57 protein-coding genes and 2 pseudogenes (1 of these 59 running past the window's edge) are annotated in these 57671 nt (G+C 40.4%); 29 read left to right on the plus strand and 30 right to left on the minus strand.

Annotated elements, in window-relative coordinates:
- Positions 1-38: 38 nt before the first annotated feature.
- From UYC_RS0117460 to UYC_RS0117490, 7 genes and pseudogenes are all read right to left on the minus strand, one after another.
- On the minus strand, positions 39-1262 hold the full coding sequence (locus UYC_RS0117460; RefSeq protein ID WP_016876031.1) for an acetate kinase: 1224 nt from the start codon (positions 1260-1262) through the stop codon (positions 39-41).
- A 27-nt stretch (positions 1263-1289) separates the two neighbouring features.
- A complete protein-coding gene (locus UYC_RS0117465) occupies positions 1290-1928 on the minus strand; it encodes a histidine phosphatase family protein (RefSeq protein ID WP_016876030.1) in 639 nt (212 codons plus the stop codon).
- A gap of 199 nt (positions 1929-2127) precedes the next feature.
- Complete coding sequence (locus UYC_RS0117470; protein WP_016876029.1) at positions 2128-4710, minus strand: glycogen/starch/alpha-glucan phosphorylase; 2583 nt, start codon at positions 4708-4710, stop codon at positions 2128-2130.
- Between the two features lie 59 nt (positions 4711-4769).
- Complete coding sequence (locus tag UYC_RS0117475) at positions 4770-5867, minus strand: class I fructose-bisphosphate aldolase (RefSeq protein ID WP_016876028.1); 1098 nt, start codon at positions 5865-5867, stop codon at positions 4770-4772.
- Positions 5868-5912: 45 nt separating this feature from the next.
- Positions 5913-7046 (minus strand): phosphate ABC transporter substrate-binding protein PstS, encoded by a 1134-nt coding sequence (gene pstS, locus UYC_RS0117480; protein ID WP_016876027.1) that lies wholly within the window; start codon positions 7044-7046, stop codon positions 5913-5915.
- 74 nt (positions 7047-7120) lie between these two features.
- Positions 7121-8679, minus strand: a pseudogene (locus tag UYC_RS35605) (glucose-6-phosphate isomerase); the annotation flags it as partial.
- A gap of 273 nt (positions 8680-8952) precedes the next feature.
- On the minus strand, positions 8953-11352 hold the full coding sequence (locus UYC_RS0117490; RefSeq protein ID WP_016876026.1) for a phosphoketolase family protein: 2400 nt from the start codon (positions 11350-11352) through the stop codon (positions 8953-8955).
- Between the two features lie 922 nt (positions 11353-12274).
- Between UYC_RS0117490 and UYC_RS0117495 the strand changes: the two genes are divergently transcribed.
- Together UYC_RS0117495 and UYC_RS0117500 are read left to right on the plus strand one after the other, a co-directional pair.
- Positions 12275-12889: an alpha-amylase family glycosyl hydrolase gene (locus UYC_RS0117495; protein ID WP_026087546.1), complete on the plus strand. Its 615-nt coding sequence runs from the start codon at positions 12275-12277 to the stop codon at positions 12887-12889.
- 39 nt (positions 12890-12928) lie between these two features.
- Positions 12929-13915, plus strand: coding sequence for a magnesium transporter CorA family protein (locus UYC_RS0117500; RefSeq protein ID WP_016876025.1), 987 nt, complete (start codon positions 12929-12931; stop codon positions 13913-13915).
- A 19-nt stretch (positions 13916-13934) separates the two neighbouring features.
- Here the strand turns inward: UYC_RS0117500 and UYC_RS0117505 are convergent, their stop codons facing one another.
- The 5 genes from UYC_RS0117505 to UYC_RS0117525 form a co-directional block, all read right to left on the minus strand.
- Entirely contained in the window at positions 13935-14195 is a 261-nt protein-coding gene (locus tag UYC_RS0117505) for an HAD family hydrolase (RefSeq protein WP_016876024.1), read from the minus strand.
- Positions 14196-14202: 7 nt separating this feature from the next.
- The gene (locus tag UYC_RS0117510) at positions 14203-14385 is read right to left on the minus strand and encodes a hypothetical protein (protein WP_016876023.1); all 183 of its coding nucleotides are present in this window, start codon (positions 14383-14385) and stop codon (positions 14203-14205) included.
- 460 nt (positions 14386-14845) lie between these two features.
- Positions 14846-15064: a hypothetical protein gene (locus UYC_RS0117515; protein WP_016876022.1), complete on the minus strand. Its 219-nt coding sequence runs from the start codon at positions 15062-15064 to the stop codon at positions 14846-14848.
- Positions 15065-15321: 257 nt separating this feature from the next.
- Positions 15322-15633: a DUF3181 family protein gene (locus UYC_RS0117520; protein ID WP_016876021.1), complete on the minus strand. Its 312-nt coding sequence runs from the start codon at positions 15631-15633 to the stop codon at positions 15322-15324.
- 114 nt (positions 15634-15747) lie between these two features.
- The gene (locus UYC_RS0117525; protein WP_016876020.1) at positions 15748-16005 is read right to left on the minus strand and encodes a 2TM domain-containing protein; all 258 of its coding nucleotides are present in this window, start codon (positions 16003-16005) and stop codon (positions 15748-15750) included.
- Positions 16006-16963: 958 nt separating this feature from the next.
- On the opposite strand from UYC_RS0117525, the gene UYC_RS0117530 reads away from it, so the two are divergent.
- Entirely contained in the window at positions 16964-17734 is a 771-nt protein-coding gene (locus tag UYC_RS0117530) for a TIGR04222 domain-containing membrane protein (RefSeq protein WP_016876019.1), read from the plus strand.
- 104 nt (positions 17735-17838) lie between these two features.
- The gene (locus tag UYC_RS0117535) at positions 17839-18303 is read left to right on the plus strand and encodes a hypothetical protein (protein WP_016876018.1); all 465 of its coding nucleotides are present in this window, start codon (positions 17839-17841) and stop codon (positions 18301-18303) included.
- Positions 18304-18335: 32 nt separating this feature from the next.
- Here UYC_RS0117535 and UYC_RS0117540 read toward each other — a convergent pair whose 3' ends face one another.
- On the minus strand, positions 18336-18734 hold the full coding sequence (locus UYC_RS0117540) for a nuclear transport factor 2 family protein (RefSeq protein ID WP_016876017.1): 399 nt from the start codon (positions 18732-18734) through the stop codon (positions 18336-18338).
- Between the two features lie 511 nt (positions 18735-19245).
- On the opposite strand from UYC_RS0117540, the gene UYC_RS0117545 reads away from it, so the two are divergent.
- Positions 19246-21327, plus strand: a complete 2082-nt coding sequence (locus UYC_RS0117545) for a potassium channel family protein (protein WP_016876016.1) — start codon at positions 19246-19248, stop codon at positions 21325-21327.
- 22 nt (positions 21328-21349) lie between these two features.
- On the opposite strand, the gene UYC_RS0117550 is transcribed toward UYC_RS0117545, so the two are convergent.
- A complete protein-coding gene (locus UYC_RS0117550) occupies positions 21350-22069 on the minus strand; it encodes a thermonuclease family protein (protein WP_016876015.1) in 720 nt (239 codons plus the stop codon).
- A gap of 191 nt (positions 22070-22260) precedes the next feature.
- Between UYC_RS0117550 and UYC_RS0117555 the strand changes: the two genes are divergently transcribed.
- Entirely contained in the window at positions 22261-22638 is a 378-nt protein-coding gene (locus tag UYC_RS0117555) for a Uma2 family endonuclease (protein WP_016876014.1), read from the plus strand.
- A 90-nt stretch (positions 22639-22728) separates the two neighbouring features.
- On the opposite strand, the gene UYC_RS0117560 is transcribed toward UYC_RS0117555, so the two are convergent.
- Complete coding sequence (locus UYC_RS0117560) at positions 22729-22911, minus strand: DUF4278 domain-containing protein (RefSeq protein ID WP_016876013.1); 183 nt, start codon at positions 22909-22911, stop codon at positions 22729-22731.
- 199 nt (positions 22912-23110) lie between these two features.
- Between UYC_RS0117560 and UYC_RS0117565 the strand changes: the two genes are divergently transcribed.
- Together UYC_RS0117565 and UYC_RS0117570 are read left to right on the plus strand one after the other, a co-directional pair.
- Positions 23111-23308, plus strand: coding sequence for a pentapeptide repeat-containing protein (locus tag UYC_RS0117565; RefSeq protein WP_016876012.1), 198 nt, complete (start codon positions 23111-23113; stop codon positions 23306-23308).
- Positions 23309-23314: 6 nt separating this feature from the next.
- Complete coding sequence (locus UYC_RS0117570) at positions 23315-23545, plus strand: pentapeptide repeat-containing protein (protein ID WP_016876011.1); 231 nt, start codon at positions 23315-23317, stop codon at positions 23543-23545.
- Between the two features lie 129 nt (positions 23546-23674).
- Here UYC_RS0117570 and UYC_RS0117575 read toward each other — a convergent pair whose 3' ends face one another.
- Genes UYC_RS0117575 through rsmA form a run of 3 tightly spaced genes read right to left on the minus strand, consistent with a single transcriptional unit; the run spans position 23675 to position 25830 of the window.
- Entirely contained in the window at positions 23675-23995 is a 321-nt protein-coding gene (locus UYC_RS0117575) for a DUF3082 domain-containing protein (RefSeq protein WP_016876010.1), read from the minus strand.
- A 25-nt stretch (positions 23996-24020) separates the two neighbouring features.
- A complete protein-coding gene (gene ispE, locus UYC_RS0117580) occupies positions 24021-24974 on the minus strand; it encodes a 4-(cytidine 5'-diphospho)-2-C-methyl-D-erythritol kinase (protein WP_016876009.1) in 954 nt (317 codons plus the stop codon).
- A gap of 22 nt (positions 24975-24996) precedes the next feature.
- Positions 24997-25830, minus strand: a complete 834-nt coding sequence (rsmA, locus tag UYC_RS0117585) for a 16S rRNA (adenine(1518)-N(6)/adenine(1519)-N(6))-dimethyltransferase RsmA (protein WP_016876008.1) — start codon at positions 25828-25830, stop codon at positions 24997-24999.
- 487 nt (positions 25831-26317) lie between these two features.
- Between rsmA and UYC_RS0117595 the strand changes: the two genes are divergently transcribed.
- From UYC_RS0117595 to UYC_RS0117620, 6 genes and pseudogenes are all read left to right on the plus strand, one after another.
- Positions 26318-26707: a Pepco domain-containing protein gene (locus UYC_RS0117595; protein ID WP_016876006.1), complete on the plus strand. Its 390-nt coding sequence runs from the start codon at positions 26318-26320 to the stop codon at positions 26705-26707.
- Position 26708: 1 nt separating this feature from the next.
- Positions 26709-27419 carry a caspase family protein gene (locus UYC_RS0117600; protein WP_016876005.1) on the plus strand — a complete coding sequence of 237 codons (711 nt, stop codon included), beginning with the start codon at positions 26709-26711 and terminating at the stop codon, positions 27417-27419.
- A pseudogene (locus UYC_RS0117605) lies at positions 27350-27952 on the plus strand (formylglycine-generating enzyme family protein); the annotation flags it as partial. The gene UYC_RS0117600 and the pseudogene UYC_RS0117605, both read left to right, overlap by 70 nt.
- A 79-nt stretch (positions 27953-28031) precedes the next feature.
- Positions 28032-28331 (plus strand): nucleotidyltransferase family protein, encoded by a 300-nt coding sequence (locus UYC_RS0117610; protein ID WP_016876003.1) that lies wholly within the window; start codon positions 28032-28034, stop codon positions 28329-28331.
- On the plus strand, positions 28328-28669 hold the full coding sequence (locus tag UYC_RS0117615) for a HepT-like ribonuclease domain-containing protein (protein WP_016876002.1): 342 nt from the start codon (positions 28328-28330) through the stop codon (positions 28667-28669). The genes UYC_RS0117610 and UYC_RS0117615 overlap by 4 nt, the downstream gene beginning before the upstream one ends.
- Positions 28670-29063: 394 nt before the next feature.
- Complete coding sequence (locus UYC_RS0117620) at positions 29064-29246, plus strand: hypothetical protein (RefSeq protein WP_016876001.1); 183 nt, start codon at positions 29064-29066, stop codon at positions 29244-29246.
- Between the two features lie 176 nt (positions 29247-29422).
- Here the strand turns inward: UYC_RS0117620 and UYC_RS0117625 are convergent, their stop codons facing one another.
- Positions 29423-30892: an integrase gene (locus UYC_RS0117625; RefSeq protein WP_016876000.1), complete on the minus strand. Its 1470-nt coding sequence runs from the start codon at positions 30890-30892 to the stop codon at positions 29423-29425.
- A 190-nt stretch (positions 30893-31082) separates the two neighbouring features.
- Between UYC_RS0117625 and UYC_RS0117630 the strand changes: the two genes are divergently transcribed.
- Positions 31083-31751, plus strand: coding sequence for a hypothetical protein (locus UYC_RS0117630; RefSeq protein WP_016875999.1), 669 nt, complete (start codon positions 31083-31085; stop codon positions 31749-31751).
- A 247-nt stretch (positions 31752-31998) separates the two neighbouring features.
- Here the strand turns inward: UYC_RS0117630 and UYC_RS0117640 are convergent, their stop codons facing one another.
- Positions 31999-32274: a hypothetical protein gene (locus UYC_RS0117640; protein WP_016875998.1), complete on the minus strand. Its 276-nt coding sequence runs from the start codon at positions 32272-32274 to the stop codon at positions 31999-32001.
- Positions 32271-32861, minus strand: a complete 591-nt coding sequence (locus UYC_RS0117645; protein ID WP_016875997.1) for a ParA family protein — start codon at positions 32859-32861, stop codon at positions 32271-32273. Before UYC_RS0117645 ends, UYC_RS0117640 begins: the two co-directional genes overlap by 4 nt.
- A gap of 409 nt (positions 32862-33270) precedes the next feature.
- Here UYC_RS0117645 and UYC_RS0117650 point away from each other — a divergent pair, with 409 nt between their 5' ends.
- The 5 genes from UYC_RS0117650 to UYC_RS0117670 all read left to right on the plus strand — a co-directional run bounded on the left by UYC_RS0117650 (position 33271) and on the right by UYC_RS0117670 (position 40264).
- On the plus strand, positions 33271-36438 hold the full coding sequence (locus UYC_RS0117650; RefSeq protein WP_026087544.1) for a WGR domain-containing protein: 3168 nt from the start codon (positions 33271-33273) through the stop codon (positions 36436-36438).
- Positions 36439-36691: 253 nt separating this feature from the next.
- Positions 36692-36910, plus strand: coding sequence for a type II toxin-antitoxin system HicB family antitoxin (locus UYC_RS0117655; RefSeq protein ID WP_016875994.1), 219 nt, complete (start codon positions 36692-36694; stop codon positions 36908-36910).
- 51 nt (positions 36911-36961) lie between these two features.
- On the plus strand, positions 36962-38602 hold the full coding sequence (locus UYC_RS0117660; protein WP_016875993.1) for a hypothetical protein: 1641 nt from the start codon (positions 36962-36964) through the stop codon (positions 38600-38602).
- Between the two features lie 571 nt (positions 38603-39173).
- Positions 39174-39968 carry a YdcF family protein gene (locus UYC_RS0117665; RefSeq protein ID WP_026087543.1) on the plus strand — a complete coding sequence of 265 codons (795 nt, stop codon included), beginning with the start codon at positions 39174-39176 and terminating at the stop codon, positions 39966-39968.
- A gap of 74 nt (positions 39969-40042) precedes the next feature.
- The gene (locus UYC_RS0117670) at positions 40043-40264 is read left to right on the plus strand and encodes a hypothetical protein (protein WP_016875991.1); all 222 of its coding nucleotides are present in this window, start codon (positions 40043-40045) and stop codon (positions 40262-40264) included.
- Between the two features lie 5 nt (positions 40265-40269).
- Here UYC_RS0117670 and UYC_RS0117675 read toward each other — a convergent pair whose 3' ends face one another.
- On the minus strand, positions 40270-40542 hold the full coding sequence (locus tag UYC_RS0117675; protein WP_016875990.1) for a ferredoxin-thioredoxin reductase variable chain: 273 nt from the start codon (positions 40540-40542) through the stop codon (positions 40270-40272).
- A gap of 464 nt (positions 40543-41006) precedes the next feature.
- On the opposite strand from UYC_RS0117675, the gene UYC_RS0117680 reads away from it, so the two are divergent.
- The 7 genes from UYC_RS0117680 (at position 41007) to UYC_RS0117710 (ending at position 46629) form a co-directional block, all read left to right on the plus strand.
- A complete protein-coding gene (locus tag UYC_RS0117680) occupies positions 41007-41267 on the plus strand; it encodes a MoaD/ThiS family protein (protein WP_016875989.1) in 261 nt (86 codons plus the stop codon).
- Positions 41268-41938: 671 nt separating this feature from the next.
- On the plus strand, positions 41939-43078 hold the full coding sequence (locus UYC_RS0117685) for a sulfate ABC transporter substrate-binding protein (RefSeq protein ID WP_016875988.1): 1140 nt from the start codon (positions 41939-41941) through the stop codon (positions 43076-43078).
- 263 nt (positions 43079-43341) lie between these two features.
- Complete coding sequence (gene cysT / locus UYC_RS0117690) at positions 43342-44223, plus strand: sulfate ABC transporter permease subunit CysT (protein WP_026087542.1); 882 nt, start codon at positions 43342-43344, stop codon at positions 44221-44223.
- On the plus strand, positions 44210-45106 hold the full coding sequence (cysW, locus tag UYC_RS0117695) for a sulfate ABC transporter permease subunit CysW (protein ID WP_016875986.1): 897 nt from the start codon (positions 44210-44212) through the stop codon (positions 45104-45106). The genes cysT and cysW overlap by 14 nt, the downstream gene beginning before the upstream one ends.
- Before the next feature lie 23 nt (positions 45107-45129).
- A complete protein-coding gene (locus tag UYC_RS0117700) occupies positions 45130-45396 on the plus strand; it encodes an NIL domain-containing protein (protein ID WP_016875985.1) in 267 nt (88 codons plus the stop codon).
- A gap of 192 nt (positions 45397-45588) precedes the next feature.
- Positions 45589-46191, plus strand: coding sequence for an NIL domain-containing protein (locus UYC_RS0117705; RefSeq protein ID WP_016875984.1), 603 nt, complete (start codon positions 45589-45591; stop codon positions 46189-46191).
- A 141-nt stretch (positions 46192-46332) separates the two neighbouring features.
- Positions 46333-46629: an NIL domain-containing protein gene (locus UYC_RS0117710; protein ID WP_016875983.1), complete on the plus strand. Its 297-nt coding sequence runs from the start codon at positions 46333-46335 to the stop codon at positions 46627-46629.
- 65 nt (positions 46630-46694) lie between these two features.
- Here UYC_RS0117710 and UYC_RS0117715 read toward each other — a convergent pair whose 3' ends face one another.
- The gene (locus UYC_RS0117715) at positions 46695-51320 is read right to left on the minus strand and encodes a GAF domain-containing protein (protein WP_016875982.1); all 4626 of its coding nucleotides are present in this window, start codon (positions 51318-51320) and stop codon (positions 46695-46697) included.
- Between the two features lie 99 nt (positions 51321-51419).
- Positions 51420-51836 (minus strand): ATP-binding protein, encoded by a 417-nt coding sequence (locus UYC_RS0117720; RefSeq protein WP_016879600.1) that lies wholly within the window; start codon positions 51834-51836, stop codon positions 51420-51422.
- A 143-nt stretch (positions 51837-51979) separates the two neighbouring features.
- Between UYC_RS0117720 and UYC_RS0117725 the strand changes: the two genes are divergently transcribed.
- Positions 51980-53170, plus strand: a complete 1191-nt coding sequence (locus UYC_RS0117725; RefSeq protein ID WP_016875980.1) for a PP2C family protein-serine/threonine phosphatase — start codon at positions 51980-51982, stop codon at positions 53168-53170.
- A gap of 5 nt (positions 53171-53175) precedes the next feature.
- Here UYC_RS0117725 and UYC_RS0117730 read toward each other — a convergent pair whose 3' ends face one another.
- From UYC_RS0117730 to UYC_RS0117760, 6 genes are all read right to left on the minus strand, one after another.
- Positions 53176-53505, minus strand: a complete 330-nt coding sequence (locus tag UYC_RS0117730; protein WP_016875979.1) for an STAS domain-containing protein — start codon at positions 53503-53505, stop codon at positions 53176-53178.
- A 37-nt stretch (positions 53506-53542) separates the two neighbouring features.
- Complete coding sequence (locus UYC_RS0117735) at positions 53543-54310, minus strand: hypothetical protein (RefSeq protein ID WP_016875978.1); 768 nt, start codon at positions 54308-54310, stop codon at positions 53543-53545.
- A 523-nt stretch (positions 54311-54833) separates the two neighbouring features.
- Positions 54834-55421 carry a Crp/Fnr family transcriptional regulator gene (locus UYC_RS0117745; protein ID WP_016875976.1) on the minus strand — a complete coding sequence of 196 codons (588 nt, stop codon included), beginning with the start codon at positions 55419-55421 and terminating at the stop codon, positions 54834-54836.
- A 214-nt stretch (positions 55422-55635) separates the two neighbouring features.
- On the minus strand, positions 55636-55854 hold the full coding sequence (locus UYC_RS0117750; RefSeq protein ID WP_016875975.1) for a hypothetical protein: 219 nt from the start codon (positions 55852-55854) through the stop codon (positions 55636-55638).
- A gap of 92 nt (positions 55855-55946) precedes the next feature.
- Positions 55947-56141 carry a hypothetical protein gene (locus tag UYC_RS0117755; RefSeq protein WP_016875974.1) on the minus strand — a complete coding sequence of 65 codons (195 nt, stop codon included), beginning with the start codon at positions 56139-56141 and terminating at the stop codon, positions 55947-55949.
- Positions 56142-56341: 200 nt separating this feature from the next.
- A complete protein-coding gene (locus tag UYC_RS0117760; RefSeq protein ID WP_016875973.1) occupies positions 56342-56725 on the minus strand; it encodes a hypothetical protein in 384 nt (127 codons plus the stop codon).
- Between the two features lie 257 nt (positions 56726-56982).
- Here UYC_RS0117760 and UYC_RS0117765 point away from each other — a divergent pair, with 257 nt between their 5' ends.
- Positions 56983-57671, plus strand: partial view of a DUF1311 domain-containing protein gene (locus UYC_RS0117765; protein ID WP_016875972.1) — the 5' end (the start) only. 1840 nt of this gene lie beyond the right edge of the window; only the first 689 of its 2529 coding nucleotides appear in the window; its start codon is at positions 56983-56985; the stop codon falls past the right edge of the window.

The raw sequence follows: 57671 nt of genomic DNA on the forward strand, positions 1-57671 counted from the left end.
CCAATGATTGTTAGCCAAGCTTCTAAAATTCATACAATTCAATTGCTATGTAAAAGATGCCAACATTCTTGGGCGATCGCCCAGTCTTCTTGGGTATGAATCACCAAAACTCGCACTTTTGAATTAGCTGTGGCAATATCTCTATCTTCAGGTGAGCGTATATTTTTTTGGGGATCGAGTTTCAATCCCAAAAATTCAAAACTTTCACAGGCAGCAGCCCGAACATCTGAAGAATTCTCTCCAATCCCGGCGGTAAAAATTAAGGCATCTAACCCTCCCAAACTGGCAAGCATGGCACCAATGCCAGAGCGGAGACGATGAATGTAAATCTCCAGAGCTAGTCGGGCGCGTGAATTGCCTTCTGTTAGAGCCGTCATAATTTGCCGCATATCCGCAGATATACCTGATATTCCTTTCAACCCAGAAGCTTTGTTTAGTACTTGATCCAACTCGTCAGCAGTGTAATTATCCTGGCGCATGAGGTGAATTAAGATGCCAGGATCGACAGAGCCAGAGCGAGTACCCATCATCAAGCCCTCAAGAGGTGTGAACCCCATTGTGGTATCAACGCTGTACCCTTCGCGGATAGCAGCTAGAGAACAACCGTTACCCAAGTGACAGGTAATCAGGCGCAGGTGCTTCAATTCTCGACCGAGAAGTTGTGCTGCTTGTTGAGCGCAGTACTGATGGCTAATGCCGTGAAACCCATAGCGACGGATACCTTTGTTCAGCCACTCATACGGGCCGGGGTAGGTAGCCGCAGCAAGAGGCATTTGTGTGTGAAATGCCGTGTCAAAAACTGCTACTTGGGGTAGTTCAGTTCCAAGAATTTGTTCAACTACTTCCATCCCTTCTAAGTTAGCAGGATTGTGGGCAGGAGCCAGTTCGGTTAAGCTTGCGATCGCTGCTTTCACTTCAGGAGTCACTAGCGTGCTGGAGCGAAACTTTTCACCTCCATGCACGACTCGATGACCGACAATATCAATTTGCTGCGGTTTTTCTAATACCTGTGTTTCTCGGCTCCAAAGAGTTTCAAGCATCTGTAAGGTTAAGTTAACTCGCGATACAGAAGATAGCTCATCTTTGAGCACAACTCCAGTAGTTGTTTTTACCTTGAGTTCTGCCACACCTTGCTGATGCGTCCAGTCAATCTGTGCTTCCCACAGAGGTTCAGGTGGTTGTGATGGTAGGACATTTTGTTTAAGTGCGTACAGGCAGCTTTTTTGACTGCTTGAGCCTGCATTTAAAACTAAGATATTCATTTTGTTTACCAAAGACAACGCCTAAATCTAAGTTCCTGTTAAGGCACGCAGTTCTTCGGGTAAGTGGTAGCGATCGCCCAAAACTTCTAATAAAGGCCCATGCAGGTCAAATTTAACAACGCTGATCGAGGCAGCCAAAGCATTAATGCGATCGCGGTACCGTCCCAAATCGATACCTAACAAGCTACACAGAATAATCCGTAAAGTTGCTTTATGCGACACCACTAAAACATTACCTGTGGTATATTTTTCCTCTATCTCGGCAATCACTGTTGATGCGCGGCTGGCAATTTGAACAGCAGTTTCTCCATCAGTTGGAGGGTTCCAAGCAGGTTCTGTCAACCACCGAACATAATCCTCACTGTAGTGTTCTTTTACATAATCTACGGTTTTGTCTTCCCATTTACCATAGTTAATTTCTTTTAGCCCATCCCGTAGTTGCATTTCCATCCCAATTGCATCACACAACGGCTTGACGGTGGCGATCGTGCGTTTCATCGGGCTGACATAAATAGCTTCCCAGGGTAGTTTGCTATAAGTCTCGGCAAACGCCTGAGCCATCAAATGTCCTTCTGGGGTTAAATCCGGATCTAGTACACCGCAATAACCACCTGTGCGACTGTAAATAGTTTCACCGTGTCTGAGTAGGTATAGTTTTAAGCTCATAGGTTTATCGTTAAAATCAGTGAACAAGTAGCCTTCATGAACTGCGTACAGAAGAGGACAAGGAGAGGGGAAGATGGAGGAGATGGGGAAGATAGGGAAGATGGGGAAGAATTTACTCTGATTGCTTCCTCACCTCCCTCAACTCCTTGTCTCCTTGTCTCCTTGTCCTAATTTTCTTCTGCCTCCTGCCTTATACTTACTAGGTCTTGGCTCCTAACCACGCTTGAGAAGCTTGAGCAGCCACAGATTGTGCTTCTTTTCCCATGTCCGGTTTTGGCTGTACGTACTCTTGCATTTCTACATTAACTGGCTGGGCGTTCCAAATTTCTTGGCAATATTCCCGAATTGCGCGATCAGAAGAGAACTTACCCATCCGTACAGCATTGAGAATTGACATTCGCGTCCATTTTTCCTCGTCGCGGTAAGCCTGATTTACCTGCTCCTGACAGTCTACATAAGACTGGTAATCAGCAAACAGCATATACTGATCGTGATAAAGTAACGAATCTACCAACGGTCGGAATAAATTCGTATCGCCATGAGAGAAAAATCCTGAACTAATCAAATCAATTACTGTTTTCAGTTGCGAATTAGCATGATAGTAATCCCAAGGATTGTAGCCTTTGGCTTTCAACGCATATACTTCTGGTGTTGTCAAACCAAACAAGAAGAAATTCTCAGCTCCCACCTCTTCGCGAATTTCGATATTGGCACCATCAAGCGTGCCAATTGTCAATGCCCCATTCATAGAGAATTTCATGTTGCCAGTGCCAGAGGCTTCTTTGCCAGCAGTAGAGATTTGCTCCGACAAATCAGCAGCGGGATAGACTCGCTGACCAAATCTAACATTATAGTCTGGCAGGAAAACTACCTTGAGGCGCTCGCGTACATCAGGATCGTTATTAACTACCTGAGCTACGGAGTTGATGAGTTTAATAATCAACTTGGCCATGAAATAGCCAGGAGCAGCTTTACCACCAAAGATGAAGGTGCGAGGTACAACGTCAATATTAGGATTTTGCTTAATCTGATTGTAGAGCGTGATAATATACAGCGCGTTCAGGTGTTGACGCTTGTACTCGTGAATGCGCTTTACCTGAACATCAAACAGCGATTGAGGATTGATGTCAATTGCATGATTTTTCTTGACGTACTCTGCCAAATCGCGCTTAATGTCCTGCTTAATCTGCCGCCATTGTTGCCTAAACTCAGCATCCTCAACAAAAGCTTCTAGTTGCTTAAGTTCTTCTAGATGTTTTATCCAGTTTGTCCCAATTTTGCGATTAATTAGTTCAGCCAGTTTAGGATTACTCACTACTATCCAGCGGCGTGGTGTCACACCATTAGTCTTATTAGTGAACTTTTCAGGCCACAATTCATAAAAATCCCGAAGCACATCCTGCTGAAGTAACTTTGTGTGCAGTGCAGCAACACCATTGATGGCATGAGATCCAACACTAGCTAAGTGTGCCATACGGATATACTTTTCGCCACTCTCATCAATCAGTGAGAGTCTGGCAATGCGCTGGTGATCGTCGGGATATTTAGCCCGAACTTGACCGAGGAAACGTTGATTGATTTCATAGATAATTTGTAGATGCCTGGGTAGAAGTCTACCAAATAGGCTTAGAGGCCACTTTTCTAGGGCTTCAGGTAATAAGGTATGGTTGGTATAAGCAAAAGTATTTTGGGTAATCTGCCAAGCTCGATCCCAATCTATTTGATGCTCATCCACCAACAACCGCATTAATTCAGCAACACCAATAGCAGGGTGGGTGTCATTGAGTTGGACTGCAAACGACTCGTGGAAGTTATCTAAACTATCCTGTCTGTGCAAGTGCAAGCGGATCATATCTTGCAGGGAACAAGAAACAAAAAAGTACTGTTGTTGCAGACGTAGTTGTTTACCTTGAATTGGCTCATCATTGGGATAGAGAACTTTAGTAATATTTTCTGCAACCACTTTTTCGTTGACTGCACCATAGTAGTCGCCAACATTAAACGCCTCAAATTCAAATGATTCGGGAGCTTCAGCTTTCCACAAACGTAAAGTATTGGCAGTATTGACTTTATATCCAAGGATTGGTGTATCGTAAGGAACACCCTTGACAATTATATCGGGAATCCAACGAACTCGATAGTGACCGTTCTCGTCGTTATAGGCTTGGGTATAACCGCCAAATTTTACATCTATACTTGCTTCTGGACGCTCAATCTCCCAGGGGTTGCCATAGCGTAGCCATTTATCGGTGATTTCGATTTGCCAACCATCGCGAATTTCTTGATCGAAAATACCAAATTCGTAGCGAATACCGTAGCCGATCGCTGGAATTTCTAAGCTAGCAAGCGAGTCCATATAACAGGCAGCAAGACGCCCTAAGCCTCCATTACCCAAGCCCGGTTCTTCTTCCTGTTCGCGTAATTCTACAAAATCTAAACCGGATTCCTCAACTGCTCTACGCACTTGATCGTAAATTCCTAAGTTTACCAAGTTGTTACTTAAGTGTGGCCCCATCAGGAATTCTGCGGAGAGATAGCAAACTACTTTTACTTTACTTTTTAAGTAAGTTTCAGTAGTATTGAGCCAGCGCTGCAGAAGGCGATCGCGTACTGTATATGCCAGTGCCATGTAAAAATCATTTTTTGTCGCAATGGCAGGATATTTACCTTGGATGTAAAAAAGATTATCAGCTATTGCTCGCTTCAGGGTTTCTAAACTTAAACCAGTGCGATCATCTTCTACCTTGATTGTCTGCTGTAAAGTTTCTACTGGTGGGTTCATGTGTTCCTCGATTTTAGATTTTATGTAAGTTTTTATTTACCATTAGCTGTGATAAGCAATTAGGTAATCACAGTTGGCTTGTCTCTACCTGTTAAGGTGCGAATCTGAGCTATTTCATCAGCGATCGCTGGTTCTGCTAATTTTTCCATTTCCGGGCTATACTTGCCATTTCTAGCAGCGCTGTTGCACTTAGCTCTATGCAATAAAGTTTTTTGCGCTGTCTGCACATTAGCGTTATCCCCTTTCCACAACTCCAGTGCCGGCTGCTGGATCGCACGAGCGTAAGAGAATGTCACTGACCAGGGTAGAATCGAACTGAAGCGAGCATTCATCTCATGCAAGTGTGCAGATGCTACTTCATTGCTCTGACCACCGGAGAGAAATGCCACACCCTGTACAGCAGCAGGCACCGCTCTCAACAAACAATCCACAGTAGCTTGTGCCACTTCGACAACATTAGCTTGCTTGGGGCAATCCTTACCAGAAATTACCATGCTGGGTTTAAGGATGATTTGTTCTAAAACAACCCGCTGCACATACAGTTGATTGAAGACAGTATGCAGAACTTCTTCTGTAACCTCGTAGCAACGCTCAATTGTGTGATCGCCATCCATCAAGACTTCCGGCTCAACAATCGGTACAAGCCCTCCTTCTTGACAAAGTGCTGCATAGCGTGCTAGAGCGTGTGCATTCGCCTCAATACAACCGCGACTCGGAATCTTCTCACTGATAGTGATGACAGCACGCCATTTAGCAAAACGCGCACCCATCACATAGTATTCGGCAATACGCGATCGCAATCCGTCTAGTCCTTCAGTCACCTTTTCTTGGGGATGATTTGCTAAGTCTTTTGCGCCAGTGTCAACTTTAATACCAGGGATAATTCCTGCATCAGTGATTACTTTTACAAACGAAGTTCCATTTTTTTTGGCTTGACGGATTGTCTCGTCATAAAGAATAACTCCACTGATATATTCACCCAATCCTGGAGCCGTTAAGATTAGCTCCCGATAAGCCCGGCGATTTTCTTCAGTCGGTGCGATACCCAGTGCCTCAAAACGTTTGTTGCAGGTACCGTTGCTCTCATCCATCGCCAAGATCCCTTTCCCAGGAGCAACCATCGCCTTAGCAGTAGCAACAAGTTCTTGTGCGCTCATGATTGCAAATCTCCTACTTCTATTTAGTTTGGTTGATGCGATCAGCTATTTGCTGGCGCTAGGATCGTTATTTGTACCGACTGCCATTTGGAAATCTGGACTAATTCCATCTGCTGCTGCTGCCACTTTTTGAGCTACATTCTGGGGCAGAGGAACGTATCCTAATTCGGGAGCTATCTTCTGACCTTCAGTTAAGCCATATTCAATCATCGCTTCGATTGCTTTTGCTTTTGCTGGATCGGAGTATTTTTTATTCATTAACATCCAGCTATAGGTAACAATCGGATAAGAATCAGCTCCTTGTGGATCTTCAATAAAGGCGCGGAGATTAGCTGGTAGAGTTACTGCTTCTAGGGTTTTGGCTCCTGATTGCTCGTTAGCTTCAACAAAGTTACCTGATTTATTTTCCAAAACGGCAAATTTAAGATTGTTTTGTTTGGCGTAGCCATACTCTACGTAACCAATTGCACCTTGAGTTTGCAGAACTTGAGCAGTAACACCTTCGTTGCCCTTTGCACCTACTCCTACAGGCCAATTAACGGTTTTACCTTCACCAACTTTGCTTTTCCATTCTGGACTAACTGCACTAAGATGTTTGGTGAATATGCCTGTCGTACCACTACCATCGGAACGAGATACAGGTATGATTGGTTGGTTGGGAAGATTAACGCCAGGGTTTGTAGCAGCAATTTTTGGGTCGTTCCAAGTCTTGATCTTGCCAAGGAAGATATCAGTATAATTTTGCCGTGACAGCTTTAACTGCTCAACACCTGGTAGATTATAACCCAACACAATTTTACCAGCGGTCATGGGTAACATTAGTACACCCCTGTCCTGCGGCACCTTTTGGAGTTCTTTATCTGTCATTGCCACGTCACTGGCACCAAAATCTACGATGCCTTGTGTAAATTGTTCAACTCCAGCGCCGCTACCTGTTGACTGATAACTAATCTGCAGATTTTTATTTTGTCTATTTAAGCTTTGAAACCAAGTCTGGTAAAGTGGTGCTGGGAAAGAGGCACCAGATCCAGTTAATCGTATATTTCCACCAAAATCTAGTTGTCCGGCTCTAGAAACGGCGGCATCAGTGGCACTGTTATTTTGACCGTCACAAGCAGCGACGCTGATTGCCAAAACTAATACTGAAACTTTCCTGAAGCAAACAGATTGATTAATCATTGTTTTTAACGATTGACTTGTAGAGATTTGGTTACACGGGTCAAGTTATCCTGATTGAGACGATCGCCTTGCTTCAAACTGACACTCAGACTAGATGGTTGAGCGCGATCGCCATCCAAGACGACTCCACGGTGATTGGCTGCCAAATGCCGTACTATCTTATAGATAGATTCAATTTGTTCAGGTGAACCGACTTGCTGGGCTAATGTATTTAAATCTAGCGATCGCTCTGTGCTACGTAAAACTTGCAAAACTTGCCTTTGTAAATCTAGTAGCGATGCCGCAGCTTTTTTGCCTGCCTCTACACCTGGTTGGTGATAAGCATTGATATTCACAAGTGAAGCGTATAACCCCACTGCTCGTTCGTACAAAGCAATTAATGCCCCTACTGTCTGAGGATTCACCTGGGGAATTGTGACTGTAATTGCACCCCGCTGTTTTTCATAAAGTGCTTGCTGAGTTCCTTGTAAAAAGCCTGATAAGTAATCTCCGCTCGTTACTTCTGGTTCTACTTCTATAGAAGCACCAGAGCGATCCTCTAGCACTTCAATAAAAGTGGCAAAGAAATTTGGCACCCCTTCCCGCAACTGTTGCACATAAGCGTGCTGATCTGTTGAGCCTTTGTTACCGTAGACGGCGATGCCCTGATTCACAATCTGATTGTCTAAGTCTTTTTCTTTGCCGAGAGACTCCATTACTAGTTGCTGCAAATAGCGACTAAACAATAGCAGACTATCTTTGTAGGGCAGTACTACCATGTCTTTTTTACCTTTGCCCTCGCCAGCAGTGCAGCTGGATTGGTTTTGATTTCAGGCGATCGCGTCGCTGCATCCATCTCCTTAGCGCCAGCCAAAATCGCTCGAATATCAATTCCTTGTAAGGCAGCAGGTAACAGCCCCACCGCAGACATCTGTGAGGTGCGTCCCCCTACCCAGTCAAACATCGGGAACTCTGCCAGCCATCCCTCAGCTTTAGCTAACCGATCCATTTTGCTGCCCTTCATAGTGACGGTAACAGCGTGTTTAGCAAAGTTCAATCCTTGAATTTCATAGATATGCTTGACTTCTAGCATCCCGTTGCGTGGTTCGGGTGTACCACCAGATTTACTAGTATCTATGATCAAAGTACTTTTGAGGCAGTCTTTGATTCCATCCAAAACCCGATCCATTCCTGCTGGATCGGTATTATCAATAAAGTGAAGCGCTAGGGGTGGAGAACTAGGGGCCAAAGCAGATGCTACAAACTGAGGGCCAAGGGCAGAACCCCCAATGCCTATTGAAAGGATATCAGTAAACTTGGGTGCTTCAGGTGGATGAATCGTGCCAGCATATACTTGCTGGGTAAAGTTTTCAATCTCTGCAATAGTCTCAACTATCTCTTTTTTTATCTCCTCGTTAGGGGCTAAATCTGGATTTCGCAACCAGTAATGTCCTACCATGCGACCTTCATCTGGGTTAGCGATCGCTCCTCCTTCCAAAGCAGCCATATTTTGAAAGGCTTGCTCAAACTTTGGCTGTAAGGATTCTACAAATTCAAAGTCAAATGGAATGCGGCTGACATCCAAATACAATTCTAAACCCGGATGATAGTAGAGCCAGTCTTGATAGCGTTGCCAGAGTTGTTTAGTATCCATTGCTTAAACTGCTCCTATAGTCTACCTGGGGAGGGATCAAATTTTAAACTTGAATAGTTGGTGAAGTCTGAAATTTTGATTTTCACCACCAGCTATATTCCAATTCTCCTTTTTGGATTTTGTCCTTTGGTTTTTCTATTTTCATAGAATATTTTTTGAAGGTAAGAATGTTGAGATTAAGCGATCGCCCTCAATGATTACAATCCAACCTACCTTGGCTGTAATAGTTAGGGGTGAGGAATACAACCCCAACCCTTAACATTCATGCTGAAGCTAGTACGGCCACTTCCAATCAACTATTTCAGGCTTGTCCATACCGTTCTCGAAGGCATAGTTCACATTCTCGATAATCTCGTTCTTCATACGCTCTCTAACAAAAGCAGCCGCAGGGCCAAGCTTTGGTACTCGGTCAATCACATCAATGACCAAATTGAATCGGTCAACCTGGTTTTCAATTGCCAATTCTAGTGGTGTATTGATGTTACCCTTCTCTTTGTAACCGCGCACGTGAAGATTATTGTGGTTAGTGCGACGATAAGCAAGCTTATGAATCAGCCAGGGGTAGCCGTGGAAGTTAAAGATGATTGGCTTGTCTTTAGTAAACAAGCTATCGAAGTCCCAATCTGAGTGTCCGTGGGGATGTTCTGTCTGCGGTTGCAAAGTAAATAAGTCAACCACATTGATGAACCGGATCTTCAGGTGGGGAATCTCTTGCCGCAGAATCGCAGTTGCTGCTAACGATTCCATTGTTGCCACGTCTCCACAACACGCCATCACAACATCGGGTTCGTCAGGATCTGTACCGCAATCATCGTTGCTTGCCCATTCCCAGATACCAATACCTTTAGTGCAGTGCTTAATAGCTTCGTCCATGCTCAAGTACTGCAAGTGTTTCTGTTTGTCAGCAACAATCACATTGACATAGTTAGTGCTGCGCAGGCAGTGGTCTGCTACTGACAGCAAGCAGTTAGCATCAGGAGGTAAGTAGATGCGGGTAACGTCAGCGCTCTTGTTGGTGACAATATCAATAAAGCCTGGGTCTTGGTGCGAAAAACCGTTATGGTCTTGTCGCCAAACTGTAGAAGAAAGCAATATATTCTCTGAAGATACCGGAGCTCGCCAGGAAATTTCGTTTTTGCAAATATCCAGCCACTTAGCGTGTTGGTTAAACATCGAATCAATGACGTGGGCAAAGGCTTCGTAGGTGTGGAAAAAGCCGTGGCGGCCACTAAGTAGGTAGCCTTCAAGCCACCCTAACAAAGTGTGCTCGCTCAACATTTCCATTACCCGCCCATCGGTACTCAGTTCACTACCGTCTTGGTCTTCAGGTAACATATCTGCCAACCAAACCTTTTTGCTGACTTCGTAGACGGCATTCAGTCGATTGGAGGCAGTTTCATCTGGGCCGAAGATGCGGAAGTTAGTTGGGTTTTTGCGCATAATATCGCGCAGAAAGTTGCCGAGTGGACGGGTATTTTCTGCTTCAACTTTACCAGGTTCGCTGACTGCAACAGCATAGTCTCTAAAGTTGGGCAGGAGCAGCTGTTTACGCAGAAATCCTCCGTTGGCAACAGGATTGGCACTCATACGACGGTTGCCCGTTGGTGCTAATTCTTTCAATTCACCAATGAAAGTACCATTCTCATCAAATAATTCTTCTGGCTTATAGCTTTTCATCCATTCTTCCAGCAGCCTGAGATGCTCTGGGTTGCTGTGCATCGCACCCATTGGTACTTGGTGAGCACGCCAAAAACCTTCTACTTTGTGGCCGTCTACCTCTTTTGGCCCTGTCCAACCTTTCGGACTACGCAATACAATCATTGGCCAGCGAGGACGTCTCACAACACCACTACTGCGAGCTTCTTGCTGAATTTTGCGAATCTCGTTCACACACTCCTCTAGAGTCGCAGCCATGTCTTGATGCATGGTTTCTGGGTCATCCCCTTCCACAAAGTAGGGTGTATAACCGTAGCCTCGAAATAGGCCTTCTAGTTCTTCGTGACTAATACGAGCCAAAATAGTTGGGTTAGCAATCTTATAACCATTCAGGTGCAATATAGGCAGCACTGCACCATCACGAATCGGATTGACGAACTTGTTTGAGTGCCAGGCAGTAGCTAAGGGGCCTGTTTCTGCTTCTCCATCACCAACAACACAGGTAACAATCAAATCAGGGTGATCGTAAGCAGCTCCATAAGCGTGAGAAAGGCTGTAGCCAAGTTCACCACCTTCGTGGATCGAGCCTGGAGTTTCAGGAGTGCAATGGCTACCAATACCACCAGGAAAGGAGAATTGCTTGAAGAATTTCTTCATGCCTTCCTCGTCTTCGCTCTTATCGGGATAAATTTCGCTATAGGTTCCCTCTAAGTAGACAGGAGCAAGCACTCCGGGAGCACCGTGACCTGGGCCTGCCATGTAGATAGCATTCAGGTCATACTTTTTAATGAGCCGATTGAGGTGGATGTAGACAAAGCTTAAACCAGGACTTGTTCCCCAATGTCCCAACAGACGCTTCTTCACGTGCTCAGGCTTGAGAGGCTCTTTTAGTAGGGGATTATCCCGTAGATAAATCATGCCTACTGCTAAGTAGTTACATGCTCTCCAGTAAGCGTGAATCTTGCGTAGTTCCTCTGAACTTAAAGGCTTTGTTTCGGGCCGAGTTGCTACTACCATAAATTAGCTCTTCAAAATTGATGAGTTGAGTTGTTTTTTGAAGCGAATGATTCTCTAAAATGATTTAGCCTAACTCAGAAAATTCCTCAACTATTATTTTGGAAGTTCCTTGAAATTCAGTATTGCATGAATTATTGATTTTGAAAACTTAAATTTATGAAATTCAAAAACACAGATAGATTTTTAGCTTTGCAAAATATAGAAGATATAAGAATATATAAGAACTTGATTAAAAATTGATAACACTAGATTAGTAATGAATAATGACTCTTAAGTCTTTAAATTCTATCTAAAGATAGACTCATCTTAAAAAAAATCTTAATTGCGATTGCAACATAATATTTCCAAGAAAATTCTAGAAAATAAAGACTTTTTGTTTATTTTGCCAATCTTTATTGATAATGGAGTTCTTGTGTTGACTTAACATCAATGTTATTTGATGTATCTATCTATGTCTAAAGACTTACAAAGATAAGAATAAAGTGATTTTGAATGATATTATAAGGATTTGATAAGCATATCACCCAGTACAAATTTGATTGCAGTCAACTAGATAAATTTAACAAAAAACTAATATTTTTATTATTCGCTTAAATAACTTCAAATTTAAATTTTTAATTCAAAAACTAACTAAATCAAAATAAAGAATTGGTTAAGGTTAGATTAAATATGTCCTATTTTAATTAAAGTGTTCAAACATATAACTAAATTTAATTTGAAAAAACTAATGAAAGCACAAATAATAAACAAGAAGGATGCAGAAAAAAGATTTAGTGCAACTAATCCTTCCAAATTTAAGTAAATTAATACTTACAGTGTAAAAATTACTAAGTAACTCTATCAATATCCTAAGAGACTGTAACTAACTTGCATTTCGTAAGCTGAAAAAGCGAAAATTTTGCTGTTTATCTGTTGAATAGTTATGATTTTGGATTGCAGTGTTGGATATTGTGGTGGCACCAAACAGGTTAACGGCAGTAGTAAAAGGGTTGGCACACTCAAACGATTTTTTTGTCTCTACAACGACAATACGCTTGCAGGTAGTCAACGTCAACTTGGAACCTATCATGTTGCCGTTTTGGACGATCATGATATGTCTTCTCGTCCAACAAAACAGCGATTTGCTGCTCACAGCAGCGTACCCTATCACCACAAGCAAGTTGCTCATGCAGTCGGTGTCATGCTAACAATGCCAGGGATTCCCTCAATTTATTACGGAACCGAACAGGGATTTGACGGCTCAGAGAGCTATCACGACTATGGAATTGAACCTGAGCGTACTTATACTGATCGCTATATTCGCGAATCTATGTTTGGCAGTGCTTTTGGTGCATTTGAGACTGAAGGTTGCCATTTTTTTAACACAAGTCATCCTACTTATTTGCGAATTGCTGCGTTCGCACGTATTCGCAATCGTCAGGACAATATTGGTAAAGCATTGCGTCGCGGACATCATTATTTGCGCGAAACATCCTTTGCAAATCGTTCTTTCCCGCAGCACCGATCTCACTACCTGTGCGAACTAACGAAATATTAATAGTAGGATAAAAAATGCACAGATGTTTTAACTACTCTTATGCTAACGCTTCTTTCCTTTTCTCCAAATCATCTGGAATTTTTTAAATGTAACACGTGGGAAGTAGATGCTTTACTGCAAAGGGTTGATCGTACTCACAATATCTGGTTTCGTTGTATTCACTTGCGCGATCGCACGGCAATTGCCCGAATAGTCAAGTGCTTTGACCTCAATCCATCTCGTGTTGATATGATTTTCAATCGTTTTCCTAAGGGAATTGATGAAGACTTAGAAGATTGTTTTTTTGATAATTATGAAGTTCTAGTTCGTCAAATTAAACAACATGACTTCGAGGTAGCTTGCGGTAGTTTTGTGGTTGGAGAAAACTTTCTGATTACTTTTGAAACTAATGAATTAAAAATATTAAGTACATTAATCAACAATATTAAAAAGCAAAGTTTAGATATTCAATCTTGGGGAATCGATTATCTTATTTATTATATCTATAATGACATTTTGAATAATTACTATACTGTATTTGACCATGTTGCTAGAGAACTTGATAATTTAGAAGACGAAGTTTTAGATAATTCTGGTAGTGAATCTACATATCAAAAAATTGCGACGATGAGGCAATCTGCTCGCTTGGGACGCCGTAATCTGCAAAGCATCCAGTCGCTTTTAGCTATTTTGGAATACCAAAATCCTCCCTGGCTCACTCAATCAGTAAAGACATTATTTAATCAAGAATTGGTGCGTCATATCGATAAACTGTCGCAAGAATATCAAACTCTGAGACTGTGGATGTCAGAATTAATGGAAATTCAACGCGATAATATTGCTAGTAAAACCAGTGAACGAATTAATCGCCTGACTATCCTATCATCCGTATTCTTACCGATTACTTTTATTGCTGGAGTTTATGGCATGAACTTTAAGTATATGCCGGAATTAGAGTTACCTTGGTCTTATCCTGCTGTGCTCATTCTGATGGCATTAATTGTGATTGGTAGCATTATGTATGCAAAACAACAACGTTGGCTTTAGTCTTGCTTGTATTTATTGCTTAATTTAAAACTGAACGCACATCAATTACGCGCATTCCAGCTAATCGAGCAGCTTCCAAACCGACATTACTATCTTCGTAGACAATGCACTCGCTGGGTTGAACTTTCAATTTTTGAGCGGCTAGCAGGAAAATGTCAGGTGCGGGTTTGCCAAGTGCCACATCTTCGATTGCGATCGTGCTGTCAAAAAAATGGCTTAGTCCGATCACTTTTAGAGTTGTTTGTATATTGTAACGACTACCACCTGAGGCAATAGCCATTGGAACTTTACCATAATGAGTGCGAACGATCTCTGCAACAGTTTGAATCTCCTTGACTGTATGTAGTAAAAGTCAGAGCATAGGTGACACTAATATTTTGCATTACTTTTTCTACTGTTAAGCCTGCTCCCAACTGAACCTCTCCCGATGAAACGGTATCTAACGCTGCTGCTAAACCTGCGGGTGACATGAATCTTTAACAAGTGTGTTTATACTCTGAACTCAATGCCGAATGCTGTTGGACTTTTCTCAATAGCTGTTTAATTTCTCTAATGTATGATGTGGCATTTAATATTTAAGTCAACTATTTTCAGATAGATGTGGCTTGCTATTAGCTAAGGACATCACTCCATTTACTCATGTCTCTGAAAAAGGCAGTTTGATTGACAATAAATACTTGCTAATACCTGAAAAAACTTGGAGTTAATACCATTTCACGCTAATTACGATACACATAAATTTTGTCCAGACGCGATATATCGCATCTGGGCATGATCTGTGTTTGTATCAGATTTTTTGTGAAATAGTATAATGCATTGTCAATTTAAAAAATATTTTGCAGATCTTGCTTCCAGACAACCACCATGCTACAAAAATGAGCCTGAATGCTCTGCTCAGGCTCTATGATGACTTGATACTTAGTAAACTTTTTAGGAAGCTTTCGCGTTTCTGTAGTTTGCATCTATCCAGCAACGGGGTAGATCCTCACCTGAAGGGAAAACGAGACTTTGTTTTTGATAAGATTCGGGGAATTGTTCTTCTTGCCCTCTTTGCTCTTGGGCGTGAATAGTTTCAATTGTAGGATCAATTAACTCTTGAACATCAACGATTTTAACTAGTTCGCCACTATCTTTAAGTTGTAGCAACATCTAATCCATCTCCGTAATTTTACCTGGCTAAAACAGTCTTGGGTAATGTAGTTTTTACCTTTCCCTCATTAGTATCCGGTTACTGAAATATACTCCATCAATTATTGTGAAAGGAAAAACTGAAATTTATTTAAACTTGAATTTACAGTAAAAATGTGTATCAGCTTTTTTCCAATCACTGTTAGAATTGCACTGATATGTAGCACAGACATTCCCTCATAGGCTGAGGTTAGGAATACAATCAGCGTAGGTAAAAATTATATTTCGCGCTGATATTTTTCTAAGATGTCTACTAAATTGACCTGACATTGCAAAGGTAGTAAATCAATGAGAGGAAGTTCCCTTCTGCCACCGCCTAACTTGACTGGAATAGATTCCAGTACTTGGATGACATCTTCTTCATCTATTGGCTTACTGCCAGTAATTAAGGGGTACATTTGTTCTGCAACTACAGTGTGCATCTTGGCATCGGATAAATATAGATGCCATTTAGCTATGTCTATGTAGATGTTTTCGCCTATTTCGGCTGCTAAGTTTTCCAGTAGTTCTGAGGTGTTAGTCTTGGCCATAATAATACCCTGATTAACTGGAATGAATTCCCATTCTGACGATATTATCGCTCAAGTTATCAAATTGACTCTACCATCGCAAGTTACAGTCTTTTAAATTTGATTGCTCAGTCTTCAGGTGGATTTCGGTGGTGTCTGTGAGTAATTGGCGATCGCGGCAATATAAATCAGATGTACCAACAGTATTACTAACCAGCCTGCTGTTAGCCAAGGAAGCCACTCCCAAGTGGCTTTGAGGAAGTTATGAAAAAACCACAAGCCTGAGTTACAAGCAGCAAATATTGCTACGTGTACGGCAAAATTCATTCGATCGTCTAGTTTACGGTAAGCGGGGTCATTGCGATCGGGTTGACGAGGCCAACGAGGAGGCATAACTGTTTGTTACAGAATTTCATAAATTTGCTTTCTGACTTATTTTAAAGTTTTTTGGGTACTGTCGCTGTTCGCCTGATATTGGATTGCCAAAATTTTTAGGATTTATACTGACTGATGCAAAAAAGGAGGTTGGGTAAATTGCATAAAATTACCCGCTCTGAGGTAAGTCTAAAGTAGTGTTGTTTTGACAAAGTTCTAAATTTTATGTTGAGCGATCGCATTTTTGAATATATTAAAACTTCCCACTGCTGTAAAAAATACCATTAATAATTAGAATGTATTTAGTTTTGTAATAACAAATAGTTACCCTGTATACTATCAAAACTAGTAGAGTACGCCATAAGAATGGAGAAACTAAAGACAGTTATTGAAAGTGAATTTCTCTTAAAAGTTACAGTGGATTTTTGCTACTACAGATAAAATTTTTTCCATGTTGATTCATTAATACATTTTTGCATCTACTTTTATAAAGATACAAAAAAATTTGGCATCTGTTTTAAATTTTTCATGAAGACAACTCATTTCTACCTTTAGGATAGTATCTTTCGCTGACAGTAACCGATAATCAATATCAAGAGACTAAAATTTGTAATTAATTTATCCATTTTTTGATTCAACTTATACGATTAAAGGTACTAGTTTACTGCCAAACTTCTCTATGGTAAATAAAGTTTTATACATTAGTGACAATGCTGAGAAATATAAGTACTACAACTAGATGAGCGCAATCAGGAGTAGCGCTGATGAATTACAAGCAATATCAACCCTTTGGTCAAATGCAGATATCTGCTGTCTATTTAATGTGCGTTTTGTAGTTTTCGATACTCAGTAAAATCTTGCTTTAGCAAGATTGCATTTAAATAGTGTGGCTTTTTATCTTTTTTCTTGCCAACAGATAGCTATGGTTTCTAATTCGCTAATGTTTACATCTAACTATTTAAACTTATATATTGTTATGTTTTTAGCAATTTCTGCAACTATGATTGCTTTTATTTTACGTGCTAATCTGCGCAGAACACAGAATAGTTCCGACGATGAATTTCCTTCTCTTAGTACTTACGAAATTGCTTATCTTGCTGGTGGTCAACAACGAGCCATAGATACAGCAATTGTAAGCTTGGTACAGCATGGATATTTACAAGCATATCCGGAAACGCGATCGCTAAAACTGAAAGCTATTTTACCTAAAGACGACAGCCTTTCTTTGGAAAGGGAAATTTTGTATTCAGCTAGGTTTAATAGTAGCATTAGTCAAATTACAGCATCCGTTACCCATGCTACATTTCCATGCTACAAGCGCTTGCTAAATCTTGGTCTGTTGATATCTCTCAATCAAGCTAAAAACTTACAGATTTTGTCTGCCCTACCAGTCTTCGCCCTGTTGGTTGTGGGCATGAGTATGATTATTTTAAATAATTTCCAATATCTGCCAGTTGGTTTTTTGGTATTGCTGTGTACGCTTGCTATCACTATCAGTTGTAGCTTTCTATCTATACCAATACATCGGAGTAAGAGTGGCGATCGCATCCTCAAAACCCTTCGTACCAACACATCTTTTGCTAGCACAGATGCTGATTCTCAGTTGATAGCATTCGCCCTTTTTGGTGCCAGAGTTTTAACCAATAGTCCTTTAAATGATTTGCGACAAGTGTTAGTTTCCCGTTTTAGTTTTGAGCGCAAACAATATCTGCTGCAATGTTTGACTTATGCTGCTGCTTTATTTTGAGGTTTAATTGTGTCTACCTGGCTTGAAGTCGTGTGGTGTTCGAGTTCATTACGGTAAACACAAGTGTTAGGATCTTCTAGTAACTGCTGTAGTCCTTGCTGTTAATGAACAAATCATTGGATGAAGCTCTTTCCATTGACATTGGCGCTCGTATAAAAAGTAAAGCTAAAAAACCGTTTGACAATGCTTACAAAGCAGCATTAGCTACAGAGGGAGCTATTTATGTCCAAGGTTTTTTGGTGATCAAAGGTGCGTCATACCAACCTGTTGAACACAGTTGGATTGAATTAGGCGATCGCATTGTCGATCCCACACTACCACATCTTCACAAAAAAGTGGAGGAAATATGGTATTTCCCAGCACAACATTTGACAGTAAAAAGACTGAAAGCAATCATTGAAGAATCTAAGGAAGATTATCCAGAAGACGATCCACTGCCAGTATATGGTGAGGCACCTTATGAGTATTATGGTGATGTGATGTTGGGTGGAAAAGATTACTTGAAAGCTTATCAGGAAGCTGAGGCTAAGTGTGTAGAACTGAATCGTAAAATGGCTGAGAATAATTAACTGAACAGGGAACAATAATCAAGTGGTAACTGTTAATTCGATTTGCCATCGCTGCCAAAGTACTCCCGATAGCCACAAATTTTGTCTCCACGCACGTCGAAAGAAACGGCAACCCGATTTTTGTAAGGTTGTCCGAATAAAAGTCCTTCGTCTCGAAACTCAAATACAACCGTAGTCTCATTACTAGTAATACGGTCTAGGGAGGTCACCTGTAAACCTGGAGTAAAAGCTTGGGCAACGTATTGAAAAAATTCTTGTGCTCGTTGTTTGCCCACATTTAACCCGTGAAATTTTCCCATTGGGAACCAAAAACTGAAGTCTTCAGTGAGCATATCTAAAAATTGGTTCCATTCGCCTGTTTCCAAACCATGCCTGAAATGCTTAAAGGCTTGCTGGGCAACTTTTAAAGTATTTTCTGAATTTTGTGCCATTGCCACCCATCCTAAAACGAACTGAAAAAATTTGGTGTTGCCGATCTAAAGTATAAATTTGTCTTACGCACATGAGCAGAGAGTAAGAATTTTAAATGACTAATTTTTAGATTTTATACCTCAATTCAGGAACGCCAAAAATTTTACTCCTTACTAAAGCGATCGCACTCAACACAGTTTCCTTGAAATGCTACTTGTGTATCATCTCCATGTAGATGCAGTTTGACGCTGTGATATGGGAAAACGTATTGTTGCTCCCAAATGAATTCTAAGTTGTTGCTATCTCGCAGGAGCCGAAAAGTATCTACTCGCTATTCGGCGTTGCTGAATCGCGGTATGAATTTGATGTGTAGAGACGCGATATATCGCGTCTGGGCAGGGGTTTTGGCATTACGAAAAATTATTTTCATAGCCTAAATCAGCAACGCCCGCTATTCTCTGTAACCATCTTCCCGCCCAAAAACTATAATTGTATATATGCAAAAAACATATATCAAAAGTGGTATAAAATGTGTTATCTTCAGAAAACACTCATCAATCTATTAACAGTACCGAAACAAAACTAAATCGGTTTTTAGTTTGTGGATTGGGAAGTCTAGGTCAGCATTGTGTTGTAGTCCTAAAAGAGTATGGTGCTACTGTGAGTGCAATTGACCTAGTGCAACCAAAGAACTGGGATGTATCAAATTTAGAGAATTTATTAGACGATTTATTCATCGGTGACTGCCGCCAGGCAAATATTTTAGAGCAGGCACACATTCGTCAATGTCGAACTGTGCTTTTAGTCACAAGCGATGAGCGAGTTAATATAGAAGCTGCTTTTGCGGCGCGACTTTTAAATCCTCAAGCTCGCCTGGTTGTACGCTCTGAAAAACAAAATTTGAATCAACTTTTAAGTGAAAATCTTGGTAATTTTATTGCCTTTGAACCGAATCAACTGACTGCTTCTGCCTTTACTTTTGCGGCGCTTGGTAACGAAAATCTTGGATACTTTAACCTTGCAGGGCGTAAGCTGCGGGTGGCAAAGCATCAAGTTCAACCTAACGATCTCTGGTGCAATAAATGGCAGGTACATCAACTCAACACTTCTTTTCGCCGGATATTAAGTCACGCTAGTAATTCATCTGAACTGCCCAATCAGTTTTATGAGTGGGAACCAGAAACAGTATTGCGCTCAGGAGATGCGATAGTTTATATCGAAATTGCAGATCTGTTTCCCTTAACACAGCGAGCGGCAACAAAGACAAAGTCAGAAACACGGCGGTTTTGGCAGAAAATTTTCCTGGGTATGTCATGGAATCATCTCAAACAGAAGCTGACGCAACTGTGGCAATCGGGCGATGGCGATCGCTTTGTACGAGTTGCAATGATCTGTGGCATTACAGTAATCTTTCTGTCTTTTTGGGGGACAATTCTCTATCGCTGGCATTATCCCGGCATCAATATAGCAGAGGCTTTTTATGCCACAGCAGTCTTGCTATTGGGAGGATACGGTGATGTGTTCGGAGGTGTTGAATTTGAGCAACAAATGCCAGGATGGTTGCGGTTATTTAGTCTGGGTTTAACATTGGCAGGCACAGCTTTTGTTGGGGTGTTGTATGCATTGCTAACTGATAAACTTCTCAGTTCAAGATTTCAGTTTTTCTTTACTAGCTCGCGTATATCGATACCTCAACAAGATCATGTTGTGGTAATTGGATTAAATCGAGTCGGGCGGCAAGTTGCGAAGCTCCTGCTGGAACTCAAGCAACCTTTAGTTGGAATTACCAGTACAGCTGTTGAACCCAATTTCTCACTGCAATTGCCAGTCATTGTTGATAATTTTACCAACGCTTTAGCTAGTGCGAATCTGACTGATGCTAAGAGCGTTGTTGTCATTACTGATGATGAGATGGAGAATCTGGAAATTGGTTTGATGGCTCACAGTCAAGCTCCTAACAGTGGCTTGGTGATCCGTACCTACAATCGTCAATTTAGTGATAAGGTGGCGCAGTTGTTTGCTTATGCACAAGTGTTGTGTACCTCGGCTTTATCGGCAGAAGTTTTTGCTGCTGCCGCTTTTGGGGAAAATATTCTTGGCTTATTTCACTTAAATAATCAAACGATTCAGGTGGTAGAGTACATGGTTGAAGATGGCGATACACTAAATGGATTGATGTTATACGATATCGCCTATGGTTATGGTGCTGTACCAATTCTTTATCAAAAAACATCACAATCACCTGCCAAGTTAATGCCTGCTTACGAAACGCGACTTGCTGTTGGCGATCGCATGATTGTTCTGGCAACTAGTAATAGTCTGCAACGAATCGAACGAGGTGAATTGTCTCCTCGCAATTGGTACGTACAGGTTGAGAAAGCTTTAACTAGTGATGCTATTTTTGATGGTGCCAATGAAATCAGCATTATTTCTGGGTGTAGTATCGGCACGGCTAGGGATTTGATGAGAAACTTGCCTGGGCAATTACCGCAACCATTGTATAAACAGCAAGCTCAACGCTTAGTATTCAAGCTCAATAAATTGAGAGCGATCGCGCACTTGTTACCTGTTGATAGCTGTACAGAAAATATAAGTCACCCAAGTGTTAATTAATTGCGATCGCCCCCAGGTTTCATCACTTAGCAACTATAGATAAAACTTGATAACCATTGCCTTGAGGCATACATTGCCCATCAGTATCAACAGGGCAAGCTACTTGATTGGATGAGGGGCGAGTAGCTTCAACATACACTGTTGTGATCTCAACTTGTTGGTTGTGAAAAGATTGCAACTGAGCACGAGAAACTTTTCTAGATGGGCGTAGCACTAACCGACTCTGGTTGGGGAGGTTAGTAATCAGAAAAAACTCGTCCCCTCGATAAGCTCTAGACGATCTCACAGGAGGGATTTCTTCATAGATTAATTTTCCGCGCAAAGTATGTGTTTTTGATTGCTGCCAGAGTCCTAACCGCTTATTTTTAGCATTAGCTTCTGCTATTAAAAACTGGGTTTTATTCTCATTGCAATTGTGTAAAGATTTTCGATCAATCAGGGCGTTACCCTCCTCTACCAAACGCAGATTTACTGAGCGATTATCTACAAACACTTCGTCAACTGTGCGACCATTTTCATCTTTTTCTATACTTCTGATCACGACAGGACTACCTGATGGTAGCAGTTGTTTTAGCCTTTGTGTTGCTGCTAAACCATACGGCTGTTTAGCTGCTTCTGGTATATTAATACACGCTAGCCGGACTGTAGTTGTTTGCCCTGCATTATCTTTAACCCGAATTGTGCCTCCGTCTGCAACACCAAGTACTGTAGCTAGCACCAAAATTAGTTCAAGTAATTCCACGATGGATTATGTATTAATTCATGCATACAAATTCAATTCTATTCTAGTACTTAAGGTTTTGTGTTATTGATATGACAATTTTTGAGTCAGTAAAAGTAACAGATAACTGAGGCAGCAAGCGCGATATTCCCAAACCTTCTACTCAAACCAGCAAATCTCCTAGAATAACTGTATTGAGCGAGCGATAAGGATTGCGATCGCCACGTGGAGGACGCTGGGACACTTCACGAGTACCGGATGTAGTAGTATTACCACTAGAGCAGTGGGAAGCACTTTCTAATCGAGAAGCTGTTATCCAACTCGACGAAACTCCCCCCATACTAGTAGTAGAAGTCGTCAGCGAATCTACACAAACCATAGATTACCGCAGCAAACGTTCTGAATATGCTGTTCTCGAAATTCCGGAATACTGGATTGTTGATCCTATTCAAGAGATAGTAACGGTATGCACTCTAGTAGAAGGGTTTTATGATGTTGTTGCATTCCGAGGACAAGAATGTATAATCTCTTCCACTTTCCCACAGTTGGATTTAACTGCCGAACAAGTCTTGGCAGCACGACGGAACTGAACTTTTTATTATGACTGAAGCACTCTATTATAATTTTCTGCGTGGGGCGAATGTAGAAACCTACTCCTAGTTTTTGAAGAGCCAGATAGTTTAGATTTTCGAGTAACTAACTCCACGAAATTTCAAAGTTACTCCTACTGAAGAACCTGCTAAGTTAACCGGGCGAGAAATATGATAATTCCAGCCGCGAAACTTGCCGTTAATCTCGGTTTGAGCTATTTCAATATTTTGAGAATTAGCTTCATAAGATAAACCGCGATAATTCAGTTTCATGATTTAAAACTCCTGGTAGTTATTTTTGAAGTTGGTTAATTACCTGAAGTTAAAATCAAATTTACACCAAAAGTTTTCGCAAGCTCTTTACAGAACTTTACAATCATTTGGAGATTAATGTTAAAGGTAGAGTCGAAGAGCGATCGCCAGAAATTGAGTGATTATCTTTATATGTGTTGGTTAATGTTCAGGTGTATAGATGAGGATAACTGTTGAGGAGTTGTTGCAGAGATATGCTGCTGGGGAGAGAGATTTCGCTGGGATTCAAATTGATGGTGTTGAAATGTCTGAAGTTAATTTGAGTGGAATCGATCTGAGTGATTCCGACTTGGGAGAAATTTACATGAAAGATGTTAACTTCACTGGAGCTAATTTCCGTAGCAGTCGTATTGGTTAGGCTGGTTTGATCTGGTGTATCCTCAGAGATGCTGACTTGAGTGGTGCTAACTTGGGTTTTGCCCATTTGTCTGGTGCTGATTTGACTAATGCCAAGCTGGTTAATGCCTATCTCTCTGGTGCCGACATGGTTGAGACTAACTTGAACGGAACTGACTTGGAAGGTGCTGACATGAAGCGAAGCATCTTTTGCAATACCATTATGCCAGACGGCAGTATTCGCACCAATAACATCTAAAAAAGGAGAAGAAGTCTCGGCTCAATACATATGTCTGTTCGTCGTGCCTTACTTCTCTTCCTCAAAGGAGCTTCAAATTAGGTTAACACCTTTTACTTCTCTATGGTTATATAACCATAGAGATATGAACTATGATTGACGTTTAGCAAACTGCTGAAATAGAAGTTGAATGCCCAAAGCGAGCAAACCAACAGCAACTATTCCAAAAACTCCAGACGCTAAAGCAGTCATCCCTACAACTAAGGTACGAACAGCAGAGGCGATATTCAATACGATGGGATTGTCAGAATGAATTGGTTTATTGGCAAATGTTGTAGCGATCGCAATCATGAGAGAGTATGCTGCAAATGCCAATCCTCCTGAAATGACAGATCCTGTTACACAGCGTAAGGGAGTTATTTGAGCTTGTGTTTGAGAATCTGTTTGTTGGGTTGCATTGGGTTCACTCATAGGATTTGAAATTGACTAAATAAATTTAAATTGAGGATGCTACTTTAATGCCGTGTGTAACCGACTGAGTCACGAACAATTCCAAATCTGGATCGGGTATTGCTGTTGTGACATTCACTTTAACTTTTTCTGCCTGCTCTTTAGATTCGCATATTGCAAACACACTTGGTCCGGAACCAGACATCATTGTTCCCAAAACGCCTTCTTGTTTGGCAAATGTCTCTCGTAGTTCCAACACCTGTGGGTAAGCTGGCAATACAACTTTCTCTAAATCATTGTGCAGCTTTGACGCGATTTCTGTTGCATCCTTGTGCAGAATAGCTTTCACCATTGCTCCGGAATGCACTGCTGAAGCACGCGCTGCTAAATCCTCTTTATCTTTTATATACGAATTGCCAAAAGAGGCACGATAAGTTTTGTATGCCCAAGCCGTGGAAACTTCGAGACTGCGATATTTCGCCAATACTATATATATGTTATCCAAGCTGGGTAGGGGAGAAAGTTGTTCGCCTCTGCCTGTAGCAATAGCAGTTCCACCAGCGATGCAAAATGGCACATCAGAACCCAAAGTTGCTCCCAATTCTTCTAATTCCGATTGAGTTAATCCCAACTGCCACAGCAAATCTATCCCTACCAAAACTGCTGCTGCATTTGTTGAACCTCCTGCCAACCCAGCAGCGACAGGAATATGTTTGGCGATCGCAATATCTACACCACCATACTTAGCATAGGCATCAGGAAATTCTGTTGCCATCAATTCTGCGGCGCGGTATGCTAAATTACTTTTGTCTGTAGGTACTTGGGGATGGTTGCAACGAACCCGAATAGCTTCTGTATCACCTACTTTCACATCGATGCGATCGGCAAGCCCGATGCTTTGGAGTATCATTGCTAACTCATGAAAGCCATCGGGGCGATCGCCAATAATTTCGAGATATAAGTTGATTTTGGCAGGGGCGATTAGGCTGTAGGAACGCATAAAAGTTATCAGTTATCAGTTATCAGTTATCAGTTATCAGTTTTTTCGCTGTTAACTGATTGCTTAAAGCAACCCACTGCGCGATGCTGAGATCTTCAGCGCGAGCTTGGGGATTTATTTCTAATTGTTCCAGTAATTGAGTCAAGCGATCGCGTTCTACTAGAGATTGCAAATTATTTCGTAGCATTTTCCGCTTGGCTGCAAACCCCAGTTTTACCAAAGTCTCTAATTTTTGCGGCTCATCTGCTGCTGGTTCTATCTTACGAGGTGTTAGTCGCACTACTGCCGAATCTACCTTGGGCGGTGGGTGAAACGCTCCTGCTGGCACTACACTAATTAACTCACACTTTGCCAAATATTGCACCCGCACTGATAAAGCACCAAACGCTTTTGAACTTGGTTTTGCTACTAATCTTTCTGCTACTTCTTTTTGTATTAATAAAACGATTAATTCATAAGGTTCTGGATTAGGTTTAGCAATTGTACCCAAAAGTTTTTCTATTATCGGCCCGGTGATATTGTAGGGAATATTAGCAACAACTTTATTGGGATTTTGGAAAGCTGAATTCCCTTCTAATAGGGATGGTAAATCTAACTCTAAAAAATCTCCTTGTAAAAGCAAGAAATTTTCAGACTCCCTAAATTCTTTTACTAAGTGTTTACACAAATCGCGGTCAATTTCTACTGCTACTAAAGATTGCACCAACGGTAATAAACGACGAGTTAGAATACCCGTACCTGGGCCGATTTCCAGAAGGCGTTCACCCTCTTTCAATTCAGCGGCTCTCAAAATCTCAGTGAGAGCCTTTTCACTTTTGAGCCAATGTTGAGCAAACACCCTGCGCGGTCGTATCATCTACATTCCTCTTCTAATCTCGCTTTTAGCTTTTTCCTAAAAATCCATTTCTTACTTTTTTCTTACTTTTCACTACCTATTTTTGGCGCATTTTGCTCATTTTTATATTGACATAATAGCTTTTGCATGGTAAAGAATCGGATTACTGCCTGGATCGGGGAGCTAATCCAAAGAGTAGGACAGACTCAATTAGACTTTAAATATTTTCTATGAAAATGGGGATTTATCAAAAACTTAGGCATTGCATTTCAATATTTATTTAGTACAGCATTTAATTAATTACTAGCAAATTCTCTCTCGAAAAACTCCGCGTACCTCAGCGCTAACTTTGCGCCCCTTTGCGTTTAAAAACACTACGATTTTAATTACAAAATCTTGTACCTGGTTAAACTTAAAGCCAAAGGACTCTTTAAATAGATTGATTGGAATCATTGTTTCTATATTTATAGTACTTATGGCAAAATTTTAGATAAACACTTAACGTATTATGTCAGAAACACCTTCAGATGCCATTTGGATAGTGACCGATGATACCCCTCAAATATCGATTCCTGATGGTACTAGAGGCGGGATAACCAGAAAAGAAGACTGGAGAGACGAAATCAGGGATGCTACTGGTAGCAAAGGGGTGGGAGATGCTGTTAAGGTTAGCGCTCAAAAATTAGAGCAAGAAATGACTCACTTTCTGCAAGTTATAGGAAGTGTGTTTAACCGTGCAGAACAGCAAGCAAAACTCAGCCCTGGAATGCGGCTTGATGAAGTAGAGCTATCGGTAGAAATTAGTGGAGAAGGAGAAGTTAAGCTAATTGGCAGTGGTGCTAAAGCTGCTGGTAAAGGAGCAATTAAGCTGACATTCAAGCGGCAAGAATCAAACTGAGATGGCGAAAAATTGGGCGATCGCAATCGGTATTAACCAGTATGAGTACCTGCAACCGCTAAGTTATGCCAAGCGGGATGCACAGTTAATGCATGAATTTTTCCGCAATGAAGCGGGATTCGAGAGAATTTTCTTCTTCTCGGATGATTCGCCTGATATTGGTGGAAAATCGACTCGCCCAACCCGCACTAACTTACTGCGAGTCTTGCGGCAGTTATTTGAAACTCCCTTTATGGGAGCGGGTGATAATTTTTGGTTTTTCTTCAGTGGTCATGGGATAAGACACGCTGAACGTGATTATCTCATGCCTTGTGATGGCGATCCAGAAGATATTGAAAAGACAGCGATTTCCATTAACTATGTCACTGAACGGCTGCGTCGCTGTGGCGCTGATAACGTTATCTTGATTCTCGATGCTTGTCGTAATCTTGCTACTCGTGCTGGTGAAGGAATTGGGCGACAAACGGCACAAGAAGCTCGGCAACAAGGAATTATCAGCATTTTTTCCTGTAGCCCGCAGGAATATTCCTATGAAATTGATACACTAAAACAAGGTGCTTTTACTTATGCGCTACTCGAAGGATTAGGAATTCAAGGACAATGCGCCACCGTTGAGCGGTTGAACCAGTATCTAAATTTTCTACCCAAGCACAGTATCAAGCAATCATGGGTAATAATCCTTCCAACTTTAAAGGGGAAAAACGACCTGTAGAACAAGTGTCTTGGAATAATGCTGTAGAATTCTGCAAACGCTTAAGCCAGAAAACAGGACGTAACTATAGGCTACCCAGCGAAGCCGAATGGGAATATGCTTGTCGTGCTGGCACAAATACACCCTTTTACTTTGGTGAAACAATTACAACAGATTTAGCAAACTACTACGGAAACCATACTTACGCCTCTGCACCAAAAGGTCAATATCGAGAAAAGACAACAGATGTGGGGAGTTTTCCACCTAACGCTTTTGGTTTATACGATATGTACGGCAATGTGTGGGAGTGGTGTCAAGATCACTGGCATGAAAATTATCAAGGCGCACCCACTGATGGCAGTGCTTGGTTAAGTGGCGGAAATATCATTCGTCGGCTCTTGGAGGGTGCTTCTGGCAACAAAAATTTTAGGCTGCTCCGTGGCGGTTCCTGGGGCTACTATTCTAGGATTTGTCGGTCGGCGCTTCGCAATAGGGACTACCCCGATGTTCGTTACACCAATATCGGTTTTCGTGTGGTTGTGATTCTTGCGTGAGCACTTCCAAAAGTCAGATTAGATTAATTTGTAGCAATATCTCATAGACTAGAAAGTGAAAGCTCAAAACTAGAAGTTCATGAAAATAGGGTTAAACCAATTACTGCAAGAAAAACGAGAAGAAATCCTGAGTATTGCTGCTAAACATGGAGCTTATAACCTGCGAGTTTTTGGTAGTGTAGCTAGAGGTGAAGAAACAGAGGCAAGTGATATTGATTTTTTAGTTGATTACGATTTAGAGAAAATTTCCCCTTGGTTTCCTGGTGGGTTAATTCTAGATTTAGAGAATTTGTTAAATCGTAAAGTTGATGTAGTAACCTCTAAATCCTTACATTATTTAATTCGAGATAAAGTCTTGAATGAAGCTACATTGTTATGAAAGATAATCGGGTGTATTTAATTCATATTCGAGATTGTATCACCAGAATTAAGCAATATACAGTTGAAGGTAAAGAAGTATTTTTTCAAGACATCAAAACCCAAGATGCAGTCTTAAGGAATCTTCAGGTAATGTGTGAATCTGTACAAAAACTACCCAGTGATTGGAAAAACACGTACCCTGAAATTGAATGGAGTAATATTGCTGGTTTTCGGAATAGATTAACTCACGAATATCTGAATGTAGATCTCGATATTGTTTGGAGTGTAATTGAAAAGTATTTACCAGACTTAGAAAGAACGATTGAAGCAATGGCGCAGGAATATTGGAATATTTAGCGAGAAATCAAACAAACAGTCGGCGCTTTTGGCTGTGAACTGTATAGTCACTTCAATATAAAATTAGTCAAAATTTTTACCTGCTCATACAAGATATTATGTATAAGCGTGTTTTTTCATAGCTTCTCACATTTCAAAGTTGGGTGAATATCAGGCTAATATTGCTAATAAACAATACCAGTAGTTAGTCTTTTGCTCAATACCTTTGGTTTTTGTATAACAGTCTGATTGTTTAGTTTTTGATAGTTTTGTTGCAGCTTGCAAATTACACGTTGCTTTATTCTAAAAACAAGGGCGTAGGGAGCATCTTGCTTAACTCAGGCGAGGTGTAAATGCATGGTACAAGCAAAAATCAAGCATAATTTATAACCTCAAAGGAACTGACTTGAGACAGATGAAGCAACTTATTTATCAGTTAACACCAACCGAATCTACAACGCAACAAGTGCCAACACTCAAATCCAGATTGTTAGCAATTCTGATAGCCGGAGGAATGGAAGCGGTAAGAGCAACATTGAGTCATCCACTTGTTGACATTGCTATTGAGATGATAAAAAAGTTGCTGGAAATGAAATAAAATTGCTTCTTGTGGTTTAGTAATTAAGTAGCCGTCATCAACTGCGTACCCAGAATGGATGAAAAACTTTCTTCCTTCTGCCTCCTGCCTTTAAGCAAAGAAGCGATCGCTTAAAAATATACAAATGTACTATAAATTACCAAATTCAATGGGGTGCGTTAGGCTAGCCCCTATTTTCAACTCAACAATTCACCCAATTGATGCTGAATTAATATCCCTTTTAAAGTTTCATTTTCTGCTCTTAAAGCCAGATTTTCTACTTCTAATTCTCTAATTCTTTCTTTCAGTGCTTCTTTACTTGTACCTTGTCTGTGAATAACAACTTCTTTATATATTTCTAAATTAGTATCTTCATTCATCCACCTTTGATAAGATTTAGTATGCTCTTGTACTGTATGTCCCATATAATCTGCCATTGTCTTAATTGGAACTTGTAGACGATGGCCGCGAATAGCATAAGCATGACGTAAATCATAAGGTCTAAAACCTATACTACTGGTTCTAAACTTGATATAAATTTTTGCTGTTTTATTACTTAATTTTCCACCATTAAAAGGAAGTTTTATATTTTTCAAATCAAATAAATCTACCCAATGAGGATATAGTGGTGGAATACCGCAATTGCGTTCACCAGTCTTAGTACCTGCCGTTAAACTAGGATTAAGAGTAACTAAATGAAAAGTATTAGCTGGGTTAGTAAAAGCTTCTAAATCTATAGCAAATAGTTCATGAGGTCTTAAACCATAAGTTGCTAACATTCCATATGCCCATTGCCATTGTTCAGGTAAGGTAATGTTCTCCTTACTAGCATAAGGTGATAATGGCACTCCTATTTTTGTAAAACCTTGAATAATTTCGTCATCGCTAGGAATTTTCCGAATTGTAGGAGTAGGTAGGGGAGTTGCGTAAGAATTAATAATTTTAATGCCATCAAATCCACAAAACTCACAAAACTTCTTCAGTTGCCAAGTCAAATAAAATCGAGATGGTGTATTTGGTTTAGTTTTTTGCAGTGCAATTTCTAGGCTATCTTGTGAAAGAGGGCTATCTTGTGGGAGCTTTTTTAAATGCCTAATGTAATGGCTTTCCCAAGTGCGAATTCCTTGTCTATTTTGTTCGTGAGTTTTCCAAAATTCCTGCTCGTATTCTTGAATTAATTCACTAATTAATTTTGCACTTTTCCCCTCATCTAGTAGTGTTAGTTTTTGTGCTTGCTTACCCAGGAGTTCTGGTGTCCACTGAAATTGTTTAGTAATTAACAATAAATCTAATTCTCGTGCTTTAGCGATCGCTGCTTTCACACCAATATCATTGGCAACAAAACCTAATGACAAAGTGTACTGTTTATGAGGGCTACCATTTTTACCTACATCACCAGCTTTACAGGGAAAAGAACCTTGCAAACCAATAGACTTAGCACTAGTAAGCTTTAGTTTTATTTTGACTCTATCTAAACTTAAAGCAGTGTTAGCTTGCCCAACAGTGTGCTTGATTCTCAAATACTCACGCTCCATCTTTACAAATTCATCTGTGGCAGTATGCTTGGATTTCCACTGCTTCCACTTCGATGGTTCCCATTTATCAATTGGAACACCATCCCATTCGGCTTTGCGAGGATCGTAGGTACTGGATTGGTTGCCAGACATAGCAATTTTAATTATTTCTTAATTGAATGGTGTAGCATCAGCTGACTCTGATTTCAAATTGTAAGTCCTATATTGGTTGTAAGCATAGGTAAAGCTCTTTCATACTAGAGATTTTGCCAGCTTTCTAGCAAATTTATGCTGATTTGTTAATGACAAGAGCGAATTTCATAATACCAGGGGGCGAAAAATTATGAACAAAATTATCAACACCAGCACAAAATATATTTTCCCTATCATGCTAGTGGCAATATTTGCCAGTCTCAGTAGTTGTAATTCTAGTCCTAACTCTAGTAATGTTGACAGTCAAACTGCTAACACTACAACATTACCAACACCAAATAGCGAGATTCCTGCATCGGTTACACCATCTCCAATCCCTACAGCATCCATATCACCCACACCATCCCAAACTCCAACGACGTCTAGTCTCAACACTCAATCGAGCAATAAGCCACCCTTGCCTGAAGAAAGCCCTCAAAACAAAACTTCTTCTCAGAGCGCTGCTGCTACTAAAAGGGTTGACGTGACTTTATATACGAGTGATGCTCAATGCCAAGATCTGATTCCACAAAAAATTGAAGTCTCGGCAGCAGAACCTGTTACAGGTACAGTGGGTAAAATATTAGAACAACGAGATAGTGCAGACTTTAGCTTCTCCGGATATCGTGTTAACATCAAAAATGGTGTAGCCACAGTAGATTTACGAGTATCGCCTAAGTCCCAACGGCAGATAGCTTCTTTGTCTAGTTGCGAGCAGTTTGCTCTATTTGGCAGTCTCCGCAAAACTCTCACTAGTAATTCTCAATGGGGAATTAAAGAAGTTCGCTTTACTGAAAAAGGCGAGGAAATTGTGCTTTAAGAAAAAGGCAGAAGGCAGAGAGAAGTTGGAGCGGAGGCTTCCTCGGATGGTGCGAGCGGGGATAGCTGTGGTTGCTGTGCAACCACAGCGTCGGCTCTGCCGACAGCAGAAAAATCTCCGATTTTTCTGCCCCCGCCGCACCTGCATGGCAATCCAAACTTCGGAGGGGCAGGGGGCAGAAGGGTTAAACATTTTCTATGTTCCTGTTCCCTTGCCTCCACCCGTAACTTTAATTTTGCCTAACCTACTAACTTTCCTGCTTGCCGCTCTGAGAATTGAGCCACTGCTCAAGCAACTCTATCAAGATGTCGCTCATTTGCCGCTCTTGAGAAGCCGCAGCTGCCTTAAGCTGACGGTGCAATTGCTTGGGCAGATAAACAGTTGTACGGGTATAATCAGGATCGGTACTTTTAGTCGTGCGAGAACTATTTTCAGCACTTGGCTGAGGCTGATCCCTTTGTTGACGACTGCGGGCAGCATCAATTAACTCGTCAAAACGGCTACCTTTTTTCTTGCTACTCATGGTAATATCTCCTCTCCAACCTCGGCGTAACATCGCCATGCAATACGTGCGTAAGGATCTTTCACTGCATTGACTGGCACCCCTTCTAAAGCTGCCCGTTGAAATACAGCCAGTCGTCGAATTTTAGACTTAAATACAGGCAGTTGTGCCCCTTCTAAGGCTGTTTTAGCATCTTCCCCAGCTTTGTTTGGATTGGGAGGAATAATAGTCAGCAAAATTCGATAATTTGTCTTCAGTTTCTGGAGCACATCAACCATTTGCAGTGTTGCAGCTAAAGCGATCGCATCAGGAGTTGTGGGTATAACAAGTAAGTCACACCCCTTAGCAATGGTTTTTAACTCATCCGCATCAGGTCTAGCTGGGGTATCAATTACTATATGCTCGTAAAATCTCGCTAAATTCACCCCCTGCTTTTCATCTGCCACCTTAAACGGTAATCTACCTCGATTTGACCAGTCTAAAGCACTGCGGTTCAAATCTCCGTCTACTAATAGGGTGTCAGCTTTAGTTTGAAGATATGTAGCTAGGTGTAACGCAGTTGTAGACTTGCCCACCCCGCCTTTAAAAGCCGCTACTGTGATAATCATTTTTCGTAATAGCAAATAATGCCAAGATTCTACTGCAAGTGTATAGATGTTTAAATGCTTAGATGTGTTTTGTATGTTTAAATGTCTAAATGTTTAAAGTTATAAACTACTAAAACAACTAGTAGTATTAGTAGTATTCAATGCTTAAACATTTAAAAATTTGAATGTTTAAAAATCCAGATGTTTTGTTTAATAACAATAAACTTATATAGCTAGATAAATATATAAAATTTTAAAAATACAGCTATATATTTTTATAGCTAACTTTGACTTAAAAATTTTTGATAAGTACAGTACCTAAACAAAATTAATTACACATTCTCTACGCTGTTCCCTTGCCTATCATCTGGCAACTCGCGGTAAATCAAGCCACAATAGAGAGTCATGACTGCGTGGTGGGATGGGTGCCATGAAACTAGAGAAAAGAACTACGCTGCATTTTCAGGAAGGAAGTTCTGACAAAGTTTATGAAGTAGATTTGTGCCAGGTAAGTGAAGGGCGCTATGTAGTAAATTTTCGCTATGGGCGTCGTGGGAGTAACTTCAAAGAAGGAACAAAAACTACTCAGGCAGTACCTTTACAAGAAGCGCAGCGAGTATTTAACAAGCTGGTAGAGGAGAAAACAAAAAAGGGATATCGTGATGTCGCCAGCACAGAGGGTAGTGTAACGCCAGTCGATAAACCTGTTGAGAAGAAAACTGTTTTAGATGAGAATCCAAGAAAACAAGCAATACTCAAGCGCCTTGCTAACAATCAACCTAGCAAATGGAAATTAGAACGGGCGATTTGGCGTGCGGGAGAACTTAAAATTACTGAAGCCACACCTTTGCTATTAAAACTGATCGGCACTGGCGAAGCTTTGAGAGATTACTGCATTGCCTGGGCATTAGGTTGGTGTGGGGGTAAGGGTGCAATTCCTGCACTTATCAAACTATATCAAAATGCTTCCAGTCCAGAATTTGTGAGTCGTATCGCCTTTGAAGCACTCCTCAAGCTTTCAGATGCAGAAACAAAAGCTGCTTTGCAAGCAGAGATCATAGAGTTTTTGCTACCAGAATTGCAAAGGCTGGCGCGAAATGGTTCAGCAGAAGCGTTTGCAGCAGAACTCCGCACGTATCTTGAACGCAGCAACTACAAAGGTTTTGCGGTTTTAGACAAAATTTATCAAATTGATAATCAGTATGTGCGCCCTGCATTAATTGATATTTTATGCAAAGCGCCTTTCAAACCCAACTACTTCCAGCGCCTGCGTCACATTTTCAAGATGGCTGAATATCGCCATGATACCGAAGTATTTGGTATTCTTGCCTATCGCTTGGAGATAGAAAGGGCAAGCTTTTCTAGTAAAACATCCTATATTTTTCCTAATGGCGAATGGTTGATCAAGTGTAGATGGCAGTACGATACCAGAACTCATAAAGATGAAGTTGTAGAAGAACTAAAACGTTCTGAGTCAAGAATTGCTTACAGCAGGCAAACTCGTGAATATTTACTGCGGCGAGTGTGGCGTACCTTGAAACAATTAGGTGAAGAGGGAGACACTGACTATGTAAAAATGGCGGTGGGAATTCTGCTTCAGTATTCTGATGCGGATGCAGAAAAAGTTTGGGAGTCAACTTTTTATCGCTGGGAACGTTCCAACTGGACTCGTGTTGAGTTTAAACGAAATTGGGATGCATATGCTGGTTATTTAACTTTTAACCATATCCTCTACGAAAAAAGTCCCCGTTACGAGTTAAAAGTAAATTCCAAAGCGTGGCGGTGTCGGGAAGGTTATAAACCAGGCGATCCAGAACCACCAATACGAGAAGAGGCGTTTCCCGAACTTTGGGAACAACACCCACAAGCACTGCTGCAACTGCTATTAGAAAGCAAGTGTCACCCCGTTCATTGTTTTGCTGTCAAAGCCTTACGAGCGTGTCACCGCTTCTGTGCTTCTATTAATATAGATGCGATCGTAAAACTGGTTAACAAACCTTACGAAGTTACAGCGCAATTTGGTTTTGAACTGGCGCTACTTAACTACAATCCCGCCTCACCAAACAAAGAATTAATTCTTGCTTTAGTTAATTGCCTATCTGAAGGTGCTCGTACTCAAGCTTACCAATGGATAGAGCAACAACGCGAGTTCTTTTTAGAAGATAGCAACTTCATAACTACTCTAGTAGTCAGCCAAAAAAGCGATACTCGCACTTTTGCACGCAGACTGTTGGGAACTTCAATTTTAAGCAATAGTACATCTAAAATACTCATTGGGCGCATCATTGCCGAATTGATCGCATTTACACCAAAAGCTTCCCCAGAGTTAGCAAAAGAAATTTCAGAAACCCTAGTGGTATGCTTTCCACTTCAGTTACGAAGTTTAAGCTTGAGCGTAGTCAATGACCTTTTAGCACATCCCATCTTGGAAATTCAAGAATTAGGTGCTCGTATTCTCCTCAATCACGAAACAACTGCCGAAAACTTGCCGCCACAGATAATCGAATCCCTTCTGGCATCACCTCACGAATCCTTGCGAGTTCTAGGTATTAGGCTCTTTGGTCAACTGCCAGATGAGAAACTTATAGGAGAAGAGAGTGATTTGATTGTGGCTATGGCGGTGAATGTAGTTGAAGATATCCGCAATGCCATCAAACCAATTATTTGTCGATTAGGAGCATCTTACCCAGCTTTTACCGTTCAGATAGCATCTGATTTGATTGAAATTCTCCTCACACCAGAAAAACACGAAGGAGTTCACAGCTATTTGGTGCGTTTGCTACGAGAAGACTTGCAGGGATGGATGCCAAGCATTAACAAAGAAACTACTTTAAACTTACTCCAGGTACAATCTTCGGCTGTACAAGAATTAGGTGGTTTGTTGCTGGGTGCAAATTACCAAAATTGGCTGTCAGAATTTACTACTTACGAAATCGTTAAACTTGCCAGTCACGAAATTTTATCAGTGCGGGAAGCTGCACGGCAGATGTTTGGACAAATCTTAAATCGCCTGCGTACAGATCCACAAGAGATGTTAGTGGCAGTGCAGATGTTAGAGGCAAAGTGGGAAGATTCACGAGAATTTGCCTTTAAAATATTGACAACAGAGTTCAGCGATCGCGAATTTACACCAGAAGTTTTAGTCAGTATTTGTGATAGCGTTCGAGAAGAAGCACGGAGACTTGGGCGTGATTTATTAACTCGTAACTTTCAAGCAGCAGATGGAGAAGAATATCTGTTGAAATTTAGCGAACATCCATCAGCAGATATGCAGTTATTTGCTACTAATTATTTAGAAAATTATGCTGTAGATAATCCAGAAAGATTGCGGGAGTTGGCACCATTTTTCATCAGTGTATTATCTCGCGTTAATCGTGGTAGCATCGCCAAAAAGAGGATTTTTGCTTTTTTAGAAATTGAGGCACAAAAAAGCGAAGCAGCGGCAAAAGTTGTGGCAGAAATTATGATTCGACAGTCGGCAACAATGGCTATTGGAGATAAAGCAGCGGCGATACAAATTATGTTGAAAATTCACAAAACTTATCCGCAATTGGATTTACCGATTCAGGTAAAGCCAGTTTTGAATGTTAGAAATTAGTGTTCATATCACGGTACATGAAAAACTCTGTCTAGCTCTAAAAATATTCAGTTTGATGAACTATGGTCATGCTAATTGAAGCCTTTGAGTTTATACCAATCTTTTTTGAGGATGCAATTAATATAAAAAAAACAACCACAAAGAGCACAAAGAACACAAAGGAATAAATTGGTCTAATTAAGTGCAATTCTATATAGAGTTGATATTAGTTTGCTACGTATCAATAGAACAATTTAACTTTAGGAGATGGAGAATGAAAGATTATCACATTAATATTTTCTACAGTAAAGAAGATGAAGGCTACATTGCTGATATACCTGACTTGAAGTTCTGTTCTGCTTGGGGTGAAACACCAGAGGAAGCACTGCGTGAGGTAATGATTGCTAAAGCTGCTTGGTTGGAAGCTGCCAGTATTGAGGGTAAAGTTATTCCTCAGCCTAAATATCGACCAATAATTTATCAATTTGGCTAATTATAAACAAAAATACTGGTCAAAAATAATCAATAATTAATAATAAAAATTATGGAATTTAACTACACATACAAAGGAAACACATCAGTAGTAGAACAAAGCGGAAACACGCAGATGTCATTTTCCCCAGACACAAAGCGCCCGCCTACATACTTTATTGGCGAACTGCAACAAAACGTAGCATTTCGTGAAGCTATCAGCGCCTTACATGATGTTGTCATTTCCGATTTACGATTTAAACCCAAAGATAAAACAGCTTACAAAGAATGGCGTACCAAGCAAGAAGAAATTAACTGGGATTTAGTGATGGCAATGCGACAGGATGTCACTACTAAAATTAAGGCACTGCAAGCAGAATTAAATCAATTAAATCAGCGCAGTTATAAACGTTTGAGTCCTTATTATCAAGCCAGAGAAGAATTTCGCCGTTTTGTTTGGCAAAAACAACTAGACTTTTACTTTGTATTTGATCCAGTCATTACAGTTCATCCTGATGAAGTATTTTTTGAGTGTTTCAGTGTAGATGAATCAACTTACGGACGTCTGGGAGCAAGTTACGAAGTATTCAAAAATATTAGTGAATTTGCCTGCGGTACTACAAATGTAGATTACTCAGCAGCGCTTTATGACGAGTTTCAAAAAATCCGCAGTTATAAGACGACTCAATTGCAAGTCGATCCTTCAGGTTTTGAAGTTAAAACTACTAACGAAGCAGCTTATAAAGAAGTAAAAATTGATTTACCGGATAGCTGGGTAAGGGGATTTTTACAAGTAAGTTCGGCAATGTGTTTACCCGCAACCCGGTTTGATTTACATCCGATGGATATTCACAATATATGTTTCGTACTGCGTCGCCACAAAGAGAAAAAAGGGCCGCGCAGTATGCGCTATCATCTCAAACCAGGTGAACCTGTGCGGGTGGTGTTTGAACCATGGGACATTGAAGTAGTTTGTCCGCGATCGCTCTACACTGGTTGCCAAGAACAAACCATTCGCGTTTGGGGGCGTCGCCGCCTCCACATTCTCGAACGTCTCATCGCCGTTGCCAAAAAGTTTACCGTTCACCTGCTAGGTACGGGTATGCCTTCCTTCTATGTCGCCGATTTAGGTGATATGTCTTTCACCCTTGGTTTATCGGGATGGACTGCCAATGATTGGGCTGGTGCTGGTAACTTTGACTTAATGGCACCCCGTGCCGATGTCGATGAATGGACGCAGAAAATTATTTTTGATGGGCTGCGGGAGAATTGGGTAGAAACTGCGGATAGTTTGTCACAGCGCTTGAATTTGAGCCGCACGGCAGTACTGGGGGCTTTAAGTGCTTATACACAAGCAGGGCGTGTGATTTATGACTTAAATAAAGAAGTGTATCGGGTGCGAGAACTCAGCCGCGAACCGCTACCGATGGAGAGATTGCGCTTTGCCAACGAACGAGAAAAAAGTGCAACCAGGTTTTTGAGTCAAAATGCGGTACAGGTAACAGCAGTCAGCGAGAAAGATAGTGCCTTAACCGTGCAAGGTAGCATTCAAGACAAAGCAAAAACCTACAACCCTGCTTTGACGATTGATAGAGACGAGCGTATAATCAACGCAGAATGTACTTGCAATTGGCATCAGCAAAATAAGCTGTACAAAGGTCCTTGCGAGCATATTCTGGCACTGCGAATGCAGCACGCCCGTCAGTATAGATAATCACGTGCTTTTAGTTGGTAAATAACCTTGCAATTCGGACGGTGCGATCGCCGTCCTTGCGTTCAGTCTCACCGCGCATCACTAGCCCGCTCTTGACTGTGCGGTCTTACGGGTACTGTAGGTGTTCCGGTTTAACTTCCGTGAAGTGAACGATCCTACAGTACCCGTGCCCGCTTGAGTTGAGCGATCTAGTCCTGAGGGATTTACGAAGGGTAACCAACACTTCAAAGTGCGTGATTTTTATTACCAATTCTCTATACTTAAGTAATTACCACCAAGCCGGACTGTCGATTGTCATTAATATAGCAGTTGCCAGGTAGCATAGAACATTAACTGATGATACAATCCGGACACCACAAGAATTTCAAAGCTGTTACACCAATTCTCTATGAACTTGCACTTAATGAGTACCAACTTCTTCCTTTGTGTACTTTGTGTCCTTTGTGGTTAGTTTTTTAATATTCAGTGCATTTTTCAAGAGAATTGATATTAATAACTCTCTACTATATTTCTCCCCGTCCCCGCGTCAACCTCAACTAAGAGTATTCAATCAGACTCAACATAACATCCCATGTTCTTGTATCTCTCTAAGTTGCTGCCACTATTTTTTTATCCACTGGGGCTAGCTTGTCTGTGTTTGCTGGTAGCACTATTCATGTTGTGGAAACGTCCCCGAATAGCTGCGGTTGCGATTGGGCTGGCGCTAACTTTTTTGTTACTTAGCAGTAATGTCTGGATAGCAGGCTTACTAGTGCGATCGCTAGAGTGGCAATACCTTCCACTTGCGGAAATACCAAACGCAGAAGCGATTGTCGTGCTGGGGGGAGCAACAAAATCGGCTCTGCCGCCACGACCTGGTGTAGACTTAAACGATCGCGGCGATCGCGTAATTTATGCCGCTCAACTTTATCGACAACAGAAAGCACCTGTTATTATTCTCAGTGGTGGTCGCATCGATTGGCAAGACACTATCAACGCATCAGAATCACAGGATATGGCTGCAATCCTCACATCAATTGGCATACCCCCAGCAGCAATCATTGAAGAATCAGAATCTCTGAACACTTATCAAAATGCAGTCAATGTCCGAAAAATACTTGAATCTCGTGGTATTCGCCGCATCTTGCTGGTAACCTCAGCAATGCATATGCCGCGCTCAATTCTCATCTTTAAACGTCAGGGGATTGACGCTATTCCAGCACCCACAGACTATACAATTACTTATAAAGAATTTGCAGGACTCGCTAGCACTCCCAAAGCCGCACTCCTGAACTTACTACCAGATAGTAATAACCTGCAAAATTTTACTGCTGCTCTTAAAGAATATGTTGGTATTTTTGTTTATCGCTTGCGGGGCTGGCTATAAACAATAGTTGTAATAATAGATGAGGAGTTGGACTGTGACTCCTGAATTTGTTCTTCCTAACCTGCGACTTGGTTATGTCAAAAGACTTACCACTTATTATCCCTTCGCCTCAACCCCAAGTTGAAGAAAGTTTTGCCGCCTACCAAACCACTCACCAATTTTATCACGAAGTTCAAGTGCGCTCGGAGCATCAACAATTTTGTGAATGGTACCACACAACAGCAGAACGACATCGTCAAGAGCTAAAAAAGATGCGCGGCGAATTTAATATTATGCAGTTTTTTCGCCGCCAATGAGGTATTTAAATGATTTCTAGCTCATTTTCACGGAAGTGGGCTTTAAATTTTTTACTAAACTGAACCAGAACTGGCAAATTTGCACTGACTGGTCTACCATGCCATTGAGTAACAATATCCACCACTTCCCCCTCTGTGCCTTTGAGGTCAAAAGCATTACCGCGATGCTCAGGATGATGGTAAACTACTACGGATTCTTTAACGCGGACGCGATCGCCTTTTTTCATAACTACATTTACACCTAGCTTCTGCTTTTCCACAAGTGTCTCCACAGCCATCCCTCACTGAACCTGCTTCATAAAAAAATAGACTGCTTGCAAAAGTCACTGTTGGCTTTTAGGTGTGTATCAGGGCATCGTTGTAATGCCTCTGCACCTGCCAGACAAACAAAGCCTGCCCGTGCAGGCTTTGATATTCCTTGTTCCTCTAATCTTCACCTGTTATTTTTTAGTCAATCAAGACGAAACAGGTGAAGTAATCTCAAAGTCGCCCAGTACTTTGGCAAGATGTCTAACTTTCTTATCTTCACTCTAGTTGTTCCCTTGGTCAACTCTTTCGCCAACTCTCCCAATACAGAGCCAAGCAAATTAGCTAGCAAAAAGAGGAAATCCATTAAGCTGAGGATGTAGATGAAATTATTTTATGGGATTTATTATGAAATAAATTGCATTGCCTGTATCAATAATCAACACTCATTACCTTTCTTCACATTTCAAACCTAAAACTATTCTCACTCTGTTTTATGTACCAGTCTGCGATTACAGTTACCGTCAAATTGTTCGCTGCCTATCAAGAGGCTTATCAAGTGCCGGAACTAGTATTGGAATTACCGCCAGAATCACCAGTTGCCGCAGTACGCGATCGCCTGATTGCCGAACATCCCGAACTCAACCAATGGCGGGATCTAACCCGTTTTGGGATTAATTTGACATTTGTCGAAGCAGATACAATCTTACATGACGGTGATGAGGTGGTATTAATTCCCCCTGTTAGTGGTGGCTAGTCACTTCAAACAAAAAAGCCCCCATAACTTGAGAGCTTCAATTCGGGATATAGATTCGTCATGTAGTAGTAACTAATAAATTTTTACAACAGTTTTATGGCAAAAGTTTGTCACTGGTATGTTGGTGTTGTGACTATGAAAAAGCAAATACCTACTCCTATCAATCACTAGGTATGTAAACTCAATAACTGCATAGCCGTAGTTAGATTATTCTGATGTCAGCGAAAGCCATGCCTAAAATTAGCTTGCTCTTTTCAAGCTTGCACAATTACTTTATACCCTGCGGGTAGACGCCCTCTGGGCGTCTACAGAATTCACAATACTCGTCGTGGGGGATACTTTTGCTTACCCACTTCATGTCTTGTGACCTGCCACTAATTGTAGACAAAGAAAGAAGGATTCATAATTAAGAATATTCTGGCTTCTGACTTCTGACTTCTGTTTAATAAACACTCTTCAATTTTCAAAACAAGAATTTTTGAACTTCTTTTTTTCTCTACAAATCAGCTTAATCACTTCTAGTTTACAGGTAATTATAAATAAAAACTCATATTATCGACCGGAAAAGGGGAGTTATTAGCTTGCATTTTCAAACGTTCCCATGTAAAATATCTGAAAATATTAAATAACTAAATATCGACCGACATTTTGTAGATGCTGGAGTAAATTGAATGAATTCGTGGCAGCGTGTTGTAACAGAATCGAAACAAAGTCTTTTGCAAATCACCAATAGAGTGAGGGTAAATTCAGTCAAAGGATTTCTATCGCTTGTTTTGGTGGGCATGAGCTTGAGTTTAGCGATCGCTGCTTGTAGTGGCAATAGCAGTAATTCTGCCACTGATAATCCCTCAGCTAATAAAAAGCGAGACGTTGAAGTCACCCTAGTTTCGTTTGCTGTGACAAGATCTGCTCACGATGCCATTATTCCTAAATTTGCCCAGAAATGGAAGCAAGAGCACAATCAAAACGTTAGATTCAATCAAGCCTATGGAGGATCTGGTTCGCAAACTCGTGCTGTGATAGATGGTTTAGAAGCAGATATAGTTCACTTGGCACTTGCTCTAGACACCAAAAAAATTGAAAAAGCAGGGTTAATTGAGCCTGGATGGGAAAAAGAAGTGCCTAACAATGCCGTTGTTTCTAGATCTGTTGCTGCCTTAATTACTCGCCCAGGTAATCCAAAAGGTATCAAGACTTGGACAGACTTAGCAAAACCAGACATTAAAGTTATTACCGCCGATCCCAAAACATCAGGTGTTGCTCGTTGGAACTTCTTAGCTCTGTGGAATTCAGCGATTAAGCCTGGAGGAGGAGAAGATAAAGCCCTTGACTTTGTTACTACAGTATACAGTAACGTACCAATTCTAACAAAGGATGCCCGCGAAGCTACTGACGCTTTTGCTAAACAGGGCCAGGGAGATGTTCTAATTAACTATGAAAACGAAGTGATTTTGGCACAACAAAAAGGTGGGAAAGTCAATTATGTAGTTCCTGATGTCAATATCTCCATCGACAACCCGATCGCAGTGGTAGATAAGAACGTTGACAAGCACGGAAATCGTGAGGTGGCAGAAGCTTTTGTTGAATACCTCTTCACTCCAGAAGCGCAGCAAGAATTTGCTAAAGCCGGATTCCGGCCTGTGGAAGTAGTAGCACAAAACAAAGAAGTACTCAAGGAAGTTGCCGATAGATACCCCAAGGTGAACAATTTGGGAACAGTTCAAGATTACGGCGGATGGGATAAAGTTCAAAAACAATTCTTTGAAGATGGAGCAGTTTTTGATCAAATTCAATCTAAAATCAGGCGTTGATTGGTTAGTAGTTAGTAGGGGCGGGTTTTGTTGATTATCCTTGGGTTAAAACCGACAATTTATCTTCTAAACCCGCACGGCAGTCGCTACAACGCGGGAAACCCGACGCCAGTTGACGCCACTTGCTTTATGCCGGGGAACCCGTCCACCGCAGTGGCTCCTTTATGCCGGGAAACCCGTCCACCGCACTGGCTCCGCAACGCGCTGCCTCCCGTACAGTAGTTAGTTGTTCTCCCTGTTCCCTGTTCCCCTCTTCCTAAAATATGGCTGTATCATCTTCATCACCATCTCGACAAATAACTCCAAGAAAAACTCCACCCTGGAAAACATTTTTGCAGCGACTGTTCGACATACCTTGGACGTGGCGAATTACCTTGGGATACTTAACAGTGATGTTAATTCTCCCGATCGCAGCTATGTTCTTGAAAGCTGCAACTAAACCTCCGGCGGAGTTTTGGCAGATTGCCACTAGTCCAGTTGCTCTTGCTACATATGATGTGACTTTTACTACATCATTTGCTGCGGCTTTACTCAACGGAGTCTTTGGCACTTTAATTGCTTGGGTATTAGTGCGTTACGACTTTCCCCTCAAAAGATTGTTTGATGCCACCGTAGATTTACCTTTTGCACTACCAACAGCTGTAGCAGGTTTAACACTCGCTACAGTTTACAGCGATAATGGTTGGATTGGTTCGCTGCTTGCACCATTTGGCATCAAGGTATCTTTTACCCGTTTAGGGGTAGCAGTAGCAATGATTTTCATCTCATTGCCTTTTGTGGTGCGAACTGTACAACCCGTACTTCAAGAAATGGAAAAAGAAATAGAAGAAGCTGCCTGGTCTTTGGGTGCGTCTCAATGGCAGACTTTTTGGAAAGTGATTTTACCGCCATTATTTCCTACAATTTTGACAGGTGTAGCCTTGGGATTCTCCCGCGCGGTTGGGGAGTATGGTTCGACGGTGATTATCGCTTCCAACACACCTTTTAAAGACTTGATCGCACCTGTACTGATTTTCCAGCGCTTAGAGCAGTATGACTATTCTGGAGCCACAGTAATTGGCATAGTACTACTGGCGATTTCTTTGGTGATGTTGTTAGGAATTAATTTCTTACAAAATTGGGCAAGAAGATATGACACTAAATGACGAAGCCTCCTTTCCCCAACCTCAATTTCATACAACTACAGGCAAACCAAACAATCAAAAACCAGCCAAGGCAAAGAGTTTTATTCCTGTAATTTTAACTGGGGTAGCGCTGGCATATTTAGCATTAGTGCTATATATCCCTGCTCTCAACGTCTTTTTTCAAGCTTTTAAAAATGGAATTGGGCCATTTCTTTCTAACCTCACCGACTCAAATTTTTTGAGTGCAGCGAAACTAACGCTCTTGCTGGCTTTGATTGCTGTACCCTTGAATACAGTATTTGGTTTGTGTGCAGCTTGGGCGATCGCTCGTCACAATTTTCCTGGGCGAACTTTGCTTTTAAGTATCATTGACTTACCTTTTTCTATTTCACCCGTCGTTGCTGGATTAATGCTTGTACTGCTTTACGGGCGAAATGGCTGGTTTGGGGAATGGCTGCAAGCGCATGATATCAAAATTATTTTTGCCTTTCCTGGGATGGTTCTGGCTACAGCGTTTGTGAGTATGCCCTTTGTCGCCCGTGAAGTTATTCCGGTGTTAGAGGAGTTAGGAAACGATCAAGAAGAAGCAGCCGAAACTCTGGGTGCAAATGGTTGGCAGGTATTTTGGCGCGTCACCTTACCGAATATCCGTTGGGGTTTGCTCTATGGCTTACTTTTAACTAATGCCAGAGCAATGGGCGAATTTGGTGCGGTTTCGGTAGTCTCTGGAAACATAGCTGGTAAAACTCAGAGTTTACCTTTGTTTGTGGAGGATGCTTACAAACAATATGAAACGGAAGCAGCTTATTCAGCCGCCGTACTATTAGCGTTGCTAGCTGTAGTGACTTTGGTGTTGAAGGAGATTTTGGAACGGAAAACAGGCGCTAAATCAAAAGCAGAATAGTAATTTAAGGAGTTGGTTCGGATATGGCTATTAATAATCAGCTCACTCATAAGCGAATTCGCATTAGAATTCCGAGAGACTATCATCAAGAACCTGTGATTTCTCGCCTAGTATCCGACTTTGGTTTGACTGTTAACATTGCAGCTGCCATTCTCGGTGCTAATGCTGTTGGTGATGGTTGGTTTGATCTGGATTTACAAGGAACCAATCAACAAATTCAGAATGGGCTAACTTATCTTAAAGACTTGGAATTGGAAATTTGGGATGGAACCAACGTGGGTATTTGGTAAAGCTGGTTATAAGTCATATTAAGTCCGTCTAATTAGTTATCATAAACACTCATGAAAACTCTCTGCGCCTCTGCGCGACGCCAGTTGCTACAACGCGCTTAACCCGCAAGGGCGCACTGGCTCCTCTGCGTGAGATGTAATCATAAGTGTTTTGTCGGACATGATATCAACTGTAATTATTCAGTCGATACTATGACTAACTTTAAATCTGCGAAAATAGCTCCAATCCATATCCGCATTCGAGTGCCCCAGCACTACTACAGACAACCAGTAATTTCTCGATTGATATCTCGCTACAACTTAACAGTCAATATCAAAGCAGCATCTCTGGCAGCAGGTGAAAAACATTGTGGCTGGTTTGACTTAGAACTCCAAGGTAAGCCAGAACAAGTAGTAAATAGCCTTTCTTACCTGCAAGGATTAGGTGTGGATTTGATGCAAGTAGCGATCGCGGGTAGCATACAGCCAAATCAAGACTCATACTCTTTCCCAATTTCAGACAGCAATCTCGCCACGGGTGAACCTACAGCAATCACAAGCGAATGGGGAACCCAAATCTACCCCCAAATTTCCAACAATCAAACCAATCGACTGCGTTTGCAACTGTGCATCTCGAAAAACCACTACCACAAACCTGTAATTTCTGAGTTAGTTTCTAGCTATGGAGTCACAGTAAATATTACGGGTGCGCTATTAAAACCAGATGTTCAAGATGATGGTTGGTTTGATATAGAACTGTGGGGTAGATCGGAGCAACTTTTTTCTAGCTGGAGTTACCTACAAAATTTTTTATAAATAGCCCGGAGGCAAAGCCTCGAAATCCTCGTTACCAGGTTCAACCTGGTAACGAGAACTAGAGCCTCTGGCTCTCTTATTTTACAAATTTATTTTTGAAATAACAGCATTAAATATTAGTAAACTCACACAAAAACTAGAATGTCTTTATTACCATCCACCGCAGAAATAAACAATAAAACTCAAATTCGTCTGCGCTTGAACATTCCAACAACCTACCAGCACCAACCTGTGATTTCTCAACTCATTTCCAGACATAATTTGGTTGTCAATATTACAGGGGCAAATTTGGGGAAAAATACAGGCGGCGAGGGATGTTTTGACATTGAACTCAAGGGAGAATTATCACAAATTTCTCTTGCTCTAATTTACTTAGAATCTCTCAATATCAAAATTATAGGAAAACCAAATACCGATGGAGATAGCTGGTATTGTTAGTAGTTATTAGTTAGTGGTTGTCTCTAAATAAATGTGAGTAGAAAAAAATCAGGCGATAACCTCATCTACAAACAGCCTCTTACAAAGCTTTGAATGTGTTTAAAAACTTCTTCTATCTCTGCGATTAATTCACTAGTGCCTCTACGCTCTTGCTTGTAAGCTAATTGTTCTAACTTATCAGCAGCTAGAGATATCGTTGTAGCTCCTATATTAGCACTAGCACCTTTAATATGATGAGCTTCTTGAATCAATTGCTGAAACTTACTAGCAGCGATCGCCACTTTAATTAACTCTAAACGAGGTTCAATATCTTCAACCAATAATTGTAATAATTCCATTTCAAAATCAGCATCATTTTCTGAAATTTGATGCAAGTGTTTCCAATCAATTGGGAGATTTTCTATTGTAGAAACTGTATTTCCTAAAGTAATTACCTCTCGTTGTGCTTGTAAAAACTGGCTCCAATGTTCTAATACTGTCACTAAATTTTCTTTCATAACAGGCTTACTTAAATAGTCGTTCATTCCTGCATCTAAACACATTTGTCTATCTTCTTTCATTGCATTAGCAGTCATTGCAATCACGACAGGACGACGATGATTAGCAAAGAAGTTCTCTTGCCGACGATGAATTTCTTTTGTAGTTTCCAAACCATCGAGAACTGGCATTTGACAATCCATCAAAATTAAATCGTAAGGAATTATTTCTAATAGTTGCAAAACTTCTTGCCCATTAGCAGCGACATCAGCATGGTAACCAAGACTTTGAAGTTGCTTCAAGGCTACTTTTTGATTAACTAAATTATCTTCAGCTAGTAATATTCTTAATTTATGAGAGCCAGTTACAAGCCGATCGGGTTTTGTGTCTACATTTTTCATTTCTAAATCCTGACTCATAACTTTTAACTCCTCTTGTAGCAGTTCATCTTTAGTTCCTAAAACATTCATAATGGTATCGAGGAGTCGAGATGCCTTAACAGGTTTAACTAAATAAGCAGCAAATCCTATTTTCAACGCTTGATGTACTTCTTCTCGTTGATTAGTAGAAGTGAGCATAATTAAAGGTGTTTGGGCAATAGCAAAATTAGCCTTAATTTGTTCTCCCAATTCCAAACCATCTGTTTGGGGCATCTGCATATCAATTAAGACGACATCATAAGGCTTGTTTTGCTGACAAGCTGCCATCATAATGCTCAAGGCAGTTTCAGCACTATGAGCTTGATCTATCTGCATTCCCCAACGGATAGCTTGATGGTAAATAATCTTGCCATTAGTCGCATTGTCATCAACCACCAAAAGGCGGCGATCGCTCAGTATTCCACACTCATCTATCCTAGTAAAAAACTGGAGTTGCTTGGCAAAAGGAATCTCAAACCAAAACTTAGAGCCTTCGCCTAACTGACTCTCTACCCCAACTTCTCCCCCCATCAAAGTTACTAATTGTTTGCAGATAGCTAATCCTAAACCAGTGCCACCATACTTACGAGTAGTAGAAGCATCCACCTGGGTAAATGGAGTAAACAGTTTACGTTGATCTTCGGTGATGATACCAAGTCCAGTATCTGTAACAGTAAAGTAAATATTGGCTGTAGTGGCAGTTTGCGATCGCAATTCTACTTGCACTACTACCTCTCCTGTACTGGTGAATTTAATAGCATTACCAATTAAATTCATTAAAATTTGTCGCAGGCGGCTAGCATCTCCTTGCAGGTGGGTGGGGACATTAGGATAAACCAAAGCTGCAATTTCTAAGCCTTTTTTATGAGCTTGGGGAGCTAATAAATCTAATACCTCTTCTACACAGATAGATAAATCAAAATTGAGAGTTTCTAAAGCCATTTCCCCAGATTCAAGTTTAGATAAATCCAAAATTTCGTTAATCAGACTTAAAAGAGCATCACCGCTAATGCGAATTGTCTTCATAAAGTCCCGCTGTTCCTCATTGAGGGGAGTTTCTAACATCAAGCCAGTCATCCCTAAGACAGCATTCATGGGAGTACGAATTTCATGACTCATATTAGCTAAAAAAGCACTTTTGGCTTGAGACGCTAACTCTGCTTGACGGCGGGCAAGTTCTAGTTCTTGTCGTTGCAAAATTTCTGCTTCTAGCAATTTGGCTTGAGCTAAAGCAATACCTATTTGATTTGCTAACGCTCGAAAAAGTTCTATTTCCCAGTTAATCCACTGGCGTGGTTGGTTGCATTGATGAGCAATTAACAATCCCCAGAGTTCATCTTTAAGAATCAGGGGAACAACAAGATTAGCTTTGACAGCAAATTTTTGTAGTAATTCGACATGACAAGCTTGTATATTAGCCTGCTCAATGTTTGCGATCGTACTAACTTGCCCCTCGCGGTATTTCTGAAGATAACTCTGTGCAAAACAAGGGTCAATAATTTTTTCTCCCTTAATCTTGGGAAAGCCAGGAATTAGGGCTTCTTGAACAGCAGTTACAGAACCATCTAATTCTAGGCGTAAAATTAATACCCGATCTGCTTGAAGTAGCTTTTGTACCTCTTTAACACTAGTTTCGAGAATTTCTTCGATTTGTAAAGACTCACGAATTTTTAGTGTTACATCAGCTAATAATTGCGATCGCCAGTTTTGGCGTTGCAGTTCTTCTTCTGATTGCTTACGTTGAATAAACTGCCCCACTTGTTGGCCTATGGAATTCATGATTTTTGCCAAATCTTGGTCGTATTGCTGGATTTTTTGGCTAAAACAAGTAATCACACCCAGAATTTTCTGCCCGTTACGAAGCGGAAAACCAAAAGCGCCATGCAGCCCAACTTCTGCCGCAACCCTGCTGCGCAAAAAGCTGACATCGTTAGCAACATCAACCAGCCAAATAGGTTCATTACTGCTCCAAACTCTACCAGGCAATCCCATCTCTGGCGCAAATGTTATTTTCTGACTCAATGTTTTGAACTCTTCTACATCCAAACATGGTTGATGCCACAGTTGAGAAAAACTTAGTATATCTGTCTGCTGATTTACCAGCCACATTTCACTAACATCCCATCCCAAGCTCTCACAAATTGCTTGCAGAATTTGGGGAGTAGCTTCGGCGACTGTAGTAGACTCTGCTAAAATGCGGGTGATTACGTATTGCGCAGTTAAATGTTGTTCTGCACGCTTGCGCTCTGTAATATCAATGCCTGTACCAATAATATATTCTACTGAACCTTCGTAGTCTTGAAGAACCGTATTTGACCAGGAAATTAACCGCAGACTACTATCTTTAGTTCTCCAATAGTTTTCATAGTTGTGAGAGTTTAAAGTAATGTTACCTGCTCTTAACTGCTCAAAAACTGCTTTGACTGGCTCCACTTCTTCAGGAACTAAAAACAAATTCCAAAAATATCTATCCCTGACTTCATCGAATGAGTAACCAGTAATTTGCTCACAAGCTTGATTAAAGCGAACAATTTGTCCTTGTGGATTCAGAACTATTACTAAAGCGCTAACGGTATCTAGCACTGCTGAGATAAAATTACGCTCCTCATGAAGTGTATCTTCTACAGTCTTTCGCTGAGTGAATTCACGATAAATTAAATAGTAAATTACAGCTAGAATGATGAAACTTGAGCAGATAGCGATCGCTACGATCAAAATAGTATTATTTGCATTAGCTTTGACAATCTGTAATTGCTGTTGCAGTCGCTCTCTTTGCTTTTGTTCCACATCATAAATTACCTTGCGGATATCATCCATAAGGTTCTTTCCCCGATTTGTCAGGATTACTTGCAATGCTGCATCAAATCCTTTGTGCTGACGTAACTCAATAGTTTCCTTGAGTTCACTAAGTTTAGCAGCTAATAGAGGTTTGAGTACATCTATATGTTGTTGTTGAGATTTATCAGCTGTTAAATTTCTCAGATTTTTAAGGTCTTGCTCCACTTCTGCAAGTGCTGCCTGATACGGTTTAAGATAAAGTTCTTGTCCAGTCAAAATGTAACCACGTTGTCCAGTTTCAGCATCTTTTATATGTGATAACAGTGCTTCTAAAGAATTGATTGTCTCTTGAGTTTTTTTAACTTGATTACTGCTATTAATTAAAACTATTGTACTGTGATAAGAAACTAAGCCAATTATTAACAAAATTAACGATGCTAATCCAAAGCCACCAGCAACCCTTTTAAAAAAATGCTTGCGTATCTTTTCTACCTGTTTGCGTCGATTAGTTACGAGTACCAAATTTGCTAAATTGCGCCGCAATTCCATTTGTTTAATAACTTGGCGACCTAGAATTTTTAAGGCATCAACCTGCTCAGAAGTCAGGTTTCTAGGTACGTAGTCAATAACGCAAAGTGTTCCTAAAGCATAGCCTTCAGGGTTAGTTAGGGGTACACCAGCATAAAAGCAAATATTAGGATCGGAGGTAACTAATGGATTTGTCGCAAACCTTTCGTCAGCTGTAGCATCAGGTACAGTAAAAACGTCAGATTGGAGAATAGCATGGGCGCAAAACGCCACGTCTCTGGGTGTTTCTAGCGCATCCAGCCCGACTTTTGACTTGAACCATTGACGATTTTGATCAACTAAACTGACTAAAGCAATAGGAGTTCCACAAATATACGATGCTAAACGTGTGAGATCATCAAATGCTGCTTCAGATGGAGTATCTAGGACTTTATACTCTAAAAGTGCCTCAATTCTCTGTGCTTCATTATTAGGTAATGGTACTGTCATCTTTAAGCTTTATCTATCAAAAAAGTAATTTTAATTAGCCCGTAAACACATTTACGGGTATATTTTTATATTTTTAAATTTTTACTTTTTAACTTAATCTTAATAAGTTTTACTCATAAATAAACAGTAGCAATTTTCTGATACCTGCTCATAACTTAATTTGTCAGCTAATATTGACATGATTTTTAAACCACGTCCACGCTCCTGATGATTCTCCTCAAATTCAGCTATTTCTTGCAATTTTTGTTCTATATTGAAAGGTTCACCTTGAGAAAATATACGTATTTCTATAAATTTGTCAGAACGAAAAGCTTCTATATTAATAGGGGTTTCTTCTGATAAAGTTTTGTGGGCGTGTTCCACAATATTAGTAAAACCTTCAATGAGTATAGTTTGACATTTCCACCAAATTTCTTGTCTAGCTATGGGTGGCTGATTGATTTGCTCAAACCAAGATAGAACATCAGGCAAATTTGTAATGTCTGTAGTGATTTTCAAAGAAATTTGCTTATCCATTTGCTTAAAAATCAAAAATTTAGTTTTATTATATTTCAAAATTATCTATTTAATTTACGTATTTTTACTATACATTTGCCAGTAAATTATATGTAATTTGAAATTAATAGATTATTGAATTATCAGTCTTTAATACTTCTTGTATGGTAAAAATTTTAGTTATTGATGATGACCCAATTGTACGAGCAGCATTACATAGAACACTTCAAAAACAGGGTTATGAAACTGCTGTTGCTAGTAATGGAGAGGAAGGAATTGCAAAAGCACGATCACTACGTCCAGCTTTAATTATCTGTGATTGGATTATGTCACAATTGGATGGATTAGAAGTATGTCGCCAAATTAAGGCAGATCCAGAGCTAGCTACTACTTTTTTTATTCTGCTGACTGCTAAAGGTGCGGCTCCAGGTGAAGAGGAAGACAGAGTGAAAGGGCTGGATGCAGGAGCAGATGAGTTTGTTTCTAAGCCAATAGAAATGGGTGAATTAAAAGCACGAGTAAGAGCAGGATTAAGGTTATATCAACTAAATCAAGATTTACAAAGCCAAAAACAAGCTTTAGAAATACTCAACCAGAACTTGCAAACCCAAAAGCAAATTTTAGAAGCAGAATTGGCTGAGGCGGCTGATTATGTGCGATCGCTTCTACCTTCACCACTTACAGGAACAGTAACTACAGAAGCACTGTTTGTTCCCTCAGCACAGTTAGGGGGTGATTGCTTCGATTACTACTGGCTTGATGACGAGCATTTAGCAATTTATTTGTTAGATGTATCAGGGCATGGGGTGGGTGCTGCCTTATTATCTGTATCTGTATTGAATATTTTGCGATCGCAATCCCTAACCAACACTAACTTTTACCAACCTAGTGAAGTTCTCAAAGCACTTAATCATGCCTTTCAAATGAAAAACCACGGTGATAAATACTTTACAATCTGGTATGGAGTTTATCACCGCCTCAAACGTAAACTTGTTTACGCTAGTGCCGGACATCCTCCAGCTTTACTTCTATCTAGTAAATCTACAACCAACTTTCAAGTTAAACAACTAAGCTCTTTAGATTTGCCAATAGGCTTTTTACCTGACATTCACTTTGAGGATGCTGTATTTGATATTGAAAAAGATAGCACTCTCTACATCTTTAGCGATGGAGCTTACGAAATTAATCAGCCAGATGGTAAAATTTGGGGAGTTGATGCTTTGATTAATTTACTAATCAAATATACCAATGTCAATAACTGCCATCTCAAACAAGTTTTAGAACATATTATGGTATTAAGCCAACAACACAATCTAAAAGATGATTTTTCTTTGCTAAAATTTTCCTTTAATTAATCAAGTTATTCTTTTGCAGTCAAATACTGACGATTGAAGTCATCTTGATCTACAAAATTTTGAAAAATTCTATCCATTTTAGTAAGCTCAAATAACATTCTCACTTGGTCATTAATAGAACAAACAAAAAGTTTAGCATTAGCATTGCGTACTACTTGCATTGCCGACACTAAAGAACCTAAACCTGAACTGTTAACGAAGTTAACTTCTTTCATATCAATTAATAAAATATTAGTTCCATCAGCTAGAATGTCGTTAATTTCACGACGCAATTCATTACCTCTCACTCCATCTAATATCCCAGATAATTTAATTGTTCTAACATTTGAATTCATAGGTTATTTACCTTGTTAATGTGTCAAATTATATACTTTATATTTTGGCATCTGTAAAATGAAACGGCAAGTTATCTAAATAGAATTTAGGAGTCAGAAGCCAGAATAATCGTAAGGTGGGCACTTTCCACAATGTAAAACTAAGGATTTGAGGAAAGTTACGCAGTGCCCACCCTACAAAAATTACTTGACCAAATTTTCCTTGCCAACCAATTTGCAAAGGAATATTAGTAACTAATTCCACATCTCTTTGCTCAAACAATTCTAAACCTGATTTAACAAATAATTTATTGCCATTCCGCAATCTAAACTGAAATGTTGGTTCTATAAATAAATTATGTTGACCAAAATTATCTGTATCATTGCGAAAGTCTGTTTGAATATTTTCCAATACTGCAAATGGCTTGCTTGATTCGGTGTCAGTTGACGGTGGAGTGAAATTATTAGGTATTTTTGGTGGTGCTGGCGGGATTGGTGGAGGTAATTGCAGACCTGGATTTAAATTTTCTGGTGCAGCAATTAAAAAAGATTTTTGCTCTAATTGATGTAAAATTATTGTTGAATTACTATTATATCGATTTAAACATAAAGGATTCGGTTTCAAATCCTTAACAGAAGTCTTCTGTTCTAGTAATTTTGATAATAGCTTCCAGTTTTCAGATATTGAAGTAGCTTGTGAATTAGTTTCTAATAATATCCAAATACCAAAACTCCAGATGAGTATTAATTGTATACTTAAGCTTTTTAAAAAAGTCTTAGTATACTTCCATTTAGATTTTGATTTACAATAAGAATTATTTTTCATTATTAAACACTAAACTTCTTAGTAGAGACAAAAAATCTAGTCAGTAGTTTATTAGCTCCTGACTAGATTTTTACTTGGCGTTATTATGCCCAATATTTCTACTGAGATCTTGCACCATTCTCAATAACCGTAGGGTGGGCAATGTCACAAGGTAAAAATAAGGGTTCGAGTCAACCAATAGCATTGCCCACTCTACAAAAATCGCAAGGGGGAAACTGATGCAAGATGAGAGTCTATGCAAATATATTTGGAAACCAGATTTTAACCAGGGACAGATTCTCGGTGCGGTCTTGGTTACTGGAAAAGTATATGATTTATACTATTTCACGTTAATTACGATACACATGAATTTTGCCCAGACGTGATATATCGCGTCTGGGCACAGTCTGTATTTGTATCAGATTTTTTGTGAAATAGTATTACACAGTGATGATTCGTTTAATATTGAAACGACTGGCAAAGTCTGATTCGGTCACTTCATAATCATTTACAAACAGCCTCTAATTAACCGCTATCGATCCAACTAAATTTCATAATGCCAAATCTGTTCTTCTTTCAGCACAATTCTATGCAAAGGTAAACGGTCTATCAATCCTCGCTCCTCTAGATTTGTCAAAATACGGGTAATAGTAACACGAGTTGAATTCAGCATTTCTGCAATATCTTGATGTGTAAGCCGCAAATCGATTAAATGCCCATTTTCGACTTCACGACCAAATTTTTTAGCTAGCCAACCTAGTAGTTTAATCAGCATAATTTCTACAGTTTTATAGCTGCGAATCACCATCAATTCTTCCGCCTGCTGAAGGTGTGCTAGCAGCACTTCTGTCAGTGGATACCATTCATTTGCGGGAACAATAGTTACTTCTACTTTAGTTAAACATTCAATTTCATATGGCTCAATTTTTGAAAAAGCTTTACCAACAATATCTCCTGGCCCCCACACCCCTAAAGTTACAAGCGTTCCGTCTTCATGCCATGTCACATTTCGCACTATTCCTTTTTCTAACTTCCAAAGAATATTCTGCTGAAGCGGGATAAATGAGCGTGGCTGAAAATGCCGGCTAATGCTTTTATGAGGATGATTCGTCACAGGGGAAGAGGGAAACATTAGGATTAACTCCTGTTTATCTATAAATAAACTGTAGTATTTAACTATATCAATAAATTTTACTCTTGGATGAACCCTTGAGGGCGCTAGATGCCAAAAAATGTGGTTGCGACATCTGCATGAGGAAGTTAATGTCACAACCGTATTTGTCACCATCCACAGCTTCTCCAGTTTGTGGATCTGTTTGATGGCAAAATTATCTTGCCAATTAGATTTAACGCAGGGATTCTAAGATTACTGTTATTGTCATCAAACACAGCAGGATAATTCCCAACTTGCCAAACCAATTTCTTGCCAAGGGCAACAGTACTGTGACAATATTCACAGCCCCAAAACTCACGGATAAAATGTAGGCGATCGCAAAACCTAAGATTGCTAGCAAGAAAAATTTGAGGAACTTAGCAGTCAATTGCAATAGAAAACTATACTTCATGGCTATGAACTCCAATCTGAACTGGTTGTGATTCAATTTGTCTGAAGTTGACAAAAGCTCACTTGCACACCACGAACTTATGAAATTCTGTACTAAGCTAACTGTTGAGGCTGAATATCCGGCAGTTGAGGATCAATTGGACACCAACCAGAATTATTTTTCACTTCCACTTCTAAGCCCACAGGCGTAATTTGCACAGTGACAGTTCCATCAAACTTTGCAAGTATGGCGGCTAAAAGAGTAGTCAATAAAGCTAAAGTGACAAAATACCTGATATTTGGATTCATTTTGTGTTCTCCAAGTAATTAATTAAACAAAAAACGGATGTGCGAAGCCGAAGCTTCCGCAGCATCCGTCGTGGTTATTCCCATCGATGAGCTGTTAGCAGAAATTTATGAAATTATTTGGAATTACTTCTCACACCAGACGAGATTTCAGCTTAAAAACATATGAGGTGAAGCTAGCTGTGCCGTCATCACCCCTAAGATTAACAGAGCTTAATTCCGTGGATTATAGATGGACAGAACTGTAATCCATATTGACCGTCCAGTCCACGACGCCAAATCATAATAGTCGCATAACCTTGCTGTAGACAAAAAGTTTCAAACAATGCGCTATCGAGCTTTGCGATCACTTCTTCTACAGTTGTCAAGGTTTGCCGCTGTCTGGGCAGCGGAGGTGGATTCCAGACGGCTAAGTCTGCTGGTGCAATCAGAAAATTTTGAACATCTCCACAGCGGCACTCGACTTTGTACTGACCTTGATTAGGACAGCATCGCAACTCTATAAATCCAGTGTTGTTAGATTGTTCAAATCTATCTATCTGTTGTTTGCAGCAGTCGAGGATTTGCTTTAGTGCTTCGGGAGACATAAATTAGCCATACACTGTAAACTTAATATACGTGTAAATATAACAATCATATTTTTTAAGTTTTACATTTGTATCACAAGCTACAAAATTGTCAAATATTCAAATAAATGTCCAAAAATCCGCTATTTACTAATTTTTCGGCTAATTGCTAAAAATGTTTATATAAAATTTTTGTGTATAAAAGCACAAAAAAATAACAAACATAGCTTTTTAATGTCAATATCATTTACATTTATTTTGTGCGTAGAATAAAGGCTATGAGTAAAGAAAGCGTTGGAGACCAAGAAAAACTAAGGGAGATGCTCCATTTCTTCCTAGACAAAATGGGAGCAACGCAGGTAGAACTATCAGAAGGGATGGGTGTTAGCCGACCAGTTGTGATTAACTTTTTGAATAAGGATAATCAACGGCTACCAGTTGATCGTCAAAGCTTGATCAAATTGTGCGAGAGTCTTCCCAAACGCAGGGCATCCAAGAGAAGAGCAAAAATAGAGGTTGAAAAAAGCTCAGAAGAAATTGAGTCTAATCCTGATGAGCTACGAGAGTTATTGGGAGAGATTGGAGCTGACGAACTACTAGAGTCTGCTGGCTTTTTACCAGAGAACACCAGTATTATTAGGGTAAGCCAAGAAAGGTTTTTTCAAGTTGCTCAAGTCGTTGCTCTGCTTGAGTTTTTGGAATTTGACGATTTACTAAGCACAACCCAAGAGTTCTTGGCGATCGCAAGTAACAAGATAGCGATTTCAAGTAAAAAACTTTTTCCAGAGGATGGTGAGCATCAAAAGAATGATTCTCTGCGGCATTTAATTAAAATATTACGAAAATCTCACCCGACGTTGGGTTTAAAGCGGAGATTGGAGGTAATAGAGAAGCTGCGGCAAACCCGGCACAGACTCAGATCTGGAGGCAAAACAAAATTTAGCCAGCAAGAGGCGATCGCGCTTTT

It is taken from the genome of Chlorogloeopsis fritschii PCC 6912, assembly GCF_000317285.1.
In the GTDB taxonomy this organism is placed as follows: Bacteria; Cyanobacteriota; Cyanobacteriia; order Cyanobacteriales; family Nostocaceae; genus Chlorogloeopsis; species Chlorogloeopsis fritschii.

Bases quoted from the DNA above. Each gene is read 5' to 3' on its own strand.
- UYC_RS0117460 (WP_016876031.1), bottom strand. From the start codon at position 1,262: ATGAATATCTTAGTTTTAAATGCAGGCTCAAGCAGTCAAAAAAGCTGC.
- UYC_RS0117465 (WP_016876030.1), bottom strand. From the start codon at position 1,928: ATGAGCTTAAAACTATACCTACTCAGACACGGTGAAACTATTTACAGT.
- UYC_RS0117470 (WP_016876029.1), bottom strand. From the start codon at position 4,710: ATGAACCCACCAGTAGAAACTTTACAGCAGACAATCAAGGTAGAAGAT.
- UYC_RS0117475 (WP_016876028.1), bottom strand. From the start codon at position 5,867: ATGAGCGCACAAGAACTTGTTGCTACTGCTAAGGCGATGGTTGCTCCT.
- pstS (WP_016876027.1), bottom strand. From the start codon at position 7,046: ATGATTAATCAATCTGTTTGCTTCAGGAAAGTTTCAGTATTAGTTTTG.
- UYC_RS0117490 (WP_016876026.1), bottom strand. From the start codon at position 11,352: ATGGTAGTAGCAACTCGGCCCGAAACAAAGCCTTTAAGTTCAGAGGAA.
- UYC_RS0117495 (WP_026087546.1), top strand. From the start codon at position 12,275: ATGATTTTGGATTGCAGTGTTGGATATTGTGGTGGCACCAAACAGGTT.
- UYC_RS0117500 (WP_016876025.1), top strand. From the start codon at position 12,929: ATGCTAACGCTTCTTTCCTTTTCTCCAAATCATCTGGAATTTTTTAAA.
- UYC_RS0117505 (WP_016876024.1), bottom strand. From the start codon at position 14,195: ATGGCTATTGCCTCAGGTGGTAGTCGTTACAATATACAAACAACTCTA.
- UYC_RS0117510 (WP_016876023.1), bottom strand. From the start codon at position 14,385: ATGTCACCCGCAGGTTTAGCAGCAGCGTTAGATACCGTTTCATCGGGA.
- UYC_RS0117515 (WP_016876022.1), bottom strand. From the start codon at position 15,064: ATGTTGCTACAACTTAAAGATAGTGGCGAACTAGTTAAAATCGTTGAT.
- UYC_RS0117520 (WP_016876021.1), bottom strand. From the start codon at position 15,633: ATGGCCAAGACTAACACCTCAGAACTACTGGAAAACTTAGCAGCCGAA.
- UYC_RS0117525 (WP_016876020.1), bottom strand. From the start codon at position 16,005: ATGCCTCCTCGTTGGCCTCGTCAACCCGATCGCAATGACCCCGCTTAC.
- UYC_RS0117530 (WP_016876019.1), top strand. From the start codon at position 16,964: ATGTTTTTAGCAATTTCTGCAACTATGATTGCTTTTATTTTACGTGCT.
- UYC_RS0117535 (WP_016876018.1), top strand. From the start codon at position 17,839: ATGAACAAATCATTGGATGAAGCTCTTTCCATTGACATTGGCGCTCGT.
- UYC_RS0117540 (WP_016876017.1), bottom strand. From the start codon at position 18,734: ATGGCACAAAATTCAGAAAATACTTTAAAAGTTGCCCAGCAAGCCTTT.
- UYC_RS0117560 (WP_016876013.1), bottom strand. From the start codon at position 22,911: ATGAAACTGAATTATCGCGGTTTATCTTATGAAGCTAATTCTCAAAAT.
- UYC_RS0117565 (WP_016876012.1), top strand. From the start codon at position 23,111: ATGAGGATAACTGTTGAGGAGTTGTTGCAGAGATATGCTGCTGGGGAG.
- UYC_RS0117575 (WP_016876010.1), bottom strand. From the start codon at position 23,995: ATGAGTGAACCCAATGCAACCCAACAAACAGATTCTCAAACACAAGCT.
- ispE (WP_016876009.1), bottom strand. From the start codon at position 24,974: ATGCGTTCCTACAGCCTAATCGCCCCTGCCAAAATCAACTTATATCTC.
- rsmA (WP_016876008.1), bottom strand. From the start codon at position 25,830: ATGATACGACCGCGCAGGGTGTTTGCTCAACATTGGCTCAAAAGTGAA.
- UYC_RS0117595 (WP_016876006.1), top strand. From the start codon at position 26,318: ATGTCAGAAACACCTTCAGATGCCATTTGGATAGTGACCGATGATACC.
- UYC_RS0117600 (WP_016876005.1), top strand. From the start codon at position 26,709: ATGGCGAAAAATTGGGCGATCGCAATCGGTATTAACCAGTATGAGTAC.
- UYC_RS0117610 (WP_016876003.1), top strand. From the start codon at position 28,032: ATGAAAATAGGGTTAAACCAATTACTGCAAGAAAAACGAGAAGAAATC.
- UYC_RS0117615 (WP_016876002.1), top strand. From the start codon at position 28,328: ATGAAAGATAATCGGGTGTATTTAATTCATATTCGAGATTGTATCACC.
- UYC_RS0117620 (WP_016876001.1), top strand. From the start codon at position 29,064: ATGAAGCAACTTATTTATCAGTTAACACCAACCGAATCTACAACGCAA.
- UYC_RS0117625 (WP_016876000.1), bottom strand. From the start codon at position 30,892: ATGTCTGGCAACCAATCCAGTACCTACGATCCTCGCAAAGCCGAATGG.
- UYC_RS0117630 (WP_016875999.1), top strand. From the start codon at position 31,083: ATGAACAAAATTATCAACACCAGCACAAAATATATTTTCCCTATCATG.
- UYC_RS0117640 (WP_016875998.1), bottom strand. From the start codon at position 32,274: ATGAGTAGCAAGAAAAAAGGTAGCCGTTTTGACGAGTTAATTGATGCT.
- UYC_RS0117645 (WP_016875997.1), bottom strand. From the start codon at position 32,861: ATGATTATCACAGTAGCGGCTTTTAAAGGCGGGGTGGGCAAGTCTACA.
- UYC_RS0117650 (WP_026087544.1), top strand. From the start codon at position 33,271: ATGAAACTAGAGAAAAGAACTACGCTGCATTTTCAGGAAGGAAGTTCT.
- UYC_RS0117655 (WP_016875994.1), top strand. From the start codon at position 36,692: ATGAAAGATTATCACATTAATATTTTCTACAGTAAAGAAGATGAAGGC.
- UYC_RS0117660 (WP_016875993.1), top strand. From the start codon at position 36,962: ATGGAATTTAACTACACATACAAAGGAAACACATCAGTAGTAGAACAA.
- UYC_RS0117665 (WP_026087543.1), top strand. From the start codon at position 39,174: ATGTTCTTGTATCTCTCTAAGTTGCTGCCACTATTTTTTTATCCACTG.
- UYC_RS0117670 (WP_016875991.1), top strand. From the start codon at position 40,043: ATGTCAAAAGACTTACCACTTATTATCCCTTCGCCTCAACCCCAAGTT.
- UYC_RS0117675 (WP_016875990.1), bottom strand. From the start codon at position 40,542: ATGGCTGTGGAGACACTTGTGGAAAAGCAGAAGCTAGGTGTAAATGTA.
- UYC_RS0117680 (WP_016875989.1), top strand. From the start codon at position 41,007: ATGTACCAGTCTGCGATTACAGTTACCGTCAAATTGTTCGCTGCCTAT.
- UYC_RS0117685 (WP_016875988.1), top strand. From the start codon at position 41,939: ATGAATTCGTGGCAGCGTGTTGTAACAGAATCGAAACAAAGTCTTTTG.
- cysT (WP_026087542.1), top strand. From the start codon at position 43,342: ATGGCTGTATCATCTTCATCACCATCTCGACAAATAACTCCAAGAAAA.
- cysW (WP_016875986.1), top strand. From the start codon at position 44,210: ATGACACTAAATGACGAAGCCTCCTTTCCCCAACCTCAATTTCATACA.
- UYC_RS0117700 (WP_016875985.1), top strand. From the start codon at position 45,130: ATGGCTATTAATAATCAGCTCACTCATAAGCGAATTCGCATTAGAATT.
- UYC_RS0117705 (WP_016875984.1), top strand. From the start codon at position 45,589: ATGACTAACTTTAAATCTGCGAAAATAGCTCCAATCCATATCCGCATT.
- UYC_RS0117710 (WP_016875983.1), top strand. From the start codon at position 46,333: ATGTCTTTATTACCATCCACCGCAGAAATAAACAATAAAACTCAAATT.
- UYC_RS0117715 (WP_016875982.1), bottom strand. From the start codon at position 51,320: ATGACAGTACCATTACCTAATAATGAAGCACAGAGAATTGAGGCACTT.
- UYC_RS0117720 (WP_016879600.1), bottom strand. From the start codon at position 51,836: ATGGATAAGCAAATTTCTTTGAAAATCACTACAGACATTACAAATTTG.
- UYC_RS0117725 (WP_016875980.1), top strand. From the start codon at position 51,980: ATGGTAAAAATTTTAGTTATTGATGATGACCCAATTGTACGAGCAGCA.
- UYC_RS0117730 (WP_016875979.1), bottom strand. From the start codon at position 53,505: ATGAATTCAAATGTTAGAACAATTAAATTATCTGGGATATTAGATGGA.
- UYC_RS0117735 (WP_016875978.1), bottom strand. From the start codon at position 54,310: ATGAAAAATAATTCTTATTGTAAATCAAAATCTAAATGGAAGTATACT.
- UYC_RS0117745 (WP_016875976.1), bottom strand. From the start codon at position 55,421: ATGTTTCCCTCTTCCCCTGTGACGAATCATCCTCATAAAAGCATTAGC.
- UYC_RS0117750 (WP_016875975.1), bottom strand. From the start codon at position 55,854: ATGAAGTATAGTTTTCTATTGCAATTGACTGCTAAGTTCCTCAAATTT.
- UYC_RS0117755 (WP_016875974.1), bottom strand. From the start codon at position 56,141: ATGAATCCAAATATCAGGTATTTTGTCACTTTAGCTTTATTGACTACT.
- UYC_RS0117760 (WP_016875973.1), bottom strand. From the start codon at position 56,725: ATGTCTCCCGAAGCACTAAAGCAAATCCTCGACTGCTGCAAACAACAG.